We start from the raw sequence: 57,671 nt of genomic DNA on the forward strand, positions 1-57,671 counted from the left end.
TGCGCAAGCTACTGCTACCGACACTTGTGATGCATCGGTAACGTTGACTTTCAATGATGTAACTACACCAGGCAACTGTGCCGGAAATTACAGTGTAACCAGAACATGGACTGCTACAGATGATTGTGGCAACAGTTCAACCAGATCACAAACGATTAGTGTAACCGATAATACCGCGCCAGTACTTTCAGCATTACCAGCGCCAAGTGCTGTCGAGTGCCCTGCAGCACCAGTGTTTACAACACCAACTGCAACTGATGCGTGTGATTCAAGTGTGACACCGACTTTTGCCGATGTAAGAACCGCTGGCAGTTGTCCACAGGAATATTCTGTAACCAGAACCTGGACCGCTACGGATGATTGTGGCAACAGTTCAACCGCTTCTCAGACTATTAGTGTAACCGATAATACTGCGCCAGTGCTTTCAGCATTACCAGCGCCAAGTTCTGTCGAGTGCCCTGCAGCACCAGTGTTTACAACACCAACTGCAACTGATGCGTGTGATTCAAGTGTTACACCGACTTTTGCCGATGTAAGAACCGCTGGCAGTTGTCCACAGGAATATTCTGTAACCAGAACCTGGACCGCTACGGATGATTGTGGTAACAGTTCAACCGCTTCTCAGACTATTAGTGTAACCGATAATACTGCGCCAGTGCTTTCAGCATTACCAGCGCCAAGTGCTGTCGAGTGCCCTGCAGCACCAGTGTTTACAACACCAACTGCAACTGATGCCTGTGATTCAAGTGTGACACCGACTTTTGCCGATGTAAGAACCGCTGGCAGTTGTCCACAGGAATATTCTGTAACCAGAACCTGGACCGCTACGGATGATTGTGGCAACAGTTCAACCGCTTCTCAGACTATCAGTGTAACCGATAATACTGCGCCAGTGCTTTCAGCATTACCAGCGCCAAGTTCTATCGAGTGCCCTGCAGCACCAGTGTTTACAACACCAACTGCAACTGATGCTTGTGATTCAAGTATTACACCGACTTTTGCCGATGTAAGAACCGCTGGCAGTTGTCCACAGGAATATTCTGTAACCAGAACCTGGACCGCTACGGATGATTGTGGTAACAGTTCAACCGCTTCTCAGACTATTAGTGTAACCGATAATACTGCGCCAGTGCTTTCAACATTACCAGCGCCAAGTTCTGTCGAGTGCCCTGCAGCACCAGTGTTTACAACACCAACTGCAACTGATGCGTGTGATTCAAGTGTGACACCGACTTTTGCCGATGTAAGAACCGCTGGCAGTTGTCCACAGGAATATTCTGTAACCAGAACCTGGACCGCTACGGATGATTGTGGCAACAGTTCAACCGCTTCTCAGACTATTAGTGTAACCGATAATACTGCGCCAGTGCTTTCAGCATTACCAGCGCCAAGTTCTGTCGAGTGCCCTGCAGCACCAGTGTTTGCAACACCAACTGCAACTGATGCGTGTGATTCAAGTGTTACACCGACTTTTGCCGATGTAAGAACCGCTGGCAGTTGTCCACAGGAATATTCTGTAACCAGAACCTGGACCGCTACGGATGATTGTGGTAACAGTTCAACCGCTTCTCAGACTATTAGTGTAACCGATAATACTGCGCCAGTGCTTTCAGCCTTACCAGCGCCAAGTTCTATCGAGTGCCCTGCAGCACCAGCGTTTGCAACACCAACTGCAACTGATGCCTGTGATTCAAGTGTTACACCGACTTTTGCCGATGTAAGAACCGATGGCAGTTGTCCACAGGAATATTCTGTAACCAGAACCTGGACCGCTACGGATGATTGTGGTAACAGTTCAACAGCTTCTCAGACTATCAGTGTGACCGATAATACAGCGCCAACTCTTACTTGTCCAGCTGATCAAACAGTTGCTTGTGGTGCAACACCAGTCTTTGGTACTCCAACAGCAAGTGATAGTTGTGATTCAAATCCAATTATTAATGATTTGGGTATCACTACAACAAATAATGCGGACGGCTCAGTGACATATACAAAAACGTGGACTGCTACTGACGCTTGTGGTAATACATCAATTTCATGCAGCCAAAGTATTATAGTACCTGCATGTGAAGGATGTACTTTAGGATATTGGAAAAACCATACTGACAGATGGTGTTCATCTTATACTCCTTCAATGTTGTTTGGTGATGTGTTTGTAAATGCACCGTCTAATCTTGCTAATTTAACTTTATTACAAGCTCTAAATTTAGGAGGCGGAGGTATTTTTAATTTAGCTCGTCAAGGAGTAGCCGCTTTATTGAATGCTTGTAGTGATGAAGTTGACTTTCCAGCGCCTTATGGTAGTAATCCTCAATCAGTAATAGATGCTGTTAATGCAGCGTATTTAGCTGGAGGATCTGCACCTGGAAAATTAGCAACTCAATTGGATATTCTTAACAGTACAGGTTGTCCATTGGGTGGAACTAGTGCTACTCAAGAAGTTGGTTCGAGTACTAACGCTGGTTTTACTGCTTATCCGGTTCCTTTTAAAGATAAGCTTACTATTAGATACGATTTTGATTATGTGTCTGATGTGGTTATCGATGTATATGATGCACAAGGGATTTCAGTACTTTCAAAAACAGATACCAATAGTTATTTGAACAAAGAAATTACGTTACACCTTCATTCATATAAAGGTCAGGAACAGGTTTATATTGTAAAAGTAACTACTGATCGAGGAAGCAGTGTGAAAAAAGTAATGTCTTCCAGATAAGTTTAATATAATTCTAACTAAAAAGCATCCGCCTAAAACGGGTGCTTTTTTGCGTTTGCTACAATCAGCGCAAACTTGTTATTCCGATCCGCCGTGGCGGGAGAAAACCCAGACAAAGAATGAAGCAGGACTAAATAATAGTTATAGCCTATCCCAAAACACAAACGACTGCTTAAAGACAACTAAAAAAACATTTGCCAGTGTTGTCTAATTAGTTAACTTTGCATTATGAATACCGACAGACAAGTAATTGCATATAAGAACTATTTTCTCGCCTTTTATGAAAAACAGTCGGAGACAGTTCAAGCAAAGATAGAATGGACTCTTAAATTAATTGAAGTAACCCAACAGATTCCTAAAAAACATTTTAAACATTTGGAAGGAACTAAAGGACTTTATGAAATTAGGGTTGAAGTAGGAAATAATATATATCGCATTTTTTCTTTTTTTGACAAAGGAAATTTAGTAGTTCTTGGAAATGCTTTTCAGAAGAAAACGCAAAAGACACCTAAAGAAGAATTAGAAAAAGCACTAAAAATAATGAAAGAATATCAAGATGAAAACAAAAAATAACATTACGACTTTAGACCAAATTCTTGATAAGAAATATGGCAAAAAAGGACAACCTAAACGTGAGAATTGGGAACAAGAGTTTGAATCTTTTCGACTTGGAATTTTACTTGAAGAAGCAAGAACAAAACTTGGAATGACACAGGAAGAACTTGCTCAAAAATGCGGAACAAACAAATCTTACATTTCAAGAATTGAAAATAACTCATCCGACATCAGACTATCTACATTAATGAAAATTATTCAACAAGGACTTGGCGGACATTTAAAGTTAACGCTACAAATATAAACCGCTAAAAGGGGCAGGCTATAACAGCTAAGGTTCGTTGGGCTTGCAAAGCCAACATAGGAACCTTAGCTGTTGTCTCAACAATTTATGCTTTTTCAGGGAGGTATCCCGAAAATTGGATTTTTGCAACAGGAAGTGCCGAAGTTAGAACAAGGTTATATCGAATGGGAATTACAAATAATTTAGATGAGTTGCGAGAAGATTTTTATGTTTACGGAATGAAAATTGATGAAACATTTGAAGAGTTTATTGTAGGCGAAGATTATATTGGTCTCTAAATAATCCATACATAGATATTTCTTTCGCCGGTCACGAAATTTTCATCTGTGGAATTAATTTTTTCGACTTATTTACATAAAAAACAACTAAAGGTTTAATGGTAGCAGGGTCGAATTCCCCTCTTGAGAGTCCCGAGGCTTCGGGATAGGGGTGTGTTTTTTTTGTTTTAAAGGCAACTATCCATTTGATGATATTAGTGTAAAGTTATCACAGCTGTTAAAAAAAACAGACTAAGTACGAGTTCATTAGACTTAGCATTGGTATTTATGTAAGTAACTCGAAAATTTTTTAAGGAATTTCCAATTCCAAAAAAAATATCATGTTGTTCTGTAAACCTTCCTATTGGCGTACAGCCCAGCATTATCATGTAAAGTTTTAGTTGTTTTTCCATTTTCAAAGCTACAATTTTTTTAAAAAATAAAGTTTGGCACAATTCATGAATGTGTAAAATAAAATTAACCATTAAAAATTAAAATCATGAAAAAGATAATTACACTTTTAGCCATTGCAGGATTATTTACTTTACAAAGTTGCACCGTAAATGACGATGGGCCTTTTGTAGATAATGATACTATCAGCGAAGTATTTGAAGTTACCGCTTCGTTTAATTCAACTAATAATTATAGTAGAATAGTTCCGCTTAATCCACCTATTTTTTCTTCGGATGTGGTCTTAGTATATCGATTATCTGGTTCCACTGCTCAGGGTGATGTATGGAAATTATTGCCTGAAACCCATTATTTTAGTGATGGAACATTAGATTTTAGTTATGATTATGATTATACTACTACGGATGTAAGTATTTATATGGTTGGTAGTGATTTGCAAGATGTTACTGCTGAGTTTAGGTTGAATCAGGTTTTAAGAATTGTGATTGTTCCGGCAGGTTTTTCAACTTCAATCAACAAAAACAATTATGAAGCCGTTATATCTGCTTTAAAAATAAATGAAAGCCAAATTAAAAAAATTGAAATGTAATTTTAGCTCATAAATTAAAAAAAGGAAATCGAAAGATTTCCTTTTTTTAGTATGTCGGGCATGGTCTTTTTCTGGCAGAGTGTAAGTCTCTGTACACGCCGCGTTGATAGGAAGTGTTAGCAATTGGCAAGGGTGTCTATCGTGAGGTAGAATCTGAAAGAAGCCATCAGCAAAAGTGAGGTTCTGACGCACAGAAATCTAATATAAGGCTAATATTGGGAGGGCAAGCGAGCTATAGATTGCGAAAGCCCAAAATTCAACCGTACTCAATATAGTAAATTAGGCAGAATCCATGGAAAGAAAATGAGCCTTATCCCGAGAGGTCTTGAAACTTGTTCCAACGGGACTATGTTTGTAGTGATGCAAAGAGAAGAGTTTCAAGAAGTCAGCAGAGGACATAGTACAGCAGATACGAGCCGAAGGTGATACTAGGAGGACTCACAAAACTGGAAGGTCTGAATCTTTAGATTTAAGGAGGAGTTAGTTAGAAATTTGGTTTATGAAGCGACAGCAAGGCATAGCATATCAATCAGATTTGTTTCCATTAAATGGAGACAACCCGAATGCTATGCGCCATTCAGCGAATTGTGACACCGTATGTGGAGCAAACGAAAGAAAGGAGTCACAAGTAAACGAAGCAGGACAACAAGAACGAGCCTTAGCAAATTGTAACCTAATGCAGGTAATATGCTCTACGACTAACATCAGACGAGCATACAAGCGGGTAAAGCAGAACAAAGGCGTAGCAGGAATTGACCAAATGGCAGTTGATAAATTTGCAGACTGGTTTAAGGATAAAGGAGAGATTCTCCTCAAATCTTTACAATCAGGGACATATCAGCCCAATGCGGTAAAACTTGTAGAGATCCCCAAACCCAACGGAGGAACTCGAATGCTGGGAATACCCACGGTAACAGACAGGATAATACAACAGGCAATTGCCCAAGTACTGTCCCAAATCTACGACCCAATATTCTCGGAACACAGTTACGGCTTTAGAGAAAAACGCAACGCACATCAAGCCTTGAAGAAAGCTAGTGATTATGCAGAAGAAGGAAGGGATAAGGTGGTAGATATCGACCTTAAAACATTCTTCGATTTAGTAAATCACGATCGGTTAATGTATGAACTATCAACAAAGATAGGAGATAAGATTCTATTGAAACTGATACGTAAATACCTTCAGACCGGAATGATGAAAGGCGGAATCGTGAGCCAACGCTTAGAGGGTACACCACAGGGAAGTCCATTATCCCCAGTGTTATCCAACATAGTTTTAGATGAACTGGATAAGGAATTGGAAAGACGGGGACACAAATTTGTTCGCTACGCAGACGATTGTAATATTTTCGTACAAAGCCAAGTGGCGGGAGAGAGGGTAATGCAATCGATAAGTAACTTTATCGAAAACAAACTAAAACTTGTTGTAAACAAAGACAAGAGCAAAGCTTGCGATGTAAATCAAACCAAATTTCTAGGATATACAATCCAGAAAGGAGGTTATCTAACCATCTCAAAGCAAAATCAAGAACGCTTCAAAGAGAAAATCCGACTAATCACCAAACGCAATCGAGGAAGAAGTCTCGAGCAAGTTATCTCGGAACTGAACCCAATATTACGCGGATGGTTACACTATTTTCAATACGCAAAATGCTTAAAACTAATGCGAGTTTTAAATGGATGGATACGAAGAAAACTTCGATGTTATCGAATAAAACAATGCAAAAGAGTATTTACGTTACAACAATTCCTAGCGAAACTGGGTGTAAAGAAGTGGCAAGCTTGGATAATTGCATTGTCTGGAAAAGGACTTTGGCGAAAGTCAGGAAGTCCGCAAGTACAACAAGCGATGAATAACAGTTGGTTTGAAGAGCAAGGCTTGTATAATCTTGCATGGCATTACGAGAGGTTCAAAGATCTAAAGAAACCGCCGTGTGCGAGAGCATGCACGGTGGTGTGAGAGGGCGAGGGAGTAATCCCTCAACCTACTCGATTGCTTGTATTTTTTTACGATGGGATTGTATTAATTATTTCCCTCAGCTTCTTTCTCTTCTTCTTTACTCATTTTTAAAGACACCATAATCCCAGTTAGAAGCGAAATTGCGATAAAAGCCAATGATACCCATTCTGGCATTTCGATAAAATCATGAAGCAGCATTTTTAGTCCAACGAAAGTCAAAATTGCAATAAGGCTGTATTCTAAATGGGCAAATTTTTCTAACATGTTTGCCAAAAAGAAATACATGGATCGCAAGCCTAATATCGCAAAAATATTAGAACTAAAAACTAAAAAAGGATCATTTGTTATGGCTAAAATTGCGGGAACGCTGTCAATGGCAAATACAACATCCATTACTTCAATAACGACTAATGCAACAAAAAGAGGGGTCGCGGCGGTTATATGCCTTCTTTTTACAAAGAAATGTTCGTGGTCGATATGATTTGAGATCGGCATAACCTTCTTTAGGCTTTTATAAACGAATGATTTTTTAGGTTCAAATTTTTCATCTTCATTGGTAAACAGCATTTTCATTGCAGTATAAATCAGGAATGCACCAAAAACATAAGTAGTCCACGAAAATTTATTAATAAGCAAAACGCCAAAATAAATCATTAAACCTCTAAAAACAATCGCACCCAGAATTCCCCAAAATAAAACTCTGTGCTGGTATTTTTGTGGAATTCGGAAAGCAGAAAAAATAATGGCAATAACAAATATATTGTCAATACTTAGCGATAATTCTATTAAATAGCCTGTAATGAATTTTATTGAAGCTGCGACCGGTTTCAATCCATCAGGATTTGAAATATAATGATTGCCGTACAACCAGTATATGACTCCGGAAAACAAAAAAGATAATGTCACCCATACAGCGGTCCATTTACCAGCTTCTTTAGAACTAATAATATGCGGTGTTTTATTGAAAACACCTAAATCAAGTGCAAGAAATAGTAAGACGGCAGCTAAAAATGAAATCCAGACAATCATAAATTAAGTTGTTAATTATAGGTTGGGCAAAGATACTTTTTGATTTTTTAAGTTTGAAACTTATTTTAAAATAAAGTTATATTTGAAATATACAGATGTCTAAAAAAAAGTGCCTTCATTTATGAAGGCACTTTTAAATTATAAACAAATCAGGTTTAGGAAATAGATTCTTATGCTAAAACAGATTCTTATGCTAAAACAGATTCTTCAACTAAAACAGATTTTACAGTTTTTACAATTCTGGCAGCAATTTTGTATGGATCTCCATTAGATGCTGGTCTTCTGTCTTCCAACCATCCTTTCCATCCTTTTTGAACAGTAATTAATGGGATTCTTATTGAAGCCCCTCTATCAGAAATACCGTAAGAGAAATCATGGATAGAAGCAGTTTCGTGCTTACCTGTCAAACGTTGGTCATTATAAGCTCCGTAAACAGCAATGTGTTCTGAAGTTACAGGTCTGAATGCTTCACATATTTTCTCATATATTTCTTGAGAACCACATGTTCTTAAAACTTCATTAGAGAAGTTAGCATGCATTCCAGATCCATTCCAATCTGTATCACCTAGAGGTTTTGGATGGTATTCTATATAGTAACCGTATTTTTCAGTCAAACGATCTAGTAAATATCTGGCAATCCATATTTCGTCTCCAGCTTTTTTAGCCCCTTGAGCGAATAATTGAAATTCCCATTGACCACAAGCAACTTCTTGATTGATACCTTCAAAGTTAATTCCGGCAGCGATACATAAATCAGCATGCTCTTCTACTAAACTTCTTCCGTGAGTGTTTTTACCACCTACTGAACAATAGTACATACCTTGAGGTGCAGGGTATCCTCCAACTGGAAATCCTAAAGGCAATAAAGTTTTAGTATCCATAATGAAATATTCTTGTTCGAAACCAAACCAGAAATCCCCATCATCATCAATAGTAGCTCTACCGTTAGAAGAGTGAGCAGTACCATCAGCATTCATAACTTCTGTCATTACCAAGTATCCATTGATACGTGTAGGATCTGGATAAATAGCAACAGGTACTAATAAACAATCAGAAGAACCACCTTCTGCTTGTTTTGTAGATGAACCATCAAAAGACCAGTTTCCTATTTCTTCTAATGTTCCTTGGAAATTTTTGTGTTCTTCAACTTTGGTTTTACTTCTTAAGTTTTGAGTTGGTTCGTATCCATCTAACCAAATGTATTCTAACTTTATTTTAGCCATAATAATATAAATTTATTTTCTTTTTGATAATTTTATTTTGCAAATATAAATTAATTTGTCGATGTCGTAAAATCAGGGGGTAATTTTTATTTAATGAGGTATAATTTTTAGCATTACTTCATTTTTTGAGGGGTATATTTGAAAAAATGTGATTTTAATTAGCTATAAAAATTAAATTCACAATGCTGGTTTTTTAGTCATTAATAAATAGTTAAGATTTTTATTACTTCAAATGTGAAATGGTCAATTTTTTTTAATTTTAATTCTATGTTAAAAAAGAAAGTTAAGATATGTTAATGAGAGGATTAAATATTACAGGAATGAATTATATTTGTATGTATTTTAAATCACGATTAATATTTTAAATTTATAAAATTATGTCAACACTACGTTTTCAAGCTTTGAGAGAAGCTTCAACCAGAAAGCCAGTTCAATTTGAAGAAACTGATAGAAAATCAACCATTTTTGGTTCGAATGTGTTTAATGATAAAGCAATGAAGCAATATTTGACTTCAGATGCATTTAAAGGAGTGCAAGGTGCTGTTCAGCATGGAACTAAAATAGACAGGAAATTAGCCGATTATATCGCAATGGGAATGAAAGAGTGGGCCTTGTCAAAAGGAGTAACTCATTATACGCACTGGTTTCAACCACTAACAGGGACAACTGCTGAAAAACACGATGCTTTTTTTGAAACATCTTACGACGGTAGTGATCCAGTAGAAAAATTTGGTGGTGCTCAATTGGTACAGCAAGAACCAGATGCATCCAGTTTCCCAAATGGTGGAATTAGAAACACATTTGAAGCAAGAGGATATACCGCTTGGGACCCAACTTCTCCAGCATTTATTTTTGGAACTACATTATGTATTCCTACTGTTTTCATTTCGTACACAGGAGAAGCATTAGATAATAAAATTCCTTTATTGAGAGCTTTATCCGCTATGGATGAAGCTGCTACGGAAGTATGTAAATATTTTGATAAAAATGTAAAGAAAGTTACTGCAACCCTAGGATGGGAGCAAGAATATTTCTTAATTGATAAATCATTAGCAGATTCTCGTCCTGATCTTGTAATGACAGGAAGAACTTTGCTTGGACATACCTCTGCAAAAGGACAACAATTAGATGATCATTATTTTGGTTCTATCCCAACTCGTGCTTTAACGTACATGAGAGATTTAGAGCAAGAATGTATGTTGTTAGGAATTCCGGTTAAAACGCGTCATAATGAAGTTGCTCCAAATCAATTTGAATTGGCACCTATTTTTGAAGAGACTAACTTAGCTGTAGATCACAACTGTTTATTAATGGATGTAATGCAAAAAGTGGCTGAACGTCATGACTTGAAAGTATTATTTCATGAAAAACCGTTCAAAGGAGTTAATGGTTCAGGGAAACACAACAACTGGTCATTAGCAACTGATACTGGAGTAAACTTGTTGAGTCCAAGCAAAACGCCTATGAGCAATTTACAGTTCTTGACTTTCTTTATCAATACTATAAAAGCGGTAAATGATTATGAATCATTATTAAGAGGTGCAATTGCAACGGCAAGTAATGACCATAGATTAGGTGCAAATGAAGCGCCGCCAGCAATTATCTCTGTATTTATTGGAGAGCAATTAACTAAAGTTTTAGCTGAATTAGAAGGTGTAACTACCGGAAAATTATCTCCGGAAGAGAAAACAGATTTAAAATTAAATGTTGTAGGTAAAATTCCGGATGTACTTTTGGATAATACGGACAGAAACAGGACGTCACCATTTGCTTTCACAGGAAATAAATTTGAGTTCAGAGCAGTAGGTTCTTCTGCAAACTGTGCTAATGCTATGACAACTTTGAATACTATTGTTGCAAAACAATTGAAAGATTTCAAAATTGAAGTAGATGCTTTGATTGAATCTAAAGACATGAAGAAAGACGATGCGATCTTCAATGTTTTGAGAGAATATATTAAAGTTTCCAAAAAAATTCTTTTTGAAGGAGATGGTTACAGTGACGAATGGGAAATCGAAGCAGGGAAAAGAGGTTTAAGCAACTTCAAAACGACTCCTGAAGCATTAAAAGCGAGAGCTTCTAAACAAGCTTTAGATTTGTTTTCTGAAATGGGTATCATGAATCATGTTGAAGTGGAAGCACGTTACGAAATTGAATTGGAAGAGTACACTAAGAAAATTCAAATTGAAGGTAGAGTTTTAGGTGATATTTCTAAAAATCATGTTATTCCTACTGCAATTCGTTACCAAAATACGTTGATTGAAAACGTAAAAGGATTGAAAGAAATTTTTGGAGATGAATTTAAAACAATTGCCAAAGAACAGATTATTTTAATCAAAGAAATTTCAGGTCATATTGAAGGAATCAATTCTAAAGTTGAAGAAATGACTAACGAAAGAAAGAAAGCAAACGTAATGACTGATGCTCAAGAAATGGCTGAAGCCTATTGTAATAACGTAAAACCATATTTTGAAGTCATCCGTGAACATTGTGATAAACTGGAGTTGTTGGTAGATAATGAACTTTGGACATTGACTAAATATAGAGAATTGTTGTTTACAAAATAATAACAAACACTTTCATAAAAAATGCCTATCTGCTTTAGATAGGCATTTTTTTTAAGTTAAATTCATTTAATTTTATCGACTTATTTACATAAAAACAACTAAAGGTTTAATGTTAGCAGGGTCGAATTCCCCTCTTGAGAGGGGTTAGGGGTGTGTTTTTTGTTTTAAAGGCAACTATCCATTTGATGATATTAGTGTAAAGTTATCACAGCTGTTAAAAAAACAGACCAAGTACAAGTTCATTAGACTTAGCATTGGTATTTATGTAAGTAACTCGATAATTTTACTAAACAGTTTGTTCTGCTGTTGTTGGGTCAATGGTTGCGGATACTCTACTGATGGAATTTGCAGGAAATCCGCCTAGCTTTGCGTGTTCAAGCACCATTTCCTTATTGGGGGCAATATAAACGCAATAGATTTTATCAGCTGTTACATGGCTGTTGACCCACTGAATTTGGGGTCCCATTTTACCCAATACTCCACAGGAAGTTTGAGAGATGGCTTTCAACTGTTCGGCAGTTAGTTTACCGGCACCGGGAATATCCCTTTCAATTAAGAACTTAGGCATAATGTTATGTTTTTTACTTTCCTACTCTTATGGCTTTTCGGTAAGGCCCCGTTTTTTATAGTGGTCGCTGGTTTCCACTTTTCTAAGTTTAATTCTAGGTTTAAAGTTTCTTAAACTTTTAAATGGGTTTAATGCTAAATTTCAATTAAAACCAATATGAATTTAGCGTAATGTCCATTAAGACAAACAGTATTTATTTATCTATTATTCATCGTGTTTTATTTGTAAACAAGTAACAATTAGAATATTATAACAAATTTAATAAAATAAATTCATATTCTCTGGGTAGATTATGGATTTAACGAAACACTTGAAAACCCGATAGGCAAAACCCAAAAAAATAATTATCTTTGCCGCAAAACCCATCTGCCCAAACGCAGGTTACACAACTAGACTACATGAGTTCAGATACTTCAAAAAGATATGCGCTTCGCGGTGTTTCGGCATCCAAAGAAGACGTGCATAACGCCATAAAAAACATCGATAAAGGATTGTTTCCTCAAGCATTTTGTAAAATCGTCCCTGATTATTTAACCCAAGACGAAGAGTATTGCCTGATTATGCATGCTGACGGAGCGGGAACTAAATCTTCTCTTGCGTATATGTATTGGAAAGAAACAGGAAATATCTCCGTTTGGAAAGGTATCGCCCAAGATGCTTTGATTATGAATATCGATGATTTATTGTGTGTAGGAGCAACCGATAATATTCTGCTTTCTTCCACCATTGGAAGAAACAAAAATCGTATTCCTGCCGAAGTAATTTCTGCAATCATCAACGGAACCGAAGAGTTAATTAAAGAACTGGATTCTTTTGGCGTAACCATTCATTCCACAGGTGGTGAAACGGCTGATGTAGGTGATATCGTTCGAACTATTATTGTAGATTCTACCGTAACGGCTCGCATGAAACGTACTAAAGTAATTGACAATGCCAATATTAAAGCAGGTGACGTAATTGTAGGTTTGGCTTCTTTTGGTCAGGCCACTTACGAAAAAAGCTATAATGGCGGAATGGGAAGCAACGGTTTAACATCAGCGCGTCATGATGTTTTCGGGAAGTATTTGGCAACCAAATATCCGGAGAGTTTTGATGCTGCAGTTCCTGAAGAATTAATCTATTCCGGACAAGTAAATCTTACTGATGCCGTGGAAAATTCACCAATCGATGCAGGTCAATTAGTGCTTTCACCAACCAGAACTTATGCGCCTATTATCAAGAAAATTTTAGACCAATATACGTCTAATGAAATTCACGGAATGGTGCATTGCAGTGGAGGAGCACAAACCAAGATTTTACATTTCGTAAATAATCTACACATTATAAAAGACAATTTATTTCCGGTTCCCCCATTATTCCAGTTGATACAAGAACAATCCAAAACAGATTGGAAAGAAATGTACCAAGTATTCAATTGTGGACACCGCATGGAAATATACGTTCCGGAAGCCATTGCTCAAGACATTATCGCGATTTCAAAATCGTTCAATGTTGATGCACAAATTGTGGGTAGAGTAGCAGTTGCCGATACTAAAAAACTGACCATTACCAGCGAATACGGAACTTTTGAATATTAAAAAGCTTTAATTGATGCTGGTTTTTCAATCTTTTAATTTTTTAATCTTTCAATTTTTTTAAATGTACGAATTACTTTTTTGGAGATATCAGGACGGCATTTATCTAAACCATCACTTGGTTTACGAAGCGATTATTGAGGAACAAGAAGTGGAAGGTTTGGAAGAACTTCCTGTAACGATCATCCTCAATAGGATTAATACGCTGTTCTCTCAATGGGAAAAAGTAGATGACAACAGTTGGAAAAATAACAAAGGAAAAGGCGCTTTTCAAATAAAAACCACTCCTCAAAGCATTCAAATCGATTGCTACGGAACCGAAGGAAAAATCATGAATCAATTGGTGGATGCATTGGCTGAATTCAATTGTCCGCTCTATGATCCGCAAGTTCCAGAGCGTTACGATGAAATGAGTGAGTAGCATTTTTAGGAGCTAATCCAGCTAACCGTTTCAAGTCCGCGCATAAAACACTATTTTTCTAAGCCCTAAAAGGAGCTTCCGTTGGTCGCTCTTTTACGACAAGAAAAATTAGTGTTTTATACTGTGGGCTTTTCACTTTTATCTGGGCTAAGACATCAGTAATTATTTATATGACAGTCCGCAATATGTTCCAAAGGATAAAATAGGACACACAGATTGTACAGATTGAACGGATTTTGCACAGATTTAAATAACAGTTTGATTCATCAAGTAAAAAAATCCGTGTAAATCGGTATAATCTGTACAATCTGTGGGCTAATATTTATGCTTTATAAATGTACAAACGACGAAAATTGTATTCGAAATGATTTTAGTCCGCATTACGGATAGTCATAATTATTTATGAAAAGGCGGATATTATTCCATTTATGAATTTAAAAGAGTCCAACTTAAATGTACTTATATTCCTCCTATGTTTAAAAAATCGTACTAAATGTATACTAATAATTGGTATTGTCTTTTTTTTATAAATTAGCCCAAAAAAGAATCATGTCTACTTCTCAATTCCCCCAAGATACAATCCTCGAAGACGAATCAATTTTACTGCGTCCTTTAGAGGAAACCGATGTTGAAAATTTATTGGAAATTTCCCTCAACGAACCCGAAACCTGGGAATATTCTTTAGTGCAAGCCAACGGCAAAGAAAATTTAGAAAATTATATTCAAATTGCCTTAAAAGCCAGAGAAAATAAAACTGAATTCCCCCTTTATAGTTTTCGATAAAAAATCAGGAAAATACGCAGGAAGTACTCGTTTTTACGATATTAATTTGGCATTCAAAACGCTACAATTAGGCTACACTTGGTATGGCAAAAATTTCAGAGGAACCGGACTTAACAAACGCTGTAAATTTTTGCTATTGGAGTTTGCTTTCGAAACCCTTGGAATGGAACGCGTAGAATTTCGTGCGGACAATAACAACCAACGAAGTATTGCAGCCATGAAAAGCATAGGCTGTACCGTAGAAGGTGTTTTACGAAGCCACATGCCCACTTTTGGTAGTGCTATTCGCAGAGACAGTATTATTTTGAGTATCCTTAGAAACGAGTGGTTCGAGAGGGTTAAAGAAAATTTGAAAAATAAATTATAGAAAAATATAAAGGTCAAGAGTTTAAATACTGCTGCTTTTACTGTGATTGCTTCTATAGTGGTATTTGGAATGTTTCTTACTCGGATTTTTGATTTCATCCATAATTATTAGTACGGATATACTAATAATTGAAGAAAAGAAGCACCAAACCGAAACGACATAATCTACATAGGAAATTTTTGTGATAATATAGGAAATGATGATTAGGATGCTTAAGATCCACATTTTTTTGATGTTTGAGAATAAGGGCGGAGCAATAGTTGCAATGATGTAAAGTAACTCGCCATAACCGCCAAATACAATTGGATAGTCTTGGATATATGAAATATGGGAACCAATAATTTTTGCTTCAACAGTATAAGTGACTAAACAATATCCAAGAAATAAAGATACTAACAGGCCTATTACAAGCAGTACCATCTGAAAATTTTTCTCTTCCTTTTCTTTTTCAAGTTTCAGTGATGCAAAAGGAACCCATAAGGGCCAAACGACCTGTGCAAAAAACAAAAACATATAGGTTGCAATCGGTTGTAAAGGGGCGTAAACAGATTTTGTCAGTGCCAGCCATAAAAAGCCCTCTGAAAACTGTTGCACACAAAAAATAATCGGAATACAGGCAAAATAAATTTGGGCAGGTTTTTGTACTTTTTTTATTGCCGCAACACTTATTGCTGCAAGAACAATACCCGCTCCAAAACTCGCACTAGCTGAAAAACACATAGGCTTTAATTTAGAATGAATAAAAAAGTAATTCTATTAGATATCAAATACAGATTTGTTGTTCATTAAATCCATACCATTTAGAATCTCAACAATTACCACACCCACCATGGCGCTTGCAGGACTTCGGCATAAACGACTATATCAAAAATGACATGCGTTACAATAACTGGGATCATGCTTTTTGAATAATGCTTTAAAAATCCAAGAACGATATAAGCCGCAAAAGACCATATAAAAAATGCCACGAGGTGTTGCTGCTGTATTGCTGCCGGAGAAAGAAATAAACAAGCTTTGTAAGAAGCATGCGCAAGGGCGGCAAACACCACAGCAAAATCTGAATTTATCTTGTTGATTTGTCCTTGTATAAAACCACGAAAAAATAATTCTTCGATGATAGCAACGCTTGCCGCCACGAATACAAATGGTCTGATCATCGAGGGTAGAAGGGGCATTCCCAAATTCCCTCTGTAATAAATTGCTGCTATAATACCCAATTCCAGACCAATAACAATTTGCACAAGCATTTTTAGAGAAAAAAGATCTCTAAATAAAAGCCTGAATGTAACCGAAGGGGAATCGATGTCACGGCTGATGATAAATGCTACCATTACCAAAGGGATAAAAGCTACTGCTTTTAATGGAAAAGGATAGGTAATTAAATAGGCAAATGCCATGATTTCAACACTGCAAACGACTGCATCAAGCACTGCTTTTTTGGTTCGTCTGGCTATCGGTTTTGTTTGCTCTAAATGCTCCATTTTTGTTGTTTTTTTTAAAATATTTTTTCAAAAATTTCCTTGGAAAAACTAAACTGAATAAAAATACTGCAGGCATTAGTAAAAGCAGCCAGCCTGAACCCATACAAGCTCCGGTATTAGGAACAATGATGGAACCCGGCAAACTCTTTTTTAGCGTTTGAACATACGTGCTGTCCGTCTTATTTCTGTCGGGAACTGACAGATATCTTAATTCTTTCAATGCATAAAGGGATTGTTTGTCCGTTATCGTGTCTATTATTACAAGTCCCCTGAGATTGGGTAATTGTTGCAATGCTTTTAAGTTTTTTACGGAATCACTTCCTTTTAGTTCCAGCACTTGTAAATTGGATAGTTGTGCGGTAATGGTATTAAACTGTTTTTGGGAGGTGTTTTCAGGTAGTCCCAGCCACCGAATGTTTTTATAGTTACCAAGCAAATCAATATTGGTAAAAACACCCGATACTATCAACACGGACAGTTTGGGAAATTTGTTTTTCAATGCTGCCAAATCGCCCTTGCAACCAAAATTAGTAATGGTAAGTTGCTCCATGTTTTCCAATGGTTTCAAAATAGCATAATCAGACAGACAGGCAAATAAACTTACCTTTTCCAGTTGTGGATTGTTCTTAAAAAAGGCAGCATTCATATATTTAGTGTCGCCTCCGTTAATAATGCATTGTTTTAAGGCAGGCATCACGGGCAAAGATTTTGTGACAACGGTATCTAATAAGTTTAGATGAAGATATTCGGCAGTTTTCCAATGTGCCAATAATGGGAATTCATTTTGTTTTAAGGATACTCTTATAAAAAGAGGTTTAAAGAAATTGGATTTTTTTATATAATCCTCAATTATAATTTGCGATCCATTTTCTTCAAAAACCAAAGCGGTATTAGGTTTTAGATGTGCTATTTTTTTTAAATAAGGAATGTAACTCGCAGGAATTTTTGATCTGAAATCTATGGTTTCCAAGTTGTCAATAGTTCTTCTTCTCATTTTTTGAAACCAAGGAATCAGATTAGCTTTTCCAGCTATAATGATTGTATTTACATTTCCGTTTACAAAAACGAGAGAATCCCCAGAATCATCAATTTCTAAAGAATCATTTGTTACATCATTGAAAGAAATAACGGCATCATTAAAACTCAATACATCTCCTTTTTCGGCAAGCAAAGCCCCATAATTTTTTTCATTGGAAGGAAATTGAACATAACCGTAATTTTTTGAAAAGTTTATCGCATCGCCTTTGCCAAAAAGCTTTATGACAGCAAAACGTTGCTCTCCTTTAAATTGATACATAACCCAAAATAACACGGCAAGTAACACGACCACGAGTACAATGGGTAACCAGCCAATCTGTTTTGGTTTAGTACTTAAACGGTCTTTAGAGGTGTCCATAACGTAGTAGTTTATGTATTAATGGCTTGGTTAGAAACATAGAAAACGAATCCTATGTATGCGCTTAGTGTCTTTATGTCATTACTGTAAAACGGATTAAAATGAAGCGGGGCTACGAAACTGGTACTGCTAAAAATGAGTGCAAAAAAACAATGAAGCATTATTATCCATCATTTTTTAAACAATTGATTTAACCTATAAGTTAGTTGAATTGATATTCCTGTCTAACTTGTAAAAAATAATAAGATTTTGGGGATAGTTAGGATTCTAAAATAGGAAATCCTTCATGAGAGCTAAATTAAAAATAATTTTTGATTCTAGCAACTGAAAATCAGTATATTATAAAAATAAAATTGATGAAGTAAGTTTTTTTAAAATCAACCTCATTTAAAATTACTTAAATGAGGTTGATTTTAGATCTTAATTAATTTCCTGCGAATAAAATAACTTGGCTCGGTTCAAATTTATTGGTTTGTCCAAAGGGATTTCCAAGAAATAGTCTAATTGCCATTTTTGAGTTTTCTGTGCCTGTTTGTTGGTTGTTGTATCCCAAGGGGGATACACCCGAATAGCGCGTTTCCCTTCTTTCAAATCAGTGGTAAGGATTCCTTGTTGGATAAACACGGATTTAGGAAATACAAACTGACCAAAATGATCCCCACTTCGAGTATTGATAATAAATAAATCGATGTCATCTGAAAGGTCAAAAGGCTGAATAGGTCCTTTTCCCATTCTTTTCCATACCGTAACGAATTGACCCACTTTTGTTGGAGTGGTTTTGGCCACACGAAATAGTATTTTTAGTGCATTCAGTTCAAATTGATACGCGCCATAATCCGCACTTTCTTTCTCGATTATAAAGTTTGTAAGTTCCAAACTACAGGGATCAAATACAAATTTTTTGGTTTCTAGAAGAATATTAGGGATTGAAGTTGTGGGCATAAATCTGTTTTTTTAAGCACTGTTCTTTGTTAGTAGCCGTTTTTTATTCTTTATGACTATCCGTAATGCGGACTAAAATCATTTCGAATACAATTTTCGTCGTTTGTACATTTATAAAGCATAAATATTAGCCCACAGATTGTACAGATTATACCGATTTACACGGATTTTTTTACTTGGTGAATCAAACTGTTATTTAAATCTGTGCAAAATCCGTTCAATCCGTGTTATCTGTGTGCCATATTTTATCCTTTGGAACATATTGCGGACTGTCATATTATTCTTTTATTCTTCAAGGTGGATTTTGTCTATTTTTTCCTGCATAATAAATGATTAGTTGATTATTGTCCAAATCTTTTAATCTTGCTTCTCTCCATAGCTATCTCCTATTGGCAGACCTTACTAAAGTCAAATATATACAAATAATATTACAAAACGCCAATTAGGTTTTAACTTGAAATTTGATTTCTTAATGATTTAAATTGAATTTATCGTTTATTAGATACTTTTAGTTATAGTGATTTCTTGTTTACAAAATTGAAATTTATATTGTGATTTGCGTGAGGGATAGCAGTGAAAATCCTCCCGATTTTTGTTCGGGAGATTACTTCACCTAGTAGTTATTTTTATAGGAGTTCAGTGAACTTCGTTTGCAACGGATAGCCCGACCCGCTTTTTCAGCGGGTCACGCCCAAATTTTGAATTTTAGAATCAGGATTAGTATTTGTGTACCACTAATTTTTAAACAAAAAAGGTAGTGTACTTTGCGAAAAACTTTGCGAACTTTGCGGTCAAATAAATGAATATGAAATGAGCATAACGCAAACTCGATGTAAACACTGATAAAGCGATGCGAATTACATATTCCTTTAAAAAACAAATATAAACTACGTATGAAAATAAATCCAAAAAACGGAATTGACAAGCTCATTTTCGGAATGAAACAAAATGATGTAACCGCTATTTACGGCAAACCAGATAGAAACTACAAGGACGAAGATGATAATGTGATTTTTGCCTACAATAAACTTAAAATGCGTTTGACTTTCTATGTGGAGGAAGATTTCAAATTAGGTTATATCGTGGCTTCGAGTCCGGAACTGGAGTTGTTTGGGAATAAAGTGATCAATAGAAAAATCAGTGATGTCAAAAAAGATTTGGCTGCCAAAGGAATAACGAAATTCACTCAGGAAGAGTTTGACACGTTCGAAAACTATTTCAACGAGGAAAACTGGATCATCTTTCAAACGGAATTTGATGAGGTCGTGAAATTCGAGATTGGTGCAATTATCAATCAAAAAGATGAATTCGACTGGAAATTTGGAAAGAAATAATAGTATTGATTTAAGTCTTATAGAACAAAGATGACATGGATGCTACAGAAAAAAATGGATTTTTAAAGATTTTTATAATCAGTGTAAATCCGTTTAATCTGTCTAATCCGTGTGCTGATTTTTTTGCTGCTAGTATCCATTCGGAATAATTTAAAATAATAAACCCGACAATTCATTTTACTGAGAACTGTCGGGTTTTTTTATTGAATACTTTTTGAGAATTAGCGGTCTATCTAATTTAGAACTTACATGAACTTATATTTCTTATGTGTTTTAAAATCTAACCATATAAGGAATTTAAGTTCATTTAAGAGTTGAGTGAAATTTAAAATGGTAACGCATAAAAAACCCGACAGCTTTTGAAGTCTGTCGGGTTTGTTTATTATATGCTTTTGAAATTTACTGTTTTGGAGCCGGTTGTTTCTCAAACATTTCCAATTCGAAAACAAGATTCGTATTGGGAGGAATAACACCACCGGCACCTCTTTGTCCATACGCCAAATTAGCGGGAATGAAAACCACTGCTTTGTCTCCAAAAGTCAATAGGTTCAATGCTTCTAAAAATCCAGGAATCATACCGTCTTTTTTACCTGCCTGAAAAGGGAATGCTTGGTATCCGTTTTGAGCGGCTCTGTTCGCATCGTATTTTCCGTAGTCTTTGCTTACATCTTCATAACTGCTGTCAAATAAGGTTCCATCTTCAAAATAACCGGCATAATGAAAATAGAAAGTCGTTCCGTCAGCAGGTTTTACACCGCTTCCTTTTTGTATTATTTTATATGCTAAACCGGAAGGAGTAGTGGTTGCGGTTGCTTTTGCAGCGGCTAAATAGGCTGTTTTTGCAGTGATAACACTACCGTATTTTTCAAAATACGCTTTTTTCTCTTCGGCTTGAATTGCAGCTTGCTTTTTTTGGTTTTCAGCATCAATTAAAGCTTGTTTCTTCGCGTCTTCGGCTTTATTGCCATAATAGTCTGAGAATACTTTTGGGGCATTAAATTGTTTCGCTAATGCTCCTTTTCTTATGATGGTAATCTTCTTAATGATATCATCTTGAGTAATTAGATTTACAATGCTCATTCCTTCGGTAACATGACCAAAAACGGTGTGTTTCCCATCTAACCAAGGAGTTTCTTTGTGCGTGATAAAAAACTGGCTACCATTAGTAGTTGGACCAGAGTTAGCCATGGAAAGGACACCGCCTTTATTGTGTTTCAAATCGGTAAACTCATCTTTGAACGCATAACCGGGACCACCGGAACCGTTTCCGGAAGGATCACCACCCTGAATCATAAAATCTTTGATAACGCGGTGGAATTTTAAACCGTCGAAAAAAGGTTTTCCTTTTAGTTTTTCATCCGCCACAAAAGTATTTTTTCCTTCGGCAAGCGCTATAAAGTTGGCTACGGTAACCGGTGTTTTTTTGTATTCCAACTGAGCGGTAATATCTCCTTTAGTAGTTGAAATGATTGCAAAAATTCCTTCGATTACTACGGGAGTTTTTACAGCTGGTTTTACAGTTGCTTTCACGCCCGGTTTTGCCAAAGTCGTTGTTGGTTTTTTAGCAGGAATAGTTTTTTTGGTGGTTTGAGCCTGAACATTCAGGATTCCAAAAAACAATAAAAATAGAATTTTAAATTTCATCTTGTAATAATTTAAGGTCTGACTTTTTACTTTTTAATTCGTTATTGAGGCATTGCTTCTAATAATTCAATTTCAAAAATAATATTGGCATTTGGCGGAATTACTCCACCAGCGCCTGCTTGTCCATAGGCCAGTTTTGACGGAATGAAGATCACAGCTTTGTCACCAAGAGATAATTTTTCCAGTCCTTCAATGAAACCAGGAATCATGCCATCTTTTTTTCCGGCTTGAAAAGGAATCGGTTGGTATCCGTTTTGCGCGGCTCTGTTTTCATCGTATTTTCCAAAAGTTTTAGCAGCACTTTCTACACTTGCGTCAAATAGTTCGCCGTCTTCAAGAAAACCGGCGTAATGAATGAAAATATTAGCACCATTAGCGGGTTTTTTACCGCCACTTTTCTGAGTTATTACGTATTGTAATCCAGTAGGTGTTTTTGTTGCTTTAGTTTTTAACGCAGCAAAATAAGCTATTTTTTGATCCCGAACTTCTTTGTATTTGGCGTTGTACACTTTTTTGTTTTCGGCATCAATAGCTGCTTTTTTCTTTTGGTTTTGAGACTCTACCGAGAAATAATCACTGAATGTTTTTACTGCATCAAACTTTTTTGCCGCTTCACCATTTCTAATGATAGTCACTTTATTGATGTAATCATTTTGTTCAATCTTGTTCACTACATCCATTCCTTTTTCTACAACATGACCAAAAATGGTGTGTTTCCCTTCCAGCCAAGGAGTCGCAAGATGGGTGATGAAAAACTGACTGCTGTTAGTTGTTGGTCCGTTGTTGGCCATAGCCAAAACACCACCTTTGTCAAATCTCAAATCGGAAAATTCGTCTTTGAATTTATAACCGGTATCTCCTGATCCTGTTCCTAATGGGTCTCCCGTTTGTATCATGAATTCTTTAATCACTCTGTGAAATTTCAAACCGTCAAAAAAGGGTCTGTTTTTTAGATTTTCATTGGTAACAAATTTATTTTTTCCTTCAGCCAAAGTCACATAGTTGGCTACTGTGATAGGTGCTTTTTCAAAATCTAGTTGTACTATTATTTCTCCTTTATTGGTTTCAATTTTGGCATATAAACCATCAGGAAGATTATTGTGCTCTTCTTTACAAGAATAAAATGAGGCAATTACAAGTAATACGAATAGGATGCTTTTTTTCATACGAAGTTAATATTTGTTTTTTAAAGGTATATGGTATCGCCATTCTTTATTATTGTTTTTGTCCCGAAGCTTCGGGATTGAATCATGGCGATTTCATTTCTAAAATTATTTTTTATTGTGTTATAGTGTCTTTTGATTTGATTTCTGTTGCGACTTCCTGTTTTACCGCCGGCACCGTTGGTTTTATTTCGCTTTCTTTTCTATAGGTGGCTTCCGATTTAAAATCACGAAGTGTTACCGTACAAAGTAGCGGTTGATTTATGCCAATTTTCTTGTTGTCGCCGTGGTAACCATAGCCCATATGTGAGGTGAAAAGAAAATTCACTTTCTCTTTTTTACGCATCAATTTTATACCGTCTCTCAATCCCATCATGATATTTTGTTTGTCAACATAATAAACTTGAGGTCTTAATTCTAATTCGGAATAAATGATATTGCCTTTCAAATCTTTTATTTCATAATCAAAGAAAGCCACGTCTCCTTTTTTTGGTGTTAAAGTATCCAGCTCATTTTTAACCACATAAGAATACCAATATCCTTTTGATGAAGCAATGAATTTCACTTTAGGATTTTTTTTGATTACTACATCAATTTGTCCTTCCTCACCGGCGATTAATTTTTTATTTCGCTCTATCGATTTCTTCATAAAGCTCCCGGAAGCTTGAGAAATAGGTTTTCGGGCATCTTGATGTTGTTTACAACTTGAAACTAATGCGAACAAAAAGAGTACAATTGCGATTAACTTACTGTTTTTCATGTATTAGATGGTTAGTTTTGTTACTAAATCTTCAAATTTCTTTATTGTTTCGTCCATGGATACTTCTGATTTTCCTCCAGCCGCATTACGATGGCCACCACCATTAAAGTAATCTCTTGCGAATTGATTGACATCGAAATCACCTTGGGAACGGAACGAAATCTTGATAATTTTCTCTTCCTTATTTTCGATGAAAATAGCCGTAAAAAGGATTCCTTTTATGCTCAATCCGTAATTTACAATACCTTCTGTATCTCCTTTGACATAATCAAAAGAGTTTAATTCATCTTGTGTAAGTATTGTGTAAGCTGTTTTATGCTCTGTTAACACTTTCATGTTTTGAAGCGCTCTTCCCAACAATTGTAAACGTCCAAAAGAACTGTTGTCAAATAATAAGGTTGGAATCTCCGTGTTTTCTACTCCTAGATCAATTAATTCAGCAACAATTCTGTGCGTGTCTCCTGTTGTTTTTGGAAAACGAAATGAACCTGAATCCGTTAGAATTCCGGTGTAAATACAAGTTCCGATAGTTTTGTCGATATCTTCTTTTTTTCCAAGAAAACAAATGAAGTTATATAACATTTCACAAGTTGACCCAAATGCAGTATCTGAATAGGTAAATGTAGCATAATCATCCGGTTTTTGATGATGATCAATCATGATAAATGGAGTTTTTAGCTTGGCTAAAACATTTTCCATTTCACCTGTGCGGTGCAAAGCATTAAAATCTAATGTGAAAATTAGTTCCGCTTCTTCAAGAATTTTGGTACAGTTTTGTTTGTCTTTTTCGTATATTTTTACGGTTTCCGATCCGGGCATCCAAGCTAAAAAATCAGGAAATTCATTCGGAGAAACTACAACAGGATGATGGTTGTTTTTTAATAAAAAATGATATAATCCTAAGGTAGAACCCATAGCATCGCCATCAGGACCTCGGTGTGGAATAATTGCAATTTTTTTTGGAGTTGATAATAACAACTGTATCGCTTGAATGTCTTGTATTTTCATAGTTTGCGAAATTACATTTTTTTAATGTAATGTTGAAATCATTTGTATAATTAACAAACTTTTACAATGTTACAAAAGCCCAATATCTTTTCTTTTAAATTTTTGATACAAACGGTATTTGGAGCCTTTTACAATTTGGGCATGATAAATTCCTACTGAACCTGAAGAAAAATAGGCTGCTAAACAAGCGATGCCAATGAAAATGCCACTTTCTATTCCAAAAAGTTCCATTCCCATAACCGTACATGCAATAGGAGTATGAGTCGCTCCCGAAAAGACAGCTACAAATCCCATTCCTGCCAAAAGTGCAATAGGTAAAGGAACTATAATCGATAAAGCACTTCCTAAAGTAGCACCAACGAAGAATAGCGGTGTTACTTCGCCACCCTTGAATCCTGCACCCAGTGTAAATCCGGTAAATAGTATTTTTAGAAGAAAATCATAGGAAGTATTTGGATTAGAAAATGCATCCACAATCATTGGTACTCCTAAGCCGATGTATTTTGTGGTTCCGATAAAATAAATTGTTACTGCAAGGATAATTCCTCCTATAAAAGGACGAAGTGGGGGAAATGCTATCGTTTTCGAAAATAAAGCGCCCCAAAAATGTGTGCTTCGGGAGAATAACATGGCGGCTAAACCAAATAATATGCTCGCAAGAATTACCCAAAATAAGTTGGTGAAACTCATTTCGGGAAGAATTGGAATGTTATAACGGGTGTGTTTTACTTGCCAGAATTCAACGGTGAAATAAGCAATATACCCCGTTAAAAAGGATAATGGAATGCTTTTATAACTGATTTTACTGAAATATAAAACTTCCAAAGCAAACAAAGCTCCCGCTAAAGGTGTCCCAAAAACTGAAGCAAAACCGGCACAGATTCCCAGAATGATTAATGTCTTTCTGTCGGAATTATCAAGTTTGAAGATTCCTGTAAATTGGTCGGAAATGGCGCCTCCCATTTGCACTGCCGTGCCTTCGCGACCCGCCGAGCCTCCAAAAAGATGCGTGATTAACGTGCCAATAAGTACCAAAGGCGCCATTTTTAACGGAATGATTTTCTGGGGATTTTCGTATTCTTCCAGTAATAAGTTATTGCCTTTTACAACAGTTTTTCCCAAATAATGGTAACACAACCCTATGATGAGACCGCCTATTGGCAAGAGCCAAATAATCCAGTTGTTGTGTTCTCTATAGTGTGTAACCCATTCTAGCGCCACTAAAAAAAATGCGGAAGCTGATCCGGAAATAATGCCTGTCAAAGCACAAATGAAAATCCATTTGAGTGTGACAAGCATTATTTTTTTAGCGTTTTCTAAATTCATTATTGAACTGTCGGAGTTTTTTTTGCTAAAGTATTACAATCCTTCCTGAATTAATGGTTTTTCAGGAGCAATGGCTGTAAATTCGATTTCAACCAAATATTCGGGAGCGACCAATTGGTTAATTCCGTAAAAACCAGTTGTTGGTTTTATGTCTTTAAAAAATTTGGCATGAGCTGTGGCAACAGCTTCAAATGTAGATATGTCAGTAGTAAATATGCGGGTGCGAATGACATCTTTCATGCTTATATTCAGGTCTTCAAGAACTTTTTCTACTCTTTCTAAAATATTCAGTGTTTGAGCATGTGCATCGTCAGCTTTTACTTTTTCGCCATCTACTATAGCCACTGTTCCTGATACTTCAATGATATTCCCAATACGTACCGCACGACAATATCCCATTTTGTCTTCCCATGGCGAGCCTGTCAATATGTTTTCTCTTTTCATTTTGCTTTTTTTATTTATTTGATTTTTAAAGTTTTAATGTGCAGATTTATTTTTGGTATGTTTTTTGCAATTTATAAAAAATAGTGAAATAAAAAATACTGATTTTTAATAAAAAAGTTCAATTTTCATAAATCAATTTTAGAAAATCGTATGCTCTAAAATGTAATAAAATCGGAAATTGAATGTTATAAAAAGAAAGTAAAATTACACCATTTTGTGATTAGTTATTATTGGTTTTTTTTATTTTTAAAATTTTACAAGCACTGATACGTTAATATCTAAAAGTTATGAAAAAAATTCTATTTTTAATTGTTGTCTTTGGGATGTCTCTAAGCGGATATGCCCAGAATGAATTTAGCTCAAAATTTAAAGCAATACCACCTAAAAATACAAGTCCAAAAATTAAAAAAGCAATTCCGCCGAAGGCAGATTTACCAAAAATTACTGCTCCAAAAGTGATAAAAAAACAAGATATCCCCCTTGATGTGCCAAAAATCAATTTTGTGAATCCTGAGAAAATTACTAAAAAAGCAGAAAATTTAGAGGTTGTTAATTATAAAAGAAATCAAAATTTAGGAAATTTCAAAACGGGTTCTCTTACTGCTAAAGTAAGATATCGTGATGCCGCTTATGTTGATGGGGATAAGATTAGAGTATATTTAAATGATAAGGTAATAGAATACGAGGTCGTTTTGGATGGAGATTTTAAAGGTTTCCAGATAAAATTAGAAAAAGGGATTAATAAGATTGATTTTGAGGCGTTGAACGAAGGTTTTGCGCCCCCTAATACAGCAGAATTTGAAGTGTACGATGATAAAGGAAGCATTATTTCTTCTAGCCAATGGAATCTTGGGATAGATTTTAAAGCAACCTTAATTTTAATGAAAGAATAGGAATGTTCTTTTTTCAATTCTAAATAAATAAAATTAATTTATAACCCGTTGGGAGCAATTATTCAAAACGTCAGTTCGAGTGTTTTTTGTGGAGTAAAACGGAACAAAAAATGTATCGAGAACTATTTTTAATAATAATTTTCTAGTTCTCGATATAATTTTCTGTTGAAAATCACTCGAACTGACGAAAATTATCATCAAAAACTAATTACACCAAACGGGTAATTTTATATTATTTTTGTTGTTTACACTATGTTTTTATTTTAAATTTTTAATAAATATTGATTTATCAATATTCACCTTGATATGAAACAGATTCTTTTTTTTATAATAATTAGTATTGGTATTTCTTCAAAAAGCTATAGTCAGATTGAATTTAGTAAAAAGTTTAAGGCAATTCCCCCTATAAATAAAAGTCCGAAGTTTAAAAAAGTAGTTCCACCTGAAACTGATATACCACCAACTTATACTCCAAATGTTTTTAAAAGCCCTGAAATAAAAACCCCTGGCTCAGTATTAAAAATTGGAGAAGCAAGCACTATTAACATGACTCCAAAAAATGATTTTGCTAATCCAGGAGATGTTTATATGGATAAAATGGAAAAGGATTTAGGGAAAACATTAGTTAGAGAAGGTTTAAAAGAAGATTCAAGACTTTTGGTTAAAATTGATGTTAATTTTGGTGAGATTAGAACGAAATCTGAATTTTTTGTAATTAAATATCGTGATTTTGGACAGATTGATGGCGATTTAGCAAAAGCGACTATGAATGAAAGTATAGTCCAAGAAAGATTATTAATGAAAGAAAATTATCAGCAATTTAAAATATTTCTGAAAGAAGGAATAAATACATTCGAGATAGAAGCTTTAAATAGAGGCGCGTTAGGCGGAAATACAGCTGAATTTCAAATTTATGATGACAAAGGAAAACTTATTAAGTCTGATTATTGGGAAAACTGGGATGCGGGAGTAAAAGGGAAGTTTGTAATTATTAGAGAATAAAGAGTAATTGAAAACTGCTGATTTGTTAAAACGGATCAGCAGTAACTTGAAATTTCATGCTCGCTTTTATTGTTACGTTTTGAGTAATTGTTTCTTTAGTTACGACTTTTGCTCTTAATTTGAAACTTGAAGCCTTAATATATTTATCTAATTTTTCTGGAGTACAAGTTAGATTTATAGTATTTGAAGTTGAATTAATATCATCTAAAAAAGCTAGTTCTATCTCGTCACTGCCGTCACTTGCAGAAATATACATATGTATTGATTTCAAAAATGAAAATGATTTATCAGTTGGATCTGTTATAGTCAATTTCATCTCTTTCAGTCTTACATCCTTAACTAATTCCGCTTTTGTTTTGTTATTTTCAAATACGGTACTGGAATTAGAAGGGATTTCTCTACTTAATTCAAAAGGTATATTGACAGGAAATCCAGCTGGAATGGTAACGGACGTTTCGTTGTCTACTGAAAAGGTAAATAAATTATCAATCACACTGCATGAAAGGGCTAGAAGTCCAAAAATTGCAACGGTTAAGTATTTTTTTGTTTTCATTTTTTTTGTTTTTAGTAGATTATCAGAGATACAAAAGTAAGCTTTTATTTTTCTAAAGTTGATTTATAGGAAATAAACAATTCTGAACTAGTGATAGTTGGCTTTTTAGTGAAGCAGCCGCATTATTTAAACAGAGAAAAATTAAATAAATATTTTTTAAAATTCAATTTTTCAATTCAAAATATAAAAAGTATTTTTGCGCATGCAACACAACGTACTTATTTTAGATTTCGGATCGCAATACACACAGCTTATTGCGCGTAGAGTTCGCGAATTAAATATATTCTGCGAAATCTTCCCTTACAATCATTTTCCGAGTGATTTATCATCTTATAAAGCAGTAATTCTTGGAGGAAGCCCTTTTTCTGTTAGAGGAGAAGATGCGCCACATCCTGATTTATCTCAAATTAGAGGAAAACTTCCAATGTTAGCCGTTTGTTACGGCGCGCAATATTTATCCCATTTTAGTGGTGGTGAAGTTGCTGCTTCAAATACCAGAGAATATGGTAGAGCCAATTTGTCTTTTATAAAAGAGAATGAAGTTTTCTTTGAAGGTGTTTCAGAGAATAGCCAAGTTTGGATGAGTCATAGTGATAGTATTAAGGCTTTGCCAACTGATGGAGTGAAAATTGCAAGTACACATGATGTGGAATTTGCAGCTTATAGAATTGAAGGGGAGACTACTTACGCCATTCAATACCATCCTGAAGTTTTCCATTCTACAGATGGGAAGCAGATGCTGGAAAACTTTCTAGTGAAAATTGCTGAAGTTCCTCAAAATTTTACACCAAATGCTTTCGTAGCTGATATGGTTGCGGAGTTAAAAGAAAAATTAAAGGACGATAAAGTGGTCCTTGGCCTTTCAGGTGGAGTAGATTCTACCGTAGCGGCAGTTTTATTGAATCAAGCTATTGGAAAAAATCTATACTGTATTTTTGTAAATAATGGTTTGCTTCGTAAAAACGAATTCCAAAATGTATTGGATCAATACAAAGGAATGGGTTTAAACGTGAAAGGAGTAGATTCAGGAGATCGTTTCTTATCTGAATTAGCAGGTGTCAGTGACCCGGAAACCAAACGTAAAATTATCGGACGTGTATTTATTGAAGTTTTTGATGATGAATCACACCTTATAGAAGATGTAAAATGGTTGGCGCAAGGAACAATATATCCTGACGTTATTGAATCAGTTTCAGTAAAAGGACCTTCGGCTACTATTAAATCACATCATAATGTAGGAGGTTTGCCTGATTACATGAAATTAAAAATTGTGGAGCCGCTTCGTATGCTTTTCAAAGATGAAGTACGTAGAGTAGGAGCTTCATTAGGAATTGATCCAGAATTATTAGGAAGACATCCTTTCCCAGGACCAGGATTGTCAATTAGAATTTTAGGAGATATCACGCCAGAGAAAGTTAGAATTTTACAAGAAGTAGATGCTGTTTTTATAGACGGATTGAAATCTTGGGGATTATACGATAAAGTTTGGCAAGCCGGAGCTATTTTACTTCCGGTAAATAGTGTAGGTGTAATGGGTGATGAGCGTACTTATGAAAAAGTAATAGCGCTTCGTGCTGTTGAATCTACCGATGGTATGACAGCGGATTGGGTACATTTACCTTATGACTTCTTAATGAAAGTATCTAATGATATTATTAATAAAGTAAAAGGAGTAAATAGAGTGGTTTATGATATTAGTTCAAAACCGCCTGCAACTATTGAGTGGGAATAAAATTAAATTTTTGTTAATCCCTTCTCGGAATATCATTATTTTTAATGTTCTTTATATAAACGGTATCAGATTTTTGGAATAAAATTTGATACCGTTACTTTATTAATGATTTGAATAATTTTATAAATAAAAATGATGAAATATTTTTTTGCGATTTGTATGACTGCTTTGTTGTTTAATTATAGTGTTTTTTCACAAGAAAAAACCACAACACATAAAGTTCAGAAAGGAGAAACCATAAATCAAATTGCACAAAAGTACAATATTACGCCGTTTGATATCTATCAATTAAACCCGGATGCACAAAGTGGATTAAAGCCTAATAGTGTTTTGCTGATTCCAAAAGGTAGCGGTAAACCAATGACAGTGCTTCAAGCCAAGCCAAGCGCAAAGACTGTAACCCATGAAGTGATGCCTAAAGAAACACTTTATGGTATCGAAAAAAAATATGGCGTTTCTGACGAAGCGTTAAAACAAGCCAATCCTTTTCTTGAAAAAGAGGGGTTGCAAATAGGCCAAACCCTAGTTATTCCCTCTAATAAAGTTCAGAAAAATAATACTACGACACTAGAAAAAGTAGTCTATCATTATGTGCTTCCAAAAGAAACAAAATATTCGATCTCTAAACAATATGGAATTACCATTGAAGAATTAGAGCGTAAGAATCCCGAAGTTATTTCTAATTTACCTGAAGGATATAAATTATTGATCAAAGGTATTGCACCCAAATCGGATAAAATTGCTGTTGTGGTTGAATCCAAAAAAGAAATTGGAAAACCCAATCCTGTAAAGACTGATACAGCAGTTAATTATCTAAATTATGAAGTGAAGCCAAAAGAAACTCTTTATAGTTTATCAAAAATGGCAGGTATGACTCAAGAAGAGTTAATCACTTTGAATCCCGCTTTATCTGAAGGTGTTGTAGAAGGAATGATTTTGAAGGTTCCTGCAACGATTACTATTCCGCAAGAAACTAAAAAAGAATACGCCATTTTGTCCAAGAAAATGGGTAGTAACACCAGAAAAAAACTTGTGTTGTTTTTGCCTTTTAATATGGCGAAAATAGAGGGTGATACCGTTAATTCAACTGCAATGCGCTTGAAAAAAGACAAGTTTTTGAACATGACTTTGGATTTTTATTCGGGAGCTTTGATGGCTATCGATTCTGCAAAACAAATGGGACTTTCTTTCGATGTGAAGATATTTGATTCTCAGGAAACCAAAAATACTTCTAATGTTGCGTCTTTAATTAAAGAAAATAATCTAGAAGATTCTGATGCTATAATTGGGCCATTCTATCAAAATAATGTTGAGAAAACAGCTGAATTATTGAATGTGAAGCAAGTTCCTGTAATTTCACCTTTATCAAAAGATTTGGGTAATTCTTACAGTAATTTGTTCCAAACTATCCCAACTGCCGCTGCGGTTAAAAATGCTGTGTTTGACTATATGAGAGCAAAAGGCGGAAATATTATAGCTGTTGTGGATAAGAAAAAAGAATCTGTTATACAGTACATTAAGGAAAATCATAAAGATATAAAATTTTCAACACTTACTGCAAGCGGTGGCGTATCCGCTGAAAATTTAAAAAGTTTATTTGTAAAAGATAAAATAAACTATGTGGTAATGGAAACTGGTAACACAGGAATGATAAAATCAACAATGGCCGCTATGTTGAGTGCTATGGCCGCTTACAAGGTACAGCTGGTTATTTTAGAGCCTAATGAAACACTGGATACCGATGAAATTAATTTTGTGAATTTAACAAAATTGAAATTGATGTATCCTTCTGTTACCCGTGAAAATGAATCTCTGGAAGCTTTAATTTTCGAAAAAGAGTATAGAAAGAAAAATAAAATTTTTCCTAGCGCTTTTGCAACCCGTGGTTTTGATATTACATTTGACACTATGATGCGATTGTCACAAGATAAAACGTATCAGGAAACTGCCGATGCGATGGCGACAGAGCAAGTAGATAATAAATTTGAATACTATAAAAAAGAAGACGGTGGCTATACCAATAAAGGCGTACATATTTTATACTACGACACCGATTTAACCATAAAAGAAGCCAACTAATGACATCAAAGGTAACCTACTTAGGCGATTTAAGAACAGTATCGATACACTTACAATCTGGGACTGAAATAATATCGGATGCTCCAGTAGATAATAACGGAAAAGGAGAGGCTTTCTCTCCAACCGATACTGTTGCTAATGCTTTGGCAAGTTGTATGATGACAATTATGGGAATAAAAGCACGTGATGTGAATGTAGATTTGAAAGATTCTACTGCATCAGTTACAAAAATTATGAATGCCGAGCCAAGACGAATAGGAATAATAGAAATTACTTTTGAGATGGTAGGAACAACCGATCAAAAGAATAAAACTATCCTTGAAAGAGCCGCCATGACCTGTCCTGTTTTCTTAAGTTTAAATACCGAAATAGAGAAACGAATTACTTTCAACTGGAAATAAATTAGGATAAAGAATAAAGAGAAGCAAGAATATTGAATAAATCTTACTTCTCTTCTCTTTATTCTTTTTTCTTCAAAAAAAATGGAACAAAACCAAAAACAACTCATCAAACTCGCCCACACCAAAATGCCTTTTGGCAAATATGAAGGTAAATATCTCATCGATTTACCCGAATATTATGTGGTTTGGTACAGTAATAAAGGATTTCCAAAAGGAGAATTAGGGCAACAACTCCAACTTATTTATGAGTTAAAATTGAATGGATTAGAGGAATTGATACGAAATATCAAAAAGCGATATCCAAAACCGCTGTAATTTGTTAATTCAATAATGTTCTGATTTAAAAAACCGAGCGTTGGGCAATTCTCAAATTTCCAAATTATCTCATTTTCAAATTAGCATTTTCTCAATTTATAATTGTATTTTTGCCACGTTTTTTACACAACTACATTACAAACAAACAACAGAATGAATCAAACGAAATATATTTTTGTTACTGGCGGTGTGACTTCTTCTTTAGGAAAAGGAATTATAGCGGCATCTTTGGCAAAATTATTACAAGCACGAGGGTACAGGACTACTATTCAGAAATTTGATCCCTATATCAATGTAGATCCTGGTACTTTAAATCCATACGAACACGGAGAATGTTATGTTACCGATGATGGGGCAGAAACGGATTTGGATTTAGGGCATTACGAACGTTTTCTGAATGTTCCTACCTCTCAAGCCAATAATGTTACCACAGGTAGAATTTATCTTTCGGTTATTGAAAAAGAAAGAAGAGGGGAGTTTTTAGGAAAAACAGTACAAGTTGTTCCTCATATCACCAATGAAATTAAGGAGAGAATGCAATTGCTTGGTAAATCAGGCGATTATGATATTGTTATTACCGAAATCGGTGGAACAGTAGGAGATATTGAATCCTTACCTTATATCGAATCTGTCCGTCAATTAGTTTGGGAATTAGGAGAACATAACGGTTTAGTAATTCATCTTACTTTAGTTCCTTATTTGGCTGCTGCAGGGGAATTGAAAACAAAACCAACGCAACATTCGGTAAAAACTTTAATGGAAAGCGGTATAAAAGCTGATATTTTAGTTTGTAGGACAGAACACGAAATTTCAGATGAAATACGTAATAAATTGGCTTTGTTTTGTAATGTAAAAAGAGAGGCGGTTATCCAATCTATCGATGCTTCAACCATTTATGAAGTGCCAAATTTAATGTTGGAAGAAGGACTCGATATTGTAGCATTAAAGAAATTAGATTTGCCTAAAAAAGCCGCTCCGGATTTAAAAAACTGGAATACGTTCTTGCGTAGATTAAAACATCCTAAGCATGTCGTAAATATTGGCTTGATCGGGAAATATGTAGAAATGCAAGATTGTTACAAATCTATTTTGGAAGCTTTTATTCATGCAGGTGCTGCCAATGAAACCAAAGTAAATGTAATTTCTATTCATTCAGAACACATTGACGCAACAAACATAAATGAGAAATTAGCCGGTTTAGACGGAATTCTTGTTGCTCCTGGTTTTGGAGAAAGAGGAATTGAAGGGAAAATCGAAGCAGTTCGTTATGCCCGTGAAAATAAAGTGCCATTTTTCGGAATTTGTTTGGGTATGCAAATGGCAATTATTGAATACGCAAGAAATATTGTGGGTTATCCCGATGCTAATTCTACCGAAATGAATGAGCAAACTTCACATCCTGTTGTCAATTTGATGGAAGAGCAAAAAACCATTACCGATAAAGGAGGAACAATGCGTCTTGGAGCTTGGAAATGTGATGTAAAACAAGATTCATTGGCGTATAAAATCTACGGAAAAGAAACTATTTCTGAGCGTCATCGTCATCGTTATGAGTACAATAGTAATTATGTAGCGCAATTACAAAATGCAGGTTTAATCGCTTCTGGAGTAAATCCAGATACAGGTTTGGTTGAAATCATTGAATTAGAAAACCATCCGTTTTTTATTGGAGTTCAATACCATCCTGAATACAAAAGTACGGTGGCAAATCCACATCCTATTTTTGTGAATTTTGTTGCAGCGGCTGTTCAGGCAAAGAAAAAATAGTGTTCCGTTTATAGAATCAGTGTTAAGGCACGGTATTCATTAAACTTTATACTTTAAACAATAAACTTTTTTAAATAAAATAATGGAAGAGAAAAAATTTGACCTTAATTCGATTATAGGTTTTGTATTGATTTTTGGTATTTTGATTTGGATCATGTATCAAAATCAGCCTGATGAGGCAGCCATTGCAGCTGAGAAAACCAAAAAAGAGCTGGTAATCAAGGAGGCCAAAGCCAAAGAATTGGAAGCTAAAACCGTGGCTATAGCTACAGTTGCTGTTGCAGCAACCGGAGATTCCACACAACTGGCCCAATTGCAAAAAACGTTGGGAAATTTCGCTTATTCAGCGACACTTCCTTCTGCGAAAGCTGGTTTTACAACTATCGAAAATGAATTGGTTAAATTGAAAATTGCCAATAAAGGAGGATTTATTGTAGAGGCTACTTTGAAACAATTTGAAAAATTCAAAAAAGGCTCAGGAGAATTGGTTGAATTGATAAAAGACAATAATGCCGATTTGAATGTGCAATTGCTTACCAGTGATAATCGTACTTTAAATTCTAAAGATTTGTATTTTGAACCTACTTTGACAAAAGTTGGAGCGGATCAAGTTTTGTCTATGCGTTTGAAAGCGGGAGCAAATGAATTTTTGGAATACAAATACATATTGAAACCAAACGATTATATGATTGGTTTTGACATTCGTTCTCAAGGATTGAATAAAGTCTTGAATACTTCTAAGCCATTGGATTTAGAATGGAATTTGAAAACCTACAGAAATGAGAAAAGTGTAGCTTACGAAAACCGTTACACCGAAATTTATTTCGAACACGAAGAAGGAAAGATTGATTATGCAGGACTAGGTCAATCAGAAGAATCAGATCTTGAAAAAGCAACTTTTGTAGCTTTCAAGCAGCACTTTTTCTCTACAATTCTTTTGACAAAAACGCCTTTTGAAACGGCTAAATTGAAATCTGCAAATTTGGTTCATGATGATAAAGTAGATACCACTTTTACCAAGCAATTTAAAGCTAATATTCCATTGGCATTCAGTAACGGAGAAGTGGATTATAAAATGAGTTGGTATTTTGGGCCAACAGACTATAAGACATTAAAATCATACGATAAGAATCTTGAAAAAATTATCTCACTTGGATGGGGTATTTTTGGATGGATCAATAAATTTATCTTTATTCCATTATTCGGATTTTTAAGTTCTTATATCGCATACGGGATTGCGATAATTATTTTCACTATTCTGATAAAATTAGCAATGTCGCCTATTACGTTCAAATCATTCTTGTCACAAGCCAAGATGAAAGTATTGCGACCTGAAATTACAGAATTGGGAGAAAAATTCAAAAAAGACCCAATGAAGAAGCAGCAGGAAACGATGAAATTGTACAATAAAGCGGGTGTGAATCCTATGGCGGGATGTATTCCAGCCTTGATTCAGCTTCCTTTTATGTATGCTTCGTTTCAGTTTTTCCCATCGGCTTTTGAGTTGAGACAAAAAAGTTTCCTTTGGGCAGATGATTTATCTTCTTTTGATGAAATTATAAGATTGCCTTTCTATATTCCTTTTTACGGAAATCACATCAGTTTGTTTCCAGTGCTTGCCTCGATTGCTATTTTCTTCTATATGAAAATGACTTCTGGTGATCAACAAATGGCTGCTCCACAACAAGAAGGTATGCCGGATATGGCGAAGATGATGAAAATCATGATTTATGTATCGCCAATAATGATGTTGTTTTTCTTCAATAGTTATGGTGCGGGATTGAGTTTGTATAACTTTATTTCGAATCTAATTACCATTGGAATTATGATTGTCATCAAAAGATACTTTATTGATAGCGATAAGATTCATGCTCAAATTCAAGAAAATAAATTGAAAGAGCCAAAAAAACAAGGCAAATTCCAGAAAAAACTTCAAGAAGTTATGGAACAGGCCGAAGCTCAAAAAGCACAACAAAAGAAAAAATAATTCATAAAAAAAATCTCGATACATTTCGAGATTTTTTTATTTAGACATAATTTAAGCGGACCGAATTCGTTACTATAAAAAGGTAATTATGAAAGCATTTTGTAAAAAAGGAATACTTGTTTTGATTTTTTTGAATGTGTTTTGTCTTCATGCACAAACGGATTTCAATAAATTAGACGAAAAGGGAAGAAAGCATGGAGTATGGAAAGGCTTTTATGAGGAATCAAAAAGACCAAGATACGAAGGGACTTTCTCTCATGGAAAAGAAATAGGTATTTTCAAATTTTTTGATGATACCAAATCAGCTTCCGTAATTGCCACTAGAGAATTCAATGCTAAAGAGAATTCAGCTTATACTATTTTTTATGATCAGAATAATAATAAAGTGAGTGAAGGCAAAGTGGTGAATAAATTATTTGAAGGAAAATGGAAGTATTACCATCAAGCTTCAAAAACCATTATGGCAACTGAAAACTACAGCAAAGGAAAGTTGGAAGGCTTGCGAACTGTTTTTTATCCTGATGGCAAAATTGCCGAAGAAATCAGTTATAAGAACAATTTGAAAGACGGTACTTATAAGAAATATACGGAGAAAGGAATTGTACTTGAAGAATCTATCTTCAAGAATAACAAATACAATGGTTTGGCAGTTTTTAAAGACACTAATGGGAATGTAGTTTCTAAAGGACAGTTTTTAAATGGTAAAAAAGTTGGTATTTGGCAATTTTTTGAAAAAGGAAAATTGGTTAGAGAATTGAACATGAGTAATCCCCAAAATGCTACAAAAAACAAGAATAATTAAGTCTCACATTGCGCAAATACTATTGTAAATCTTTTTGTAACTTTGCACTCTTATTAAAATTATAATTTTTTTGAAGATGAAGCGTGTTGTTGTAGGACTTTCCGGAGGTGTAGATTCAAGTGTTGCGGCTTATTTGTTGCAGCAACAAGGCTATGAAGTCATAGGTCTTTTTATGAAAAATTGGCATGATGATTCTGTTACTATTTCAAACGAATGCCCATGGCTGGAAGACAGCAATGATGCATTGCTTGTTGCAGAAAAATTAGGGATTCCTTTTCAAACCGTTGATTTAAGCGAAGAATACAAAGAAAAAATCGTTGACTACATGTTCAACGAATATGAAAAAGGGCGTACTCCAAACCCTGACGTACTTTGTAATCGCGAAATAAAATTTGACGTTTTCATGAAAATTGCTTTGAGTCTTGGTGCCGATTATGTGGCTACAGGGCATTATTGTCAAAAAAGCGAAATCGAAGTGAACGGGGAAACTGTTTACCAACTTAAGGCTGGTGCCGATACAAATAAAGATCAGTCCTATTTTCTTTGTCAGTTGTCACAAGAGCAATTGGCAAAATCGTTATTTCCTATTGGAGAATTGACAAAACCTGAAGTTCGGGAAATTGCTGCTCAAATGGATTTGATTACTGCCGAAAAGAAAGATTCTCAAGGATTATGTTTCATTGGAAAAGTGCGTTTGCCAGAATTTTTGCAACAAAAATTGCAACCCAAAGACGGATTGATTATTCAAATTGATAAAAACAATCCTGTTTATAATTTAGGAAAACAGGAAGGCTTAACGCTGGAAGAGGATTTGGCTTCTGATGCAAGAAAAATTCCATATACTCCAGAAATGGGCAAAGTAGTAGGGAAACATCAAGGTGCTCATTATTTTACCATTGGGCAACGAAAAGGATTGAATGTAGGTGGAACTACAGATCCATTATTTATCATAGCTACTAATGTGGTAACCAATACCATTTATACCGGATTGACGAGTCAACATCCTGGATTGTTTAGAAAATCATTGTTTATCGAAAAATCCGAAGTGCATTGGATTCGAAAAGATTTGGCTTTGGCCAATGGACAAACTATGGAGATTATGGCAAGAATTCGTTACAGACAACCTTTACAAAAAGCAGTAGTACACCAATTTGAAAACGGAATGTATGTTGCCTTTGACGAACCACAATCCGCAATAACCGAAGGGCAATTTGTGGCTTGGTATTTAGAAGATGAATTAGTTGGTTCGGGAGTTATTTCTTAGTTTAGTACTTTTATTTATAAAAAGTTCTAAAAACGCACGCTTTCGCGGAATTTAAAATGCGATAAAAGTGCTATATTGATGATTCAATCCGAGCGTTATTTGGAATTTTTTATAACTTACAAATAAAATTGACTATGAGAAAAATCTATTTGTTTGTTTTTTTATTGATTACATCAGCAGGATTTTCTCAAGAAGATGCTTGGATATATTTCAATACTAAACCCAGTTTTCAATTTTATTTAGATACACCTTTGCAAATGCTTACTCAAAGAGCTTTGGATAGGAGAACCAATCAGAACATTGCTTTAGACTTTAAAGATGTTCCCATTGAGTCGTCTTATATCAATCAAGTAAAAGCAGTTGCAGGAATTACTGTTATGGCAAAATCCAAATGGTTGAATGCTATTCATGTTCGTGGAACACAAGTAAATGTAAATTCATTGGGAGCATTTTCATTTGTCAGTAAAGTCGATTTTGCGGATAAATCACTCAATCAAACTGGAAAAATAGCGAAGTCATCAAAAATTAAAAAGGTAAATAAAACGAAAAAAACCAAAATTAATTACGCTTACGGAACCTCTGAAAATCAAATACAGATGCTTAATGGACAATTACTACACCAACAAAATTATACCGGTTCCGGAAAAATAATAGCCGTTTTGGATGCTGGTTTTCCCGGTGTTAATACAGCACAACCTTTTCAAAGATTGAGGGATAATAACCAGATTTTAGGAGGTTACAATTTTGTATTAAGAAATCCGGATTTTTACACTGGAGTTTCACACGGAACAGCTGTACTCTCTTCGATGGGTGGCTATAAAGAAAATTCATTAGTGGGAACAGCTCCTGACGCTTCCTATTATTTATTTATCACCGAAGATGATACTTCCGAAAATCCTGTTGAAGAATCGCTTTGGGTAGAAGCAGCTGAAAAAGCAGATAGTTTGGGTGTGGATATTATAAATACCTCTTTAGGCTATTTTGAATATGATAACCCTGCTTATAGTTATACCTATAGCGAAATGAACGGGACAACAGCTTTTATGTCACGTGGCGCTGTAATTGCATTTAGCAGAGGTATGATTGTAGTAGCGTCAGCCGGTAATTCAGGTGGTACATCCGATCCACATATTGCTGTACCTGCCGACGCAACATCAGTAATTGCGGTAGGAGCGGTAAATGCTTCAGAGTCTTTGACTTCATTTAGTTCCATAGGACCTTCGTCTGACGGAAGGATAAAACCGGATGTTATGGCTCAAGGACAATCGGATGTCTTGTCCGATGAATTTGGGAATATAGTTGTTGGAGATGGAACCTCTTTCTCTAGTCCTATTATGGCAGGAATGATTGCTTGTTTATGGCAGGCAAATCCTATCAAAACCAATGAGGAAATCAGGCAACTAGTGATAAAATCTGCAGATAGATTTGCAACGCCCAATAATCAATATGGTTATGGCATTCCAGATTTTGGTTTAGCGGTGAGCAATGGATTATCACTAGACATTTTTTCGAAAGATGATTTTATAATTTATCCGAATCCGGCAAGTGATTTTATTTCAATTTCATTACCACTAAGTCTTGATAGAGCAACGGTTGCCATTTATACTATTTTAGGTCAAAAAGTGTTAGATAAAGAAATCACAACACAATCGGCTAGCATTTCATTGAAAGCATTGAGTAAAGGAATGTATATATATAAAGTGGAATCCAATTCTTTTTCTAAAACTGGAAAAATAATAAAACATTAACATTCTCAACAATACATGAATAAAATTACAGAACTTTTCAAAATTAAATATCCAATTATTCAAGGAGGAATGATTTGGAACAGTGGCAATAAATTAGCGGGTGCGGTTAGCAATGCAGGAGGTTTGGGATTGATAGGTGCCGGTTCCATGTATCCTGAAGTCTTAAGGGAACACATTCAAAAATGTAAAAAAGCCACTTCAAAACCTTTTGGAGTAAATGTTCCGATGTTGTATCCCAATATCGAAGAAATCATGAAAATTATTGTTGATGAAGGTGTTAAAATCGTTTTTACATCGGCTGGAAATCCCAAAACGTGGACTTCTTATTTGAAAGAAAACGGTATAACGGTAGTGCATGTGGTCAGCAGTTCTGTTTTTGCATTAAAAGCACAGGATGCTGGCGTTGATGCGGTAGTTGCCGAGGGATTTGAAGCTGGAGGACATAACGGAAGAGAGGAAACCACCACGTTTACGCTAATCCCAATGGTGAAAGAAAAAATTACCATTCCGTTGATTGCTGCAGGTGGAATTGCGACCGGTCGTGGTATGCTTGCTGCAATGGCACTGGGAGCAGACGGAGTTCAGGTTGGAAGCCGGTTTGCTGCATCGGTTGAATCTTCTTCACATGAAAATTTCAAGAAAACCATTATAAACGTAAAAGAAGGCGATACACAATTGACCTTAAAAGAACTCGCACCAGTCCGATTGATTAAAAATAAATTTTATCAGGATGTTCAGCATTTGTATGAAAAGTGTGCAACAAAAGAAGAATTAATTGGTTTATTAGGTAGAGCGAGAGCAAAACGTGGTATGTTTGAGGGAGATTTAATCGAAGGAGAGTTAGAGATCGGTCAAATAGCAGGATTAATTCACGAGATTAAACCAGCGGGAGACATTATTCAGGAAATGATAGCCGATTTTGAAACAGCGAGAAAAGAAGTAATGAACTTTGATTTTTAATTTATAAATAATGACGAAGAAAAAAATATATATAATATTCCTTTTTTTGGTCTTAGGACTGCAACATTCGTTTGGACAAAACTATAAGTTTAAAACATCAGGCTTTAGTGTTTTAGAAAAAAATGAAATGGGGAAATGGGGAAAGTGGTCTGATCTGAATTTGGTCAATATTTTAGTCACTTTGGATACCAATAAAAATAGAATTGTGGTTTATTCCCAAATCATTCAGCTCTTTGAAATAATTGATTATCAGCCCACAGAAGAGAATGATACTGATATTGTTTATTCATTTACTTGTAAGGATAATGAAGGGGTCGATTGTACCGTTTCTATAATTACCCGAAAAAAGCAGGGCAACAGGAAACAATTGTACATCAATTATGATGATAGGATTGTAGTTTATAATATTTTTAATATGTAATTCTGTTATGTTGCGTGAGGGATGGCAGTGAAAAGCCCACAGCCTGACGAAGGAAGAGCGAGGACTTGTAACGTACAGCCCGACCCGTTTTTTCAACGGGTCACGCCCTAAATTTTCTCAATATCTTTAATAAAATCATCGTATTCCATATAAAACAACTCTAAAGCATTCATTTTCTCGTTGTAAAAGTCAAATATTTCATCCCAATAGTTGCGATTGCTAACACCAATACCTAATTTTTCAACCCAAATGCGGCTGATAGTTTTGCCGTTTTCGAGATTAAATTCTTTCTCGAAAACCAAATCTTTAATGAATTCGTCCTCTAAAATATTTTTTAATGCTTCTATTTTTTCAAAATAGGCAATTCGTTTTTCATCATTTCGATGCTCAATATCTATTAAAACTTGGGCTTTTTTATTGTCTACGTAAAATTTGAAAGAGAAATCCTTGATTTTGGTGTCGTATAGCAACCATTTTCGGGGGTATTTTTCTGCGAATGCGATCCAGAATTCTCGTTTTAATTTTTGAGTTTGTTCTTTGCTGTACATTTTTATTTATTTGAATTTGATTTTAGAAAATTTGCTAAACGTTATTTTCTAAACTATATTTATAAGATCTTTTGGTATGCAAAAATAGACTTTGATTATGGATTTTCAAGATTTTTTAAAATATGTTCCCAATTTTGCTCAAGCAAAGCTTCCTGCATTTGAAGCGCAGATTAAAATGGCGCCTCTAGAGCGAATAGATGCTTTGAAAAATGGAATTTTTGATAATAAAAAATCAAGAAAAGCTGCCGTCATGATGTTGTTTTATCCTAAAAATGGAAGAACACATTTGGTGCTTATTGTACGGAGTTCCTATGAAGGGACCCATTCTTCCCAAATAGCATTCCCGGGTGGTAAATTTGAACCGGAAGATGCCGTTTTTGCAAATACGGCTTTACGGGAAACCCATGAAGAAATAGGAATTCTTCCCAGAAACATAGAAATTATAAAGCCTTTTACAGAATTGTATGTTCCGCCAAGTAATTTTATGGTGCATCCTTTTTTAGGAATTAGTAGAGAAGAAATCAGTTTTATTCCTGACCCTAATGAAGTGGCAAATATAATTGAATTGCCTTTATCGGTTTTCTTGAGTGATGAAATAATTATCAGTGCTGAAATGGCAACTTCTTATGCGGGTAAAATTACTGTCCCGGCTTTCAAAATAGAGGAGCATATTGTTTGGGGTGCTACGGCCATGATGTTGAGCGAATTGAAAGAGGTTTTGAAAGAGGTTTTAGGTTGAAAGGATTTGTTTTTAATTGTTGAAAAAGGAGTATTCAACTCTTTGTAGTTTTCAATAAGGTTTGTACAATCTGTAATTAACTTCAAATATAAATTTCGTAAGTTTGTAGTCCAAATTCACAAAAATACACACAATTTTATGGGATTATTTAAGAGAAATCCTTTTGGACACATATTATTTATAAAAAAATGGTTAATCCGAATCTTCGGAGCCATCACGCATAGACGTTATAGAGGATTTAATGAATTACAAATTGAAGGTTCGGAAATTATAAGAAATTTACCGGATGCAAACGTACTTTTTATTTCCAATCACCAAACCTATTTTGCCGATGTTGTGGCTATGTTTCATGTTTTTAATGCGAGCTTGAGTGGGCGAGACGATACCATTAAAAATGTATGTTATCTCTGGCAACCCAAGATGAATATTTATTATGTTGCCGCCAAAGAAACCATGCAAGCCGGTTTATTACCAAGGATTTTATCGTATGTAGGAGCAATAACTGTTGAAAGAACTTGGCGTGCCAAAGGTGTTGATGTAACCGAAAAACGAGAAGTAAACCCAAACGATACTGAAAATATTAAAATAGCGCTGAAAGATGGTTGGGTAATCACTTTTCCACAGGGAACTACCAAATCTTTTAAGCCCGTTCGCAAAGGAACGGCTCATATTATCAAACAACACAGACCTATTGTTGTGCCTATTGTTATTGATGGTTTCCGTCGTTCGTTTGATAAAAAAGGATTACGCATGAAAAAGAAAGGAATCTTGCAGTCATTTATCATCAAAGAGCCTTTGGATATTGATTACGATAATGATACAATTGAGGAAATTGTTGAAAGAGTGGAATATGCCATTGAGCAACATCCTTCGTTTTTAAAAGTTATTCCATCCGAAGAATTAAAAGCGCAGGAAGAATTGAACCGTTTAAGACAATGGGAATATTAGAAATGAATTTCTACTTGATTAATTAAGGAATTAGTGAATTAGTGACAATTTTAATATATCATATCCGTGTAGATCTGTTCAATCTGTATCATCTGTGTTCCATTTTTAAATTTCTGGGACGTAGCCTTTAGAACGAGGCTACAAATCTATCTTTTTCAATTCTTTATAATTGGCATACAATCTTTTCAACAAGATTCCATACAATAACCTGTAAAATAACCAGAATATCCCAAAAAATACAGCGATAGTCAAAATTAGAATGCCTATTGTGATGGCCATAATTTTTCCGTCGTTGGCAATTTTATCCTTCAAAATACTTACATCAGGATTGTAAGAAAAGGCAATTACAAAACCTATAATTAAGCTAAAAACAATCATCCCAAGATTATACCAAACATAATATTGGACCGTTTTTCGGGTTTTTAGAATGTCTTTCATCAACTGTTTTGTGGAAGCAGTTGTCGAAATCAAAATGTAGTTTTTATAAAATAAATAGATAAAAACCAGTATCACGCCATAATTAAAAATGGTTAGCACCTCAAAATATTGGATTAATTCATCGTGTTTCAGTTTCTTAAAATAATCATCAGTATTAAAAGCCAAGCTAATCAATGTCCATATTGAAACCTCCAAAATACTGATAACCAAAATCCACTTCACAATCGAAGACGATTTTTTATGAATCATTTTGTAAATTTCTATTTCCGAAACTTGTTCAAAAGAATTATCATTCTTCTGCCAGTCTTTTTTCAATAAATCCAGCTCTTTCATATTCCTAATGGATTTAATATTTTTTTTAATTTCCCTTTTATTCTATTCATTTTAACTCTGGCATTTACTTCGCTAATTCCTAATGTCTCGGCTATTTCAGTATAATCTTTATCTTCCAGATACATAAACACGAGTGCTTTTTCAATATCATTCAGCTGATAAACCGCCTTATACATGAGTTTTATCTGTTCTTCTTCCTCATAATTATACTCGATATCATGAGTAAAATGCTGTCTTCCCTCAAATTCAATGGTGCTTATCGATCGTTTGGTCTTGCGATATAAAGTAATAGCAGTATTCAAAGCCACGCGATACGCCCAAGTCGAAAATTTGCTGTCGCCCCTGAATTTTGGAAATGCTTTCCATAACTGAATCGTGATTTCCTGAAACAAATCCTTGTGTGCATCATCGCCATTAGTATACAACCGACAAATTTTGTGGATTATATTCTGATTTTCCTGCAACTGCTTTACAAAAGAATGTTCTAGATTTTCACTCATAACAGATTAGACCGACTCAAGTCAATTTTGTTACAAATTACAACTTTTTTATTTTGAAGCACAACTTTTTAGAAATACAATAAACACTCGTCCCGCTGTACATTTCAATCTTTCTAGTCCTGAACTTGTTTCAGAATCCTGAAACAAGTTCAGGACTAGAAAGGATTTCCATTGCCATCGCGGCTAGTTTACACGTTTAGTATTTCTTAAGAATTTTTCCAAAAAACAAAAATTTTGATAGTAATAGATGGAATTCTAGGTTGAAAAACATTGTATCTTTGAGTATCAACAACTCAGAAATTTTAAACATGAACATCCCAAATTCAACTTTACCCAGAATAGTAATAATAGGTGGAGGCTTCGCAGGAATAGCACTAGCCAAAAAACTAAAAAGTAAAAAAGTTCAGGTTGTTCTTTTAGACAAACACAATTACCATACCTTTCAACCTTTATTATATCAAGTCGCCACTGGCGGACTTGAAGCCGGTTCCATCGCGTACCCCATCCGAAAAGTAATTCAGGAATACGACGATTGCTATTTTAGATTGACTTCCGTCAAAGAAATCGATACCAAGAACCAAAAAGTAATCGCCGAAATAGGCGAATTAAGCTATGATTATTTAGTCATTGCTACAGGTTCTAAAACCAATTATTTTGGGAACAAAGAAATAGAGCGCAACAGCATGGCCATGAAAACCATACCGCAATCACTTAATATCCGCAGTCTTATTCTTGAAAATTTCGAACAAGCTGTGCTAACCACTGATTTAGCCGAACGAAATAGCCTCATTAATTTTGTACTTGTAGGTGGCGGACCAACAGGAGTAGAGTTGGCTGGTGCTTTGGCCGAAATGAAGAAAGCCATTTTGCAAAAAGATTATCCCGATCTTGATATTGCCAAAATGGAAATCAATCTCATTCAAAGTGGCGACAGAATTCTCAACACTATGAGCGAGAAATCCTCACAAGCCGCCGAAAAATTTCTACTCAGTTTGGGCGTTAAAATCTGGAAAAACGTTCGTGTTATCAATTATGATGGCCGAATGATTCTCACCAATTCTGATTTAACTTTTGATACCGCCACTGTAATTTGGACCGCAGGTGTACAAGGTGCTATTGTTGCCGGACTGGATGAGGAATCACTGGTTGAAAAAGTAGAACGCATTCGAGTAAACGAATTCAATCAAGTAATGGGTTACGACAATATTTTTGCCGTAGGCGATATTGCATCTATGGAAACCGAAGAGTATCCACAAGGGCATCCCATGTTGGCGCAACCCGCCATGCAACAAGGAAAACTGTTGGGAGAAAATATAATTAAATTAATTAGAAAGGAACCTATGGAAGCTTTTGAATACAATGACAAAGGTGCGATGGCTACCATAGGAAGAAATAAAGCGGTAGTCGATTTTCCAAAATACCATTTCAGCGGTGTTTTTGCCTGGTTTGTCTGGATGTTTGTGCATTTGTTCTCCTTAATTGGCTTCAAAAACAAAGCAGTAGTTTTCTTGAATTGGGTGTACAACTACATTCGTTTTGACCGCGAGGGCCGATTGATTATCCGCCCATATAAAAAGAAAAGTTTTACTGCATTTACTAGTGATGAGGTTTAGAAAATATGAGTTATAAATTATTAGTTTTTGGGACTAACTTAAAACTCATAATTTATAACTCACAACGCTTTTTCCTTATAATAATTTACCATCAAATTCACAAATTTGCTGTATCCCTCCATACCATCTTTTTGTTGGTTTAATTTCAGGAAACTGTCGTAAAAAGCATGAAAACCTGTTTCGATTGGTGTTTCGTATTGTTTCCAGAAATCCTCACTTTCTTTGTAGTTTTTTAAAATTCCGGGATGAACAGTTTTTAGTAATTGTTTAAATATTTTTTCGTCACGAACTTGCCAATTGCTTAAACAATAGCGTAAAGCCATACTGTATCCGGAATATTGAAAGTATAAATTGTCATTTTTTACTGAAGCCAAAAATCCAATGAAATTACATTCGCTTTCACTGGCATAGCCCATTTGATGTGCCATTTCGTGATTGGTTGTCATTGAGAAACTATACATCGGGCCAAGATCATTTACTTGGGCTTCATTGGTAAACGGATTCAAATAGCCACCAAACCCCATATAGGACAAAGGCAAACTGAGAATCGATTTTTTTGCACTCAAATGGGTGTAAGAAAAATAAGAATATTCTCTGGATAGGTTTTTATAGCCGTTCAAGTTCATTTCAAAAACCTGTTCTTGCGAGTAGGGGAATACCACTTTTAAACTGTCATTTTTTGTAATCTGACCTTGAATGGCGTTGGTTTTGGTGATTAATTTTTTGGTGAAAGCCAATAAATCAGCATCAGAATACTCTTTTTTAATTGCCATTTTCTCAAAAAGTGGTTGGCGATGATAATTGAAAGCCCAAAGAATATGGAACAAAAAATAAAAAACCGAAATAAAACTTAAAACAGCCAGAATGTTCTTTTTCCATGCTTGTTTAGCTCCGCTCTGCTCGGCTCTGCCTCGAGTCCAGGATTTTCTTTTGTTCCAAAACCATATTAAAATAAGGGAAATCACAATAAAATAAATAAAATCACCCACAGAAAAAGGAATTGTGCCAAAAACAATTCTCGAAAATTTAGCAATAATAGGATACAAGCCATTGCTGTAAAATTGCTCGACATGTTCTGGAAAAAAGGGAATAATCTGCAGAACGATTATTTGGATAAAAAGAAAGAAGGAAAGAAAATATTTTGGTTTCACTGGATGAATTTTGAAAATGTAAAGATAATTACAATATCAATTAGTATCGAAAAGAATTTAAACTTTGTAACTTTGGGGCTTGTAAATGTTAAACCTCAAACAAAAATAAATGAGCCAAGAAATAAGAAATCTGGAACCCAAAGCACTTTGGAATAAGTTTGCCGATTTGAACGCAGTGCCTCGTCCTTCTAAAAAAGAAGAACGTGTGATTGAGTTTATGAAAAATTTCGGAAATAGTCTGGGATTGGAAACTTTTGAAGATGAAATACGAAATGTAATTATTCGCAAGCCGGCTACTCCAGGAATGGAAAATCGTAAAGCGATTGTGCTTCAAGGCCATTTGGATATGGTGCATCAAAAAAATACCGATACCGTTTTTGATTTTGATACACAAGGAATCGACATGTATGTGGATGGAGACTGGGTTCGCGCAAGAGGAACAACTCTTGGTGCTGATAACGGTCTTGGAGTTGCCACAATTATGGCAATTCTGGAAAGCAAGGACATTCCGCATCCTGCCATTGAAGCTTTGTTTACCATTGACGAAGAAACTGGAATGACTGGAGCTTTGAACTTAAAAGGAGGCATTCTTAAAGGTCAAATACTTTTGAATTTAGATACCGAAGAAGATAATGAAATCGACATTGGTTGTGCTGGAGGAATCGATGTAACGGCTACAAGAAGTTATCACGAAGAGGAAGTTCCAGAAGGTTCTGTTGGACATATTATTACGGTAAAAGGATTGAACGGCGGGCATTCCGGAATGGATATCCATAAAGGTTTGGGTAATGCCAATAAAATAATGAACCGTTTATTATTTGATGCTTTTGAAAACTTCGGTTTACAAGTGGCAGAAATCAACGGAGGAAGTTTGCGTAACGCTATTCCCAGAGAAAGTGTTGCTAAAGTAATTATTTCCGAAATGTTTGATGAAGCTTATATTTTTGATATGCAAGAAATCATCAACGATATCAAAAACGAATTTAAAACTACTGAACCTAACTTAACTATCGAAATCGTGAAATGCGATTTGCCGAAAAAAGTAATGGATTTAGGTGTTCAGGAAGGAATTATCAGAGCGATTTATGCAGCACACAACGGAGTGTATCGAATGAGTGCCGATATGGAAAATCTGGTAGAGACTTCTAATAATATTGCCAGAGTAATCATCAAAGATGGTGAAATTTCAATAGGATGTTTGACCCGTTCTTCTGTAGAAACGTCTAAATATGATTTGGCTAATTCTTTGCGTTCTGCTTTTGAATTAGTAGGTTGTGAAGTAGAACTTTCAGGTTCTTATCCAGGTTGGACTCCAAATGTAAATTCGGAGATTCTAGACGTTCTGGTTGCTATTTACGAGAAACAAAATAACGAGAAACCAAAAGTTGTGGCTTGTCACGCAGGATTGGAATGTGGGATTCTGGGAACTAATTATCCTGAAATGGATATGATTTCTTTTGGACCAACCATTCACGGAGCGCATTCTCCGGATGAAAGAGCAAGTATTTCTTCTTCTCAGAAATTCTGGAAATTTGTATTGGAAATTTTAGCTAATATTCCAGTAAAATAGTATTCAGCTATTGAAAAAAGTGTTCAGTGTTCAGTTTAAAAAGAAGTGTTCAGTTATAAATACTGACCACTAAACAACTGAATACTGAACACTAAATTTTAGTCTCTTTTAGGACTGTTTTTCTTTTCTCTTTTTTCTTCTTTCTTTTCCTTTGCAGTTTTCAGAGGTTCTTTTTTCAAAGTTTTCTTTGCGTCTTGACTTTTTGCCATGATATAGGTATTTAGATTTTGTTTTTAATTTTTGATGTAAGTAAATGTATATAATATTTTGATTTGTTTTAAATATTATTTTAAAAAATCCCCGTCGATGATTAATAATTCAACACCATTAGCAGCTATAGAGCGATGAGAACTTAAATCATCAGAAACGACATAAGTCATCCCTTTAGACAGATTTGTTTGTTCTCCAGTCTCCATTTCGCTAATAAAATCACCTTCCAGACAATGCACAATATGTCCTTTTTGGCACCAATGATCTGCCACATAATTTTCTGAATAAATAACTTTTCGGATTCGTAACCCACCTAATTGTATGGTTTGCCAATAGGCAGTTCCCGTTTCTCCTCTATGTTCTGTTCTTTCTATTTTGTCCCAATTGATGGCTTGGAAAGGTATGTTAGACATGGATTTTGTTTATTGGATTAATAAAATTTTGGCTAAAATTCAAATTTAAGTGTTTTCCACTCGTAACTACAAAAAATAATTAAAAATGAAAGAACTTTGAGTTTTGATTTGGTAGCGAGATAGAGATTTGAACTCGGGGTCAGATTATGAATTAATTTTCTTACGAATTAAACTCTCCTTTTTGCGTTAAAAAGGGATGTTTTCGTCTGCCTCTAAATGATGGATTTTGTGGTTAATTTTTAAATCAATTTTTTTATCATGTTTAAAAAATTAATATTTAACTCTCTCTAAAAAATCATTTTTATAGGTTCTTCCAATAGGGATATTCCTGTTGTTTACAGTAACACTATTAGTATTCCAGTTAGTAATTTGTTCTTTGGCAACAATGAAGGACTTATGTATTCTAAAAAAACGACTCTCGGGTAAAATCTTTTCCATTGTTCTTAGTCTTTCATATACAACAAGGATTCCTTCCGTTGTAGCGATTTTTATATAATCCTTCAAGCCCTCAATAAAATAGATGTTGTTTACATTTACTTGTTTATTTTCTTTCCCTACTTTCAGAGAAATAAACAGTTCGTTTTGTGCCTCAACATTAGGCAATTGATTCATATTTGATTCCGAATTAATAAATCGAGAAATTGATTTTAAAAATCGTTCTTGACTTATAGGTTTTAGTAAATAATCAAATACTTCTAATTCAAAACCTTCAACAGCATAATCTCTATATGCAGTGGTTAAAATTACTTTTGGTTTTTTGTTTAAAGACTTAAGTAATTCTAACCCACTCATGCGTGGCATTTGTACATCCAAGAAAATTAGGTCAACCTCATTTTGTTGTAAAAAAACAAAAGCTTCTATGGCGTTATCAAATGAATTGATAATTTCAAAATCGGGCAAATTAGATAGATGATTTGCAATTAGTGCTCTTGCAGGCACTTCATCATCAATTATCAGGCATTTATACATTTAATATATTATTTTAAGGACCACCATATAAAGTCCATCTTCTTTTAAGATATTCAAAAGATGTCTCTCTGGATAGTAAAGTTTTAATTGTCTTTTTAGGTTTTCTAATCCCATTCCACCTTTTTCAGAATTTATATTCGTAATTGATGGTTCCTCAACACTATTTGATATTTTAAAACTCAATTCCTTAAGTTCCTCATTGATATCAATTTCAATTTTTATCCAAGATTTCTTGATAGAGTTATTTACCCCATGTTTGATACTATTTTCTATTAATGGCAGTAATAGTAACGGCTGAATAAAAAGTTCTTCAGAGTTCTTAGGTAAGTTTATTTCAACATTTAGTTTATCACCTAAACGAATTTTATGTAATTCAATAAAATTTTCCAAATAATCAAATTCTTCATTCAAAGGGACTAGTTCTTTTTTTGAATGGTATAAGTTGTATTCAATAAAATTAGAAAGATGAAGTATTTGGCTTGCAGTCTCAGGGCTTTTTAAAATAGCCGTCGAGTAAATATTATTTAACATGTTAAATAAGAAGTGTGGATGAACTTGGTATTTCAATAAATCCAATTCTGACTTTACTTTTTCTCTATTTAGAGCATCAAGAACCTGTCTTTGATTAGACCAATGCTTTATAAAGTAAAACATTCCATACATACCTACCATTAAATACAAACTTACCAATTCTAATAAGAGCTTAGGAATCGAAAAGAAATTTTCGTCAAATTCATCTTTAGGAAGATAGTTTGGTTCAAAATAGAAATAGCTAAATGCTCTTTTAGCAAAAACAAAAAACAGAGCAATAGCTATTATATAAGACCAAAAAACGACTTTGTTTTTTGTGTCATGCAATTTTTCAAATACGATATGAAAGGTTAAGGTTGCTGTTAAAAAAGCAACAGGAATATGGAATATGGAGTAAACAAAATACTTTTCGTATTCATTACTCAATGCACCAATCCCTATCCATTTATATAAGAATAATAAGCTCCAAAAAATAATATTGAACTTAATAACTCCACCTTTACTAAACATAATTTTTTTTAAATAAAGGTATATAATATAACCTATTTTGATTTCAATTAATTCATTTTTTAGACTAACTCCCAACTTTTTAGATGAACAACTTTTTTTTAATATGTTCGTCTAAAAAATTAGTCATTGAGCTAATAAAAAAAAATAGTATACAATGAACTATTATTTTTGAAATAAAAAGCATGAAACCAAACCACCTTTTAATTATTACCTTTTTAATTTTTATATTTCACAATCAACTTTCCGCCCAGCAATCAAAGAGAAGTATTTTTGTTAAATATTCAACCGAAAAAATTAATCTTGACGGAGTTTTAGATGAACCCGTTTGGCAAAGTACAGATTTAGCATCTGATTTTTGGCAATTTTTCCCAACAGATTCTTTAAAGTCTAATAATAAAACCGAAGTCCGAATGACATACAATGAAACTACTTTGTATATTGGGATTCGGGCTGAAAGTAAGGATGGAAAATTTATTGTTAACTCATTAAGAAGAGATTTTAGTGGCTCAACTAATGATAATGTTTCCTTAATTTTTGACACTTTTAATGATGCTACAAATGCCTTCATGTTTAGTGTGAATCCTTATGGAGTACAAAGAGAATCTTTAGTTTCGGGAGGTGGTTCTTCTTCCACAGACGCCCTTAATTCAACTTGGGATATTAAGTGGCAATCCGAAGGTAAAACCTATGAAAACTATTATGTTTTGGAAATTGCTATTCCTTTTAGTTCATTGAAATTTAAGGAAGGTGGGCAAACGTGGCGTTTTCAGGCCTACCGTTGGGATTTACAAACTAATGAACAAAGTGCGTGGTCCAGAGTACCTCAAAATCAATTATTGGTTAATTTGGCATTTTTAGGGGAAATGCATTTTGAAAAACCTTTAGGTAAAAATCGCCCTCCAATCTATGTTATTCCATATATGAATGCTGTAACATCTAAAGATTTTTCGAATAATGTAACAGGCAATAATTTTGCTTTTGGAGCAGATGCAAAAATAGCAATTGGTAATGGCCTTAATTTGGATATCACTGCTAATCCTGATTTTTCTAATGTAGAAGTGGATAATATTGTAACGAATATTACCCGATTCGAATTATCGTTGCCAGAAAAAAGACAATTTTTTATTGATAATGGTGATCTTTTTGCCAATTTTGGAAACACCTACAATGATGCGAAACCATTTTTCTCAAGGAGAATTGGAATTGTTCGTGATTCTTTGGGCAGAACCATCGAAAATAAAATTTTAGGTGGTGTGCGTTTAAGCGGAAAAATTGATCAAAACTGGCGAGTGGGTCTGTTGAGTTTACAAACTGCTGATGACCCGGCTAATAGAATCGGTTCAAACAATAATTCCATGTTTGCTTTGCAACGCAAGCTGTTTAGTCGTTCCAATGTTGGGGTATTCTTTGTTAACCGCCAAACATTTGGTAATTATGATTATCAATTGGCTAATGATAAATACAACCGAGTGATAGGAATGGACTATAATTTAGCTTCGGCAGATAATACCTGGACGGGAAAGGCTTATCTACACAAATCCTTTCAACCTGGAGATGTTAGCGGTAATTTGTCTTCTCAAGCAGTTATGATTTATAATACCAGAAAATACAACATTATTAGTGACTGGGTATATGTAGATAAAGATTTTAGAGCAGACTTAGGTTTTATTCCAAGAAATGATATTTTTAAATCAGGAACTGGATTTGCAAGAACTTTTTATGCCAAAGGTGGAGTCGTTAATAAGTACACGCCAAGAATCATGAATTTAATGTTTTTTAAGCCACAAATGGATTTTAAGAAAACAGACCATATTATATGGCTAACTCAAGATATCGAATTCAGAAATCAGTCAATATTGAGTTTCGGTTACATGTGGAATAATGTCTTTCTTACTGGTGATTTTGATCCAACAAGGACTCCTGGAGCAACACCTTTACCTGGTAATATGGATTATACATTTAATCAATTTAATGTATCGTTTACTTCTAAAAATTCAAGTATGATTACCTTCCAAAGTTCCGCAACCGTTGGGCAATTTTTTAATGGAAAAAGTTATTCATTTAGTGGTACAGCAAACTTAAGAATCATGCCGAAGGCTTTGATTAGCTTAGTTGCTAACTACGATAGAATTGATTTACCTGCTCCATATTCAAAAGCGGACATTATTTTGATTAGTCCAAAATTTGACCTTACTTTTTCCAAGTCTTTGTTTTGGTCGACACTTGTTCAATATAGTAATCAAAAAAGTAATTTAGGTATTAACTCCAGATTACAATGGCGATTTGCACCACTATCAGACCTGTTTTTGGTTTACAACGATAATTATTATACACGTGAATTTGGCCCTACTTATCGCTCTGTTAATTTAAAACTTTCTTATTGGTTTAATCTATAGAAGAAGGTTGAAAATGTAAAAGAATATAAAAAATGCAATTAGTAACCAAAAAAGAGTGCCGAAATTTTAAATTAACAAGAAATAGAAAAAACATTTATCTTTAAGTTAATTAACGGAATTCTCACTTAGCAAAAGTTCTAAATTAGTTTAAAGACTTAAATTGCTTATAGTGGAAAGATAAAAGGAGTTAGAGAGTTAGGTTTGTCTCTTTTTGTGTCCGCATTATTTTAGTTAAGTTTTTCTTCTTCTTTTTTTTATAGCTTGTAAATCAAGCAACAATGAAAACCCTATGGGCCTATTTATTAAAATATGAATTTTATAATTGCTTGATTTTTGTATTTTTTTGTTTGATTTTTATAAATTTAAAATTATATAATAAATTATCTTGCATTGACAAATGTCATGCGTTTCATTTACTTAAAAAACAATATAATATGGCAATAATTAATCTCAAAATTAATGGAAAAGATTATCCAGTCGATGTAGATCCTCAAATGCCACTTCTTTGGGCAATCAGAGATTTTGTTGGTTTAAAAGGGACTAAATACGGTTGTGGAATCGCACAATGTGGTGCGTGTACGGTTCATTTAAACGGTCAACCAGTTCGATCCTGTTCTTTACCCGTTGTTGCAGTTGCAAATAAAAATATAACTACCATAGAAGGATTATCAGAAGATAACTCGCATCCGGTTCAAAAAGCTTGGATAGAAGAACAAGTCCCTCAATGTGGGTATTGTCAATCGGGCCAAATTATGGCTGCCGCAACATTATTATCCAAAAATGCTTCTCCTACTGAAGCAGACATTGATGCAGCAATGCAGGGTCATATCTGTAGATGTGGAACCTATCCGCGTATAAAACGTGCTATCCAAAAAGCATCAGAAACCAAACCTTCAAAAGAGTAATATTTAATTATTTCATACTAATAATTGCTTTATGAAAGTAGACAATATCTCAAGAAGAAAATTCTTAAAACTATCTGGTTTAACAGGAGTCGCACTTACATTAGGGTATTATTTACCTGCTGACGCTAAAGAAGCGGAATTAATCACAGCTATTGATGCTGAGAATCGCGGAATTGAGCTTAATTCATGGATATATATTGATGTTTCAGGTAAAGTGACACTCTATAGTCATAGAGCCGAAATGGGACAAGGAGTATATCAATCGATACCTCAAATAATTGCTGAAGAACTTCATGTGGATCTTGATAAAGTAAACATAGTTTTCGCTCCAGGCGATAATGTGAAGTATGGAAATCAAATTACAGGAGGTAGTTCCAGTATTAGAGGGTCGTATAAAAACCTATTGAACCTTAGTGCTACTGCTCGTGTAATGTTAATCAAAGCAGCAAGCAATAAATGGGGAGCTCTTGAATCTGATTGTTATGCGGAAGACGGCAGTGTATTTCACAAACTAAGCGGTAAAAAATTACACTACGGTGAATTAGTCTTAGATGCATCAAAACTTAATATACCAAAGAATGTAATATTAAAAAAAACATCAGAATATAAATTAATTAGAAAGCCACTTCAAAGACAAGACACGCCTTTGAAAATAAATGGTACAGCCGTTTTTGGTATAGATAAAGTGATACCAGGAATGCTTTATGCAATGGTCGAACGAAATCCTAGACTTCGTGATAAGGTAAAGAGTTTTGATGATTCGGAAACTCGCAAAATTCCAGGCGTAAAACAGGTTTTTGTGGTTCGAATGGGCGTTTTCAATACGTTCAGAGAGGGTGTAGCAGTTGTTGCTGATTCTGTTTGGGCTGCCATGAAAGGGAAAAAAGCATTAAAAGTGGACTGGGACGATACCGGATTTGAACATTTGAGTACAGATGATATTTATCGTCGAATGGATGAAGCACTTCAAAAAGAAGAGGGACTTTCGTTTCTTTCACAAGGAGACCCAAATTCAATTATACAATCAGCAGAAAAGAAAATAGATGTAGTGTATACAACGCCTTATCAGTCCCATAGTTGTATGGAGCCATTGAATTGTATAGCACATTATCAAAAAGATAAAGTAGAAATATGGGGACCTATACAAGCTC

General features: G+C 34.7%; 51 protein-coding genes and 3 pseudogenes (1 of these 54 running past the window's edge). 31 read left to right on the forward strand and 23 right to left on the reverse strand.

Features of this window, described 5'->3' with window-relative positions; translation table 11 throughout:
- From ACNO7W_RS01465 to ACNO7W_RS01480, 4 genes are all read left to right on the forward strand, one after another.
- A partial coding sequence (locus ACNO7W_RS01465; RefSeq protein WP_417936734.1) for a T9SS type A sorting domain-containing protein occupies window positions 1-2,716 on the forward strand: 2,716 nt, incomplete at its 5' end.
- 228 nt (window positions 2,717-2,944) lie between these two features.
- Window positions 2,945-3,289, forward strand: coding sequence for a type II toxin-antitoxin system RelE/ParE family toxin (locus ACNO7W_RS01470; protein WP_417936735.1), 345 nt, complete (start codon window positions 2,945-2,947; stop codon window positions 3,287-3,289).
- Window positions 3,273-3,575 carry a helix-turn-helix domain-containing protein gene (locus tag ACNO7W_RS01475; protein WP_417936736.1) on the forward strand — a complete coding sequence of 101 codons (303 nt, stop codon included), beginning with the start codon at window positions 3,273-3,275 and terminating at the stop codon, window positions 3,573-3,575. The genes ACNO7W_RS01470 and ACNO7W_RS01475 overlap by 17 nt, the downstream gene beginning before the upstream one ends.
- Before the next feature lie 56 nt (window positions 3,576-3,631).
- Window positions 3,632-3,853, forward strand: a complete 222-nt coding sequence (locus ACNO7W_RS01480) for a DUF6934 family protein (protein WP_417936896.1) — start codon at window positions 3,632-3,634, stop codon at window positions 3,851-3,853.
- Between the two features lie 284 nt (window positions 3,854-4,137).
- Here ACNO7W_RS01480 and ACNO7W_RS01485 read toward each other — a convergent pair.
- A pseudogene (locus tag ACNO7W_RS01485) lies at window positions 4,138-4,245 on the reverse strand (DUF1543 domain-containing protein); the annotation flags it as partial.
- Between the two features lie 86 nt (window positions 4,246-4,331).
- Between ACNO7W_RS01485 and ACNO7W_RS01490 the strand changes: the two are divergent.
- Together ACNO7W_RS01490 and ltrA are read left to right on the forward strand one after the other, a co-directional pair.
- Complete coding sequence (locus tag ACNO7W_RS01490) at window positions 4,332-4,832, forward strand: hypothetical protein (protein WP_417936737.1); 501 nt, start codon at window positions 4,332-4,334, stop codon at window positions 4,830-4,832.
- Window positions 4,833-5,508: 676 nt separating this feature from the next.
- Window positions 5,509-6,792 (forward strand): group II intron reverse transcriptase/maturase, encoded by a 1,284-nt coding sequence (gene ltrA / locus ACNO7W_RS01495; protein WP_417936897.1) that lies wholly within the window; start codon window positions 5,509-5,511, stop codon window positions 6,790-6,792.
- A gap of 63 nt (window positions 6,793-6,855) precedes the next feature.
- On the opposite strand, the gene ACNO7W_RS01500 is transcribed toward ltrA, so the two are convergent.
- Both ACNO7W_RS01500 and ACNO7W_RS01505 read right to left on the reverse strand, forming a co-directional pair.
- Window positions 6,856-7,821: a TerC family protein gene (locus ACNO7W_RS01500; RefSeq protein ID WP_417936738.1), complete on the reverse strand. Its 966-nt coding sequence runs from the start codon at window positions 7,819-7,821 to the stop codon at window positions 6,856-6,858.
- Between the two features lie 188 nt (window positions 7,822-8,009).
- On the reverse strand, window positions 8,010-9,044 hold the full coding sequence (locus ACNO7W_RS01505; RefSeq protein ID WP_143387788.1) for a glutamine synthetase beta-grasp domain-containing protein: 1,035 nt from the start codon (window positions 9,042-9,044) through the stop codon (window positions 8,010-8,012).
- 377 nt (window positions 9,045-9,421) lie between these two features.
- Here ACNO7W_RS01505 and ACNO7W_RS01510 point away from each other — a divergent pair, with 377 nt between their 5' ends.
- Window positions 9,422-11,611 carry a glutamine synthetase III gene (locus ACNO7W_RS01510; RefSeq protein ID WP_143387789.1) on the forward strand — a complete coding sequence of 730 codons (2,190 nt, stop codon included), beginning with the start codon at window positions 9,422-9,424 and terminating at the stop codon, window positions 11,609-11,611.
- 286 nt (window positions 11,612-11,897) lie between these two features.
- On the opposite strand, the gene ACNO7W_RS01515 is transcribed toward ACNO7W_RS01510, so the two are convergent.
- Window positions 11,898-12,179 carry a DUF4242 domain-containing protein gene (locus ACNO7W_RS01515; RefSeq protein ID WP_417936739.1) on the reverse strand — a complete coding sequence of 94 codons (282 nt, stop codon included), beginning with the start codon at window positions 12,177-12,179 and terminating at the stop codon, window positions 11,898-11,900.
- Window positions 12,180-12,577: 398 nt separating this feature from the next.
- Here ACNO7W_RS01515 and ACNO7W_RS01520 point away from each other — a divergent pair, with 398 nt between their 5' ends.
- From ACNO7W_RS01520 to ACNO7W_RS01530, 3 genes and pseudogenes are all read left to right on the forward strand, one after another.
- The gene (locus ACNO7W_RS01520; RefSeq protein WP_417936740.1) at window positions 12,578-13,756 is read left to right on the forward strand and encodes an AIR synthase related protein; all 1,179 of its coding nucleotides are present in this window, start codon (window positions 12,578-12,580) and stop codon (window positions 13,754-13,756) included.
- A gap of 61 nt (window positions 13,757-13,817) precedes the next feature.
- Window positions 13,818-14,174, forward strand: a complete 357-nt coding sequence (locus ACNO7W_RS01525) for a hypothetical protein (RefSeq protein WP_417936741.1) — start codon at window positions 13,818-13,820, stop codon at window positions 14,172-14,174.
- A gap of 549 nt (window positions 14,175-14,723) precedes the next feature.
- Window positions 14,724-15,324, forward strand: a pseudogene (locus tag ACNO7W_RS01530) (GNAT family N-acetyltransferase).
- A 21-nt stretch (window positions 15,325-15,345) separates the two neighbouring features.
- On the opposite strand, the gene ACNO7W_RS01535 reads toward ACNO7W_RS01530, so the two are convergent.
- The 5 genes and pseudogenes from ACNO7W_RS01535 to ACNO7W_RS01555 form a co-directional block, all read right to left on the reverse strand.
- Window positions 15,346-16,044 (reverse strand): DUF6629 family protein, encoded by a 699-nt coding sequence (locus ACNO7W_RS01535; protein WP_417936742.1) that lies wholly within the window; start codon window positions 16,042-16,044, stop codon window positions 15,346-15,348.
- Window positions 16,045-16,139: 95 nt separating this feature from the next.
- Complete coding sequence (locus ACNO7W_RS01540) at window positions 16,140-16,805, reverse strand: CPBP family intramembrane glutamic endopeptidase (protein ID WP_417936743.1); 666 nt, start codon at window positions 16,803-16,805, stop codon at window positions 16,140-16,142.
- Window positions 16,747-18,201: a hypothetical protein gene (locus ACNO7W_RS01545; RefSeq protein ID WP_417936744.1), complete on the reverse strand. Its 1,455-nt coding sequence runs from the start codon at window positions 18,199-18,201 to the stop codon at window positions 16,747-16,749. Before ACNO7W_RS01545 ends, ACNO7W_RS01540 begins: the two co-directional genes overlap by 59 nt.
- A 420-nt stretch (window positions 18,202-18,621) precedes the next feature.
- A complete protein-coding gene (locus tag ACNO7W_RS01550) occupies window positions 18,622-19,143 on the reverse strand; it encodes a MepB family protein (protein WP_417936745.1) in 522 nt (173 codons plus the stop codon).
- A gap of 292 nt (window positions 19,144-19,435) precedes the next feature.
- A pseudogene (locus ACNO7W_RS01555) lies at window positions 19,436-19,522 on the reverse strand (VOC family protein); the annotation flags it as partial.
- Window positions 19,523-20,036: 514 nt separating this feature from the next.
- Between ACNO7W_RS01555 and ACNO7W_RS01560 the strand changes: the two are divergent.
- Entirely contained in the window at window positions 20,037-20,477 is a 441-nt protein-coding gene (locus ACNO7W_RS01560) for a hypothetical protein (RefSeq protein WP_039107460.1), read from the forward strand.
- A gap of 399 nt (window positions 20,478-20,876) precedes the next feature.
- Here ACNO7W_RS01560 and ACNO7W_RS01565 read toward each other — a convergent pair whose 3' ends face one another.
- The 6 genes from ACNO7W_RS01565 to ACNO7W_RS01590 form a co-directional block, all read right to left on the reverse strand.
- Window positions 20,877-22,121 (reverse strand): peptidylprolyl isomerase, encoded by a 1,245-nt coding sequence (locus ACNO7W_RS01565; RefSeq protein ID WP_143386348.1) that lies wholly within the window; start codon window positions 22,119-22,121, stop codon window positions 20,877-20,879.
- Window positions 22,122-22,162: 41 nt separating this feature from the next.
- Window positions 22,163-23,287 (reverse strand): peptidylprolyl isomerase, encoded by a 1,125-nt coding sequence (locus tag ACNO7W_RS01570; RefSeq protein ID WP_143386349.1) that lies wholly within the window; start codon window positions 23,285-23,287, stop codon window positions 22,163-22,165.
- Window positions 23,288-23,399: 112 nt separating this feature from the next.
- Entirely contained in the window at window positions 23,400-24,044 is a 645-nt protein-coding gene (gldI, locus tag ACNO7W_RS01575) for a gliding motility-associated peptidyl-prolyl isomerase GldI (RefSeq protein WP_417936746.1), read from the reverse strand.
- Window positions 24,045-24,047: 3 nt separating this feature from the next.
- The gene (locus ACNO7W_RS01580; protein WP_417936747.1) at window positions 24,048-25,052 is read right to left on the reverse strand and encodes a DHH family phosphoesterase; all 1,005 of its coding nucleotides are present in this window, start codon (window positions 25,050-25,052) and stop codon (window positions 24,048-24,050) included.
- A gap of 69 nt (window positions 25,053-25,121) precedes the next feature.
- A complete protein-coding gene (locus tag ACNO7W_RS01585) occupies window positions 25,122-26,378 on the reverse strand; it encodes a voltage-gated chloride channel family protein (protein WP_417936748.1) in 1,257 nt (418 codons plus the stop codon).
- A gap of 33 nt (window positions 26,379-26,411) precedes the next feature.
- Window positions 26,412-26,822, reverse strand: coding sequence for a RidA family protein (locus ACNO7W_RS01590; RefSeq protein ID WP_143386354.1), 411 nt, complete (start codon window positions 26,820-26,822; stop codon window positions 26,412-26,414).
- Between the two features lie 287 nt (window positions 26,823-27,109).
- Here ACNO7W_RS01590 and ACNO7W_RS01595 point away from each other — a divergent pair, with 287 nt between their 5' ends.
- Window positions 27,110-27,715: a hypothetical protein gene (locus tag ACNO7W_RS01595; protein ID WP_417936749.1), complete on the forward strand. Its 606-nt coding sequence runs from the start codon at window positions 27,110-27,112 to the stop codon at window positions 27,713-27,715.
- Between the two features lie 306 nt (window positions 27,716-28,021).
- The gene (locus ACNO7W_RS01600; RefSeq protein WP_143386357.1) at window positions 28,022-28,717 is read left to right on the forward strand and encodes a hypothetical protein; all 696 of its coding nucleotides are present in this window, start codon (window positions 28,022-28,024) and stop codon (window positions 28,715-28,717) included.
- A 25-nt stretch (window positions 28,718-28,742) separates the two neighbouring features.
- On the opposite strand, the gene ACNO7W_RS01605 is transcribed toward ACNO7W_RS01600, so the two are convergent.
- Window positions 28,743-29,270 (reverse strand): hypothetical protein, encoded by a 528-nt coding sequence (locus tag ACNO7W_RS01605; RefSeq protein ID WP_417936750.1) that lies wholly within the window; start codon window positions 29,268-29,270, stop codon window positions 28,743-28,745.
- A 202-nt stretch (window positions 29,271-29,472) separates the two neighbouring features.
- Between ACNO7W_RS01605 and guaA the strand changes: the two genes are divergently transcribed.
- The 11 genes from guaA to ACNO7W_RS01660 all read left to right on the forward strand — a co-directional run bounded on the left by guaA (window position 29,473) and on the right by ACNO7W_RS01660 (window position 42,746).
- Window positions 29,473-31,002, forward strand: coding sequence for a glutamine-hydrolyzing GMP synthase (guaA, locus tag ACNO7W_RS01610; protein WP_143386360.1), 1,530 nt, complete (start codon window positions 29,473-29,475; stop codon window positions 31,000-31,002).
- A 132-nt stretch (window positions 31,003-31,134) separates the two neighbouring features.
- Complete coding sequence (locus ACNO7W_RS01615) at window positions 31,135-33,081, forward strand: PBP1 and LysM peptidoglycan-binding domain-containing protein (RefSeq protein ID WP_417936751.1); 1,947 nt, start codon at window positions 31,135-31,137, stop codon at window positions 33,079-33,081.
- Complete coding sequence (locus tag ACNO7W_RS01620) at window positions 33,081-33,482, forward strand: OsmC family protein (RefSeq protein WP_417936752.1); 402 nt, start codon at window positions 33,081-33,083, stop codon at window positions 33,480-33,482. Before ACNO7W_RS01615 ends, ACNO7W_RS01620 begins: the two co-directional genes overlap by 1 nt.
- A gap of 81 nt (window positions 33,483-33,563) precedes the next feature.
- The gene (locus ACNO7W_RS01625; RefSeq protein ID WP_143386364.1) at window positions 33,564-33,797 is read left to right on the forward strand and encodes a DUF3820 family protein; all 234 of its coding nucleotides are present in this window, start codon (window positions 33,564-33,566) and stop codon (window positions 33,795-33,797) included.
- Window positions 33,798-33,950: 153 nt separating this feature from the next.
- Window positions 33,951-35,564 (forward strand): CTP synthase, encoded by a 1,614-nt coding sequence (locus tag ACNO7W_RS01630; RefSeq protein ID WP_314895465.1) that lies wholly within the window; start codon window positions 33,951-33,953, stop codon window positions 35,562-35,564.
- 82 nt (window positions 35,565-35,646) lie between these two features.
- Complete coding sequence (gene yidC / locus ACNO7W_RS01635) at window positions 35,647-37,551, forward strand: membrane protein insertase YidC (protein ID WP_417936753.1); 1,905 nt, start codon at window positions 35,647-35,649, stop codon at window positions 37,549-37,551.
- 88 nt (window positions 37,552-37,639) lie between these two features.
- A complete protein-coding gene (locus ACNO7W_RS01640; RefSeq protein WP_314895467.1) occupies window positions 37,640-38,353 on the forward strand; it encodes a hypothetical protein in 714 nt (237 codons plus the stop codon).
- Window positions 38,354-38,429: 76 nt separating this feature from the next.
- Window positions 38,430-39,617, forward strand: a complete 1,188-nt coding sequence (mnmA, locus tag ACNO7W_RS01645) for a tRNA 2-thiouridine(34) synthase MnmA (protein ID WP_143386368.1) — start codon at window positions 38,430-38,432, stop codon at window positions 39,615-39,617.
- A 134-nt stretch (window positions 39,618-39,751) separates the two neighbouring features.
- Window positions 39,752-41,365, forward strand: coding sequence for a S8 family serine peptidase (locus ACNO7W_RS01650; protein ID WP_143386369.1), 1,614 nt, complete (start codon window positions 39,752-39,754; stop codon window positions 41,363-41,365).
- Between the two features lie 15 nt (window positions 41,366-41,380).
- A complete protein-coding gene (locus ACNO7W_RS01655; RefSeq protein ID WP_417936754.1) occupies window positions 41,381-42,325 on the forward strand; it encodes an NAD(P)H-dependent flavin oxidoreductase in 945 nt (314 codons plus the stop codon).
- A gap of 10 nt (window positions 42,326-42,335) precedes the next feature.
- Window positions 42,336-42,746, forward strand: a complete 411-nt coding sequence (locus ACNO7W_RS01660) for a hypothetical protein (RefSeq protein ID WP_417936755.1) — start codon at window positions 42,336-42,338, stop codon at window positions 42,744-42,746.
- Window positions 42,747-42,853: 107 nt separating this feature from the next.
- On the opposite strand, the gene ACNO7W_RS01665 is transcribed toward ACNO7W_RS01660, so the two are convergent.
- Window positions 42,854-43,294, reverse strand: a complete 441-nt coding sequence (locus ACNO7W_RS01665; protein WP_143386372.1) for a DUF4268 domain-containing protein — start codon at window positions 43,292-43,294, stop codon at window positions 42,854-42,856.
- A 97-nt stretch (window positions 43,295-43,391) separates the two neighbouring features.
- Between ACNO7W_RS01665 and ACNO7W_RS01670 the strand changes: the two genes are divergently transcribed.
- Together ACNO7W_RS01670 and ACNO7W_RS01675 are read left to right on the forward strand one after the other, a co-directional pair.
- A complete protein-coding gene (locus ACNO7W_RS01670) occupies window positions 43,392-44,033 on the forward strand; it encodes an NUDIX hydrolase (RefSeq protein ID WP_417936756.1) in 642 nt (213 codons plus the stop codon).
- Between the two features lie 138 nt (window positions 44,034-44,171).
- Complete coding sequence (locus tag ACNO7W_RS01675) at window positions 44,172-44,981, forward strand: lysophospholipid acyltransferase family protein (protein WP_417936757.1); 810 nt, start codon at window positions 44,172-44,174, stop codon at window positions 44,979-44,981.
- Window positions 44,982-45,119: 138 nt separating this feature from the next.
- On the opposite strand, the gene ACNO7W_RS01680 is transcribed toward ACNO7W_RS01675, so the two are convergent.
- Complete coding sequence (locus ACNO7W_RS01680) at window positions 45,120-45,752, reverse strand: hypothetical protein (protein ID WP_143386375.1); 633 nt, start codon at window positions 45,750-45,752, stop codon at window positions 45,120-45,122.
- The gene (locus ACNO7W_RS01685) at window positions 45,749-46,252 is read right to left on the reverse strand and encodes an RNA polymerase sigma factor (RefSeq protein WP_144064930.1); all 504 of its coding nucleotides are present in this window, start codon (window positions 46,250-46,252) and stop codon (window positions 45,749-45,751) included. Before ACNO7W_RS01685 ends, ACNO7W_RS01680 begins: the two co-directional genes overlap by 4 nt.
- Before the next feature lie 308 nt (window positions 46,253-46,560).
- Between ACNO7W_RS01685 and ACNO7W_RS01690 the strand changes: the two genes are divergently transcribed.
- Window positions 46,561-47,865: an NAD(P)/FAD-dependent oxidoreductase gene (locus tag ACNO7W_RS01690; protein WP_417936758.1), complete on the forward strand. Its 1,305-nt coding sequence runs from the start codon at window positions 46,561-46,563 to the stop codon at window positions 47,863-47,865.
- 59 nt (window positions 47,866-47,924) lie between these two features.
- On the opposite strand, the gene ACNO7W_RS01695 is transcribed toward ACNO7W_RS01690, so the two are convergent.
- A complete protein-coding gene (locus ACNO7W_RS01695) occupies window positions 47,925-49,016 on the reverse strand; it encodes a DUF3810 domain-containing protein (RefSeq protein ID WP_417936759.1) in 1,092 nt (363 codons plus the stop codon).
- Window positions 49,017-49,125: 109 nt separating this feature from the next.
- Here ACNO7W_RS01695 and ACNO7W_RS01700 point away from each other — a divergent pair, with 109 nt between their 5' ends.
- Complete coding sequence (locus ACNO7W_RS01700; protein WP_143386379.1) at window positions 49,126-50,586, forward strand: aminoacyl-histidine dipeptidase; 1,461 nt, start codon at window positions 49,126-49,128, stop codon at window positions 50,584-50,586.
- Window positions 50,587-50,870: 284 nt separating this feature from the next.
- Here the strand turns inward: ACNO7W_RS01700 and ACNO7W_RS01705 are convergent, their stop codons facing one another.
- The 3 genes from ACNO7W_RS01705 to ACNO7W_RS01715 all read right to left on the reverse strand — a co-directional run bounded on the left by ACNO7W_RS01705 (window position 50,871) and on the right by ACNO7W_RS01715 (window position 53,294).
- Entirely contained in the window at window positions 50,871-51,209 is a 339-nt protein-coding gene (locus ACNO7W_RS01705; protein ID WP_143386381.1) for a DHCW motif cupin fold protein, read from the reverse strand.
- A 270-nt stretch (window positions 51,210-51,479) separates the two neighbouring features.
- The gene (locus ACNO7W_RS01710; protein ID WP_417936760.1) at window positions 51,480-52,178 is read right to left on the reverse strand and encodes a LytR/AlgR family response regulator transcription factor; all 699 of its coding nucleotides are present in this window, start codon (window positions 52,176-52,178) and stop codon (window positions 51,480-51,482) included.
- Window positions 52,179-53,294 (reverse strand): sensor histidine kinase, encoded by a 1,116-nt coding sequence (locus ACNO7W_RS01715; protein ID WP_218043697.1) that lies wholly within the window; start codon window positions 53,292-53,294, stop codon window positions 52,179-52,181. It lies immediately after the preceding gene.
- A gap of 107 nt (window positions 53,295-53,401) precedes the next feature.
- Here ACNO7W_RS01715 and ACNO7W_RS01720 point away from each other — a divergent pair, with 107 nt between their 5' ends.
- The 3 genes from ACNO7W_RS01720 to ACNO7W_RS01730 all read left to right on the forward strand — a co-directional run.
- Window positions 53,402-55,615: a DUF5916 domain-containing protein gene (locus tag ACNO7W_RS01720; protein ID WP_417936761.1), complete on the forward strand. Its 2,214-nt coding sequence runs from the start codon at window positions 53,402-53,404 to the stop codon at window positions 55,613-55,615.
- Between the two features lie 434 nt (window positions 55,616-56,049).
- On the forward strand, window positions 56,050-56,520 hold the full coding sequence (locus tag ACNO7W_RS01725) for a (2Fe-2S)-binding protein (RefSeq protein WP_417936762.1): 471 nt from the start codon (window positions 56,050-56,052) through the stop codon (window positions 56,518-56,520).
- Between the two features lie 31 nt (window positions 56,521-56,551).
- On the forward strand, window positions 56,552-57,671 hold the 5' portion of the coding sequence (locus tag ACNO7W_RS01730; RefSeq protein WP_417936763.1) for a molybdopterin cofactor-binding domain-containing protein. The gene runs 1,031 nt beyond the window's last position; 1,120 of the gene's 2,151 nt are visible here — the first part of the coding sequence; the start codon lies at window positions 56,552-56,554; its stop codon lies beyond the right edge, outside the window.

Source organism: Flavobacterium sp. ZB4R12, from assembly GCF_048276375.1.
GTDB classification, from domain to species: Bacteria; Bacteroidota; Bacteroidia; order Flavobacteriales; family Flavobacteriaceae; genus Flavobacterium; species Flavobacterium gawalongense.

What these genes read in the sequence shown, in the direction of transcription:
- ACNO7W_RS01595 (WP_417936749.1), top strand. Translation starts at nt 27,110, where the DNA reads ATGAAAAAAATTCTATTTTTAATTGTTGTCTTTGGGATGTCTCTAAGC.
- ACNO7W_RS01710 (WP_417936760.1), bottom strand. Translation starts at nt 52,178, where the DNA reads ATGTATAAATGCCTGATAATTGATGATGAAGTGCCTGCAAGAGCACTA.
- ACNO7W_RS01685 (WP_144064930.1), bottom strand. Translation starts at nt 46,252, where the DNA reads ATGAGTGAAAATCTAGAACATTCTTTTGTAAAGCAGTTGCAGGAAAAT.
- ACNO7W_RS01475 (WP_417936736.1), top strand. Translation starts at nt 3,273, where the DNA reads ATGAAAACAAAAAATAACATTACGACTTTAGACCAAATTCTTGATAAG.
- ACNO7W_RS01515 (WP_417936739.1), bottom strand. Translation starts at nt 12,179, where the DNA reads ATGCCTAAGTTCTTAATTGAAAGGGATATTCCCGGTGCCGGTAAACTA.
- ACNO7W_RS01600 (WP_143386357.1), top strand. Translation starts at nt 28,022, where the DNA reads ATGAAACAGATTCTTTTTTTTATAATAATTAGTATTGGTATTTCTTCA.
- guaA (WP_143386360.1), top strand. Translation starts at nt 29,473, where the DNA reads ATGCAACACAACGTACTTATTTTAGATTTCGGATCGCAATACACACAG.
- ACNO7W_RS01720 (WP_417936761.1), top strand. Translation starts at nt 53,402, where the DNA reads ATGAAACCAAACCACCTTTTAATTATTACCTTTTTAATTTTTATATTT.
- yidC (WP_417936753.1), top strand. Translation starts at nt 35,647, where the DNA reads ATGGAAGAGAAAAAATTTGACCTTAATTCGATTATAGGTTTTGTATTG.
- ACNO7W_RS01625 (WP_143386364.1), top strand. Translation starts at nt 33,564, where the DNA reads ATGGAACAAAACCAAAAACAACTCATCAAACTCGCCCACACCAAAATG.
- ACNO7W_RS01500 (WP_417936738.1), bottom strand. Translation starts at nt 7,821, where the DNA reads ATGATTGTCTGGATTTCATTTTTAGCTGCCGTCTTACTATTTCTTGCA.
- ACNO7W_RS01565 (WP_143386348.1), bottom strand. Translation starts at nt 22,121, where the DNA reads ATGAAATTTAAAATTCTATTTTTATTGTTTTTTGGAATCCTGAATGTT.
- gldI (WP_417936746.1), bottom strand. Translation starts at nt 24,044, where the DNA reads ATGAAAAACAGTAAGTTAATCGCAATTGTACTCTTTTTGTTCGCATTA.
- ACNO7W_RS01650 (WP_143386369.1), top strand. Translation starts at nt 39,752, where the DNA reads ATGAGAAAAATCTATTTGTTTGTTTTTTTATTGATTACATCAGCAGGA.
- ACNO7W_RS01640 (WP_314895467.1), top strand. Translation starts at nt 37,640, where the DNA reads ATGAAAGCATTTTGTAAAAAAGGAATACTTGTTTTGATTTTTTTGAAT.
- ACNO7W_RS01470 (WP_417936735.1), top strand. Translation starts at nt 2,945, where the DNA reads ATGAATACCGACAGACAAGTAATTGCATATAAGAACTATTTTCTCGCC.
- ACNO7W_RS01580 (WP_417936747.1), bottom strand. Translation starts at nt 25,052, where the DNA reads ATGAAAATACAAGACATTCAAGCGATACAGTTGTTATTATCAACTCCA.
- ltrA (WP_417936897.1), top strand. Translation starts at nt 5,509, where the DNA reads ATGCAGGTAATATGCTCTACGACTAACATCAGACGAGCATACAAGCGG.
- ACNO7W_RS01705 (WP_143386381.1), bottom strand. Translation starts at nt 51,209, where the DNA reads ATGTCTAACATACCTTTCCAAGCCATCAATTGGGACAAAATAGAAAGA.
- ACNO7W_RS01570 (WP_143386349.1), bottom strand. Translation starts at nt 23,287, where the DNA reads ATGAAAAAAAGCATCCTATTCGTATTACTTGTAATTGCCTCATTTTAT.
- ACNO7W_RS01665 (WP_143386372.1), bottom strand. Translation starts at nt 43,294, where the DNA reads ATGTACAGCAAAGAACAAACTCAAAAATTAAAACGAGAATTCTGGATC.
- ACNO7W_RS01560 (WP_039107460.1), top strand. Translation starts at nt 20,037, where the DNA reads ATGAAAATAAATCCAAAAAACGGAATTGACAAGCTCATTTTCGGAATG.
- ACNO7W_RS01630 (WP_314895465.1), top strand. Translation starts at nt 33,951, where the DNA reads ATGAATCAAACGAAATATATTTTTGTTACTGGCGGTGTGACTTCTTCT.
- ACNO7W_RS01490 (WP_417936737.1), top strand. Translation starts at nt 4,332, where the DNA reads ATGAAAAAGATAATTACACTTTTAGCCATTGCAGGATTATTTACTTTA.
- ACNO7W_RS01605 (WP_417936750.1), bottom strand. Translation starts at nt 29,270, where the DNA reads ATGAAAACAAAAAAATACTTAACCGTTGCAATTTTTGGACTTCTAGCC.
- ACNO7W_RS01700 (WP_143386379.1), top strand. Translation starts at nt 49,126, where the DNA reads ATGAGCCAAGAAATAAGAAATCTGGAACCCAAAGCACTTTGGAATAAG.
- mnmA (WP_143386368.1), top strand. Translation starts at nt 38,430, where the DNA reads ATGAAGCGTGTTGTTGTAGGACTTTCCGGAGGTGTAGATTCAAGTGTT.
- ACNO7W_RS01725 (WP_417936762.1), top strand. Translation starts at nt 56,050, where the DNA reads ATGGCAATAATTAATCTCAAAATTAATGGAAAAGATTATCCAGTCGAT.
- ACNO7W_RS01540 (WP_417936743.1), bottom strand. Translation starts at nt 16,805, where the DNA reads ATGGAGCATTTAGAGCAAACAAAACCGATAGCCAGACGAACCAAAAAA.
- ACNO7W_RS01660 (WP_417936755.1), top strand. Translation starts at nt 42,336, where the DNA reads ATGACGAAGAAAAAAATATATATAATATTCCTTTTTTTGGTCTTAGGA.
- ACNO7W_RS01505 (WP_143387788.1), bottom strand. Translation starts at nt 9,044, where the DNA reads ATGGCTAAAATAAAGTTAGAATACATTTGGTTAGATGGATACGAACCA.
- ACNO7W_RS01525 (WP_417936741.1), top strand. Translation starts at nt 13,818, where the DNA reads ATGTACGAATTACTTTTTTGGAGATATCAGGACGGCATTTATCTAAAC.
- ACNO7W_RS01550 (WP_417936745.1), bottom strand. Translation starts at nt 19,143, where the DNA reads ATGCCCACAACTTCAATCCCTAATATTCTTCTAGAAACCAAAAAATTT.
- ACNO7W_RS01690 (WP_417936758.1), top strand. Translation starts at nt 46,561, where the DNA reads ATGAACATCCCAAATTCAACTTTACCCAGAATAGTAATAATAGGTGGA.
- ACNO7W_RS01590 (WP_143386354.1), bottom strand. Translation starts at nt 26,822, where the DNA reads ATGAAAAGAGAAAACATATTGACAGGCTCGCCATGGGAAGACAAAATG.
- ACNO7W_RS01535 (WP_417936742.1), bottom strand. Translation starts at nt 16,044, where the DNA reads ATGTGTTTTTCAGCTAGTGCGAGTTTTGGAGCGGGTATTGTTCTTGCA.
- ACNO7W_RS01670 (WP_417936756.1), top strand. Translation starts at nt 43,392, where the DNA reads ATGGATTTTCAAGATTTTTTAAAATATGTTCCCAATTTTGCTCAAGCA.
- ACNO7W_RS01520 (WP_417936740.1), top strand. Translation starts at nt 12,578, where the DNA reads ATGAGTTCAGATACTTCAAAAAGATATGCGCTTCGCGGTGTTTCGGCA.
- ACNO7W_RS01675 (WP_417936757.1), top strand. Translation starts at nt 44,172, where the DNA reads ATGGGATTATTTAAGAGAAATCCTTTTGGACACATATTATTTATAAAA.
- ACNO7W_RS01655 (WP_417936754.1), top strand. Translation starts at nt 41,381, where the DNA reads ATGAATAAAATTACAGAACTTTTCAAAATTAAATATCCAATTATTCAA.
- ACNO7W_RS01585 (WP_417936748.1), bottom strand. Translation starts at nt 26,378, where the DNA reads ATGAATTTAGAAAACGCTAAAAAAATAATGCTTGTCACACTCAAATGG.
- ACNO7W_RS01680 (WP_143386375.1), bottom strand. Translation starts at nt 45,752, where the DNA reads ATGAAAGAGCTGGATTTATTGAAAAAAGACTGGCAGAAGAATGATAAT.
- ACNO7W_RS01620 (WP_417936752.1), top strand. Translation starts at nt 33,081, where the DNA reads ATGACATCAAAGGTAACCTACTTAGGCGATTTAAGAACAGTATCGATA.
- ACNO7W_RS01615 (WP_417936751.1), top strand. Translation starts at nt 31,135, where the DNA reads ATGATGAAATATTTTTTTGCGATTTGTATGACTGCTTTGTTGTTTAAT.
- ACNO7W_RS01545 (WP_417936744.1), bottom strand. Translation starts at nt 18,201, where the DNA reads ATGGACACCTCTAAAGACCGTTTAAGTACTAAACCAAAACAGATTGGC.
- ACNO7W_RS01510 (WP_143387789.1), top strand. Translation starts at nt 9,422, where the DNA reads ATGTCAACACTACGTTTTCAAGCTTTGAGAGAAGCTTCAACCAGAAAG.